Genomic DNA, 57,671 nt, shown 5'->3' with positions numbered 1-57,671 from the left:
TCGTGCGGTATCCGCCGTGGTGAGCCAGCGTGACCGCGTCGAGTGTCTCGGTCAACGTCCCGATCTGGTTCACCTTGACCAGCAACGCATTTGCCACGCCCCGTTCGATGCCCTCCTCGAGCCGCTCGGGATTGGTGACAAAGATGTCGTCGCCGACGATTTGCACCCGGTCACCGATCGAGGCCGTCAGCGCGGCCCAGCCGTCCCAATCGTCTTCGGACAGTGGGTCTTCGATCGACACCAGCGGGTAGGCGCCGAGCAGGCCCGCGTAGAACTCGGTCATCTGGTCTGCGGTACGGGTGGTGCCCTCGAAGACGTAGCCGGTGCCGTCGGTGAAGAACTCGGTGGCCGCCGCGTCCAGGGCCAGCGCCACGTCGGCGCCGGGTCGCAAGCCCGCCGACTCGATGGCCCGGCTGATCAGGTCCAACGCCGCGGTGGTGCCGGCCACATCCGGGGCGAAGCCGCCTTCGTCGCCCAGGCCGGTGGACAGCCCCTCCTTTTTCAGGACCGACTTGAGCGCGTGGTACACCTCAGCGCCCCAGCGCAACGCCTCGACGAAGCTGGGCGCGCCAATTGGCGCCACCATGAACTCTTGAATGTCGACAGCGGTATCGGCGTGTGCGCCGCCGTTGAGGATGTTCATCATCGGTACCGGCAGAATGTGCGCGTTTGGCCCCCCGACATAACGGAACAACGGCAGCTCCGCCGAATCCGCCGCCGCCTTGGCAACAGCGAGCGAGACACCCAAGATCGCGTTGCCGCCCAGCCGGGACTTGTCGGGGGTGCCGTCTAGGTCCACCAGCGCCTGGTCGACCAATCGCTGGTCGTCGGCGTTGAGTCCGATGACGGCCGGGCCGATCTCATCAAGAACAGCCTGCACGGCTTTTTGCACGCCTTTGCCGCCGTAGCGATCGCCGCCGTCGCGCAACTCGACGGCCTCGTGCTCCCCGGTCGAGGCGCCCGACGGCACCGCGGCCCGGGCGAATGTCCCGTCGATAAGCGCCACCTCGACCTCCACCGTCGGGTTGCCGCGGGAATCGAGGATCTCTCGGGCCCCAACCTGCTCGATAATCGGCACTGGGTTCTCCTTGCGTCGTAGCTGCTGCACGGACGGTCTTGGGTTGGCTGGCCCCGACCGCTGTTAGCGTAAAGCCTGGGTTAGCGGTTCATCCTGCTACAGCGGATGACCCGCCGCATACGCGGTCGCCCAGTCCCGGACCGCCCGCGCATAGATAACGGAGTTGTTGTAGGCCCTCAGCGCGGTTATCCACCCTCGCGGTGTCGCGAGATCCTTTCCACGCCAGCATAAATAGCCCGCTGCCGAGAGGGCAGCATCATCGATGTTGTCGACGTTGGCGATGCCGTCGTTTCTGGCAGCGACCCCGTACAACCGCCAGGTTTCCGAAATGAACTGCATTGGCCCCATCGCACGCTCCACCGCGGCGTCACCGTCCAGGCCGCCCCCGTCCCTGTCCACGATGCGCAGGGTGCCGCCGGTGCCGTCGAGGCGGACGCCCCGAATCGGGGGGCTTACATCCCCATTGGGCGCAATCGTGGCGCCCCGGTAGGTTCCGTGGTGACTCTCCACCCGCCCGATGCCCGCCAGCGTGGTCCACGCAAGATGACACTTGGGATTCTCGACCTCGGCGACGCGAGCGGCGTAGGCGTAGGCCTCCAGCGCGATGACCGGAATTCCCAATGCCGCAGCACGTTTCTCCGCCCATTCGCGCAACTGATCCGCGGGCCGGCCGCCGGCGTGCGTATCCACCGGCGGCACCGGATCGCCGGGCGGAGGCGGCACGCCGTCGGGGATGAAAAGGCTCAGCTGCCAAGTGCAGCTCGACGCCAACAGCATCGCGGTCGCCCCTATCACGGCGACCGCCCGCAACCAGCGTCTCGGCGACACAACTCTCCCTCGTAGGGCACCTATACCGGCTTCCGTCACGATCATCGTCCCATGGGTTTGTTGACTACCCCGTCGCACTCGGGGCGGTTATCGCATGCCTTTACGTTTCTTGGACCCGCCGCGGGAATCGTTGACAGCAGTTGGCCAATGCGCGAGCCACTCCTGCTCGGTGATCACACCCAGCGGCGTCACATCGAGCTGCTCGGCAACGTTGCTGCCCCGGCGTGCGACGGCAATTGCCCGCTCGGCACAGCGCAGCCTGTCAATAAAGTCCAAAACGGCAGTGCGCAGCGTGTTTTCCGCATCTACGTCAGCTGAAACCGAAACAGAAGTGATCTCATCGGGGATCAGGTGAGCGGGCAGCCCAGCCTTTTGGGCACGCTGAATAACCTTCTGCGCCAGCGCTAATGCCGGCTGGCCCGTATGGACATCGTCGGCTACCGACTTTCGCGCCTTTTCCGAGGCCTTGGCTGCCTCCCATTGCGCCAGTTGATCTTCGAGCGAAATCGATTCGCCCGCAAGTACTCCTGGCGCCCGATTGCCGAGCTTTCGCATCAGTGTGTCGGCGACGTCGTCGATGGTGAACGGCGATTGCGACGCATCCTCAGCGATCCGGGCGTGAAAGAGGACCTGCAGCAAGAGATCACCAAGCTCTTCGCGCAGCTGGTCAACACTGCCGCTGCGGACCGCGTCCAACAGCTCGTAGGTCTCCTCCAGCAGGTATCTGCGCAGCGAGTCGTGAGTCTGCTCACTTTCCCACGGTCCGGCGGTGCGCAGCTTGTCCATCATCGCGACGGCGTCGACGAGTCGTTCGCCACGCTGAGAATCCGGTGCCGAGATCAGCCGGGCACCGGCGGCCAGTCGAGTAATGACAGCAGGATGGTTGGGGTCAGACGACAGCAACACCGGCGCGTCGTTTCCGGCGTGCGCCGAACGAGCCGCTGGTAGCGACCAGGGCACCGCGACCGGCATTTCCTCGGTGTATTGCACCTCGCCGCGCAGGAACTCGATCGCTTCAACAGGCACCAGTGTCGGACGCCGGGGGTCGACCAGGACGACAATCATCACGGTTGTCGCTCCTTAATCGTCGTGTTGCGACCACGGCCGTCTTCGCCTGGCGGGCTAGGGTTCGTTATACCAATATGCTGGCGCGGTTTCCCAGCGAGCGCGGTTATCAAATCGGCCACCATCTGAACCAGCTCGACGTCGCGGATTCGCGGCGCGCCGAGGCCACCGGCTCGCGGAATGGGAACCTGCACGGTGGCCGTCGTGGCACGGTAGTGCGCTCCGGGATACATTCGCTTCAGCCGCACCTGGGCGGAGTCCGGCAGCGTCAACGGGGACAGCCGCACGGTCGCTGCCGACGCCGCCGTCACGTCGGTGATGCCGGAGCCACGGCACAGCAGCCGCAGCCGTGCCACCGCCGCCAGCCGCCGGGCCGGCTCCGGCAGGGCCCCATACCGATCGGTTAGCTCGTCCACAACGGCCGCCACTTCGCGATCAGAGGAGGCGGCCGCCAGCCGCCGGTAGCCCTCCAGCCGCAGCCGATCACTGGCGATGTAGTCCGGTGGCAGGTGCGCGTCAACGGGCAGGTCGATTCGCACATCCTTGGGTTCTTCGGCGGTCCTCACGGTTTGGCCGTCGGCGGCCGCCCGGTACGCGTCCCGGTACGTCTCCAGGGCCTCGCCGACCAACCGCACGTACAGGTCGAATCCGACGCCGGCGACGTGTCCGGACTGCTCGATGCCGAGCACGTTGCCGGCACCGCGGATCTCTAGGTCCTTCAACGCCACGGCCATGCCCGCGCCCAGCTCATTGTTCTGCGCGATCGTCGCCAACCGGTCGTAAGCGGTCTCGGTCAGCGGCACCTGCGGTGGATAGAGGAAATAGGCGTAGCCGCGCTCCCGGCTGCGGCCCACCCGGCCACGCAGCTGGTGCAGCTGGGACAGCCCGAAGGTATCGGCGCGCTCGACGATCAAAGTGTTGGCGTTGGAGATGTCCAGGCCGGTCTCCACGATGGTGGTGCAAACCAGGATGTCATGCTCGCGGTTCCAGAACCGTTGCACGGTGGTCTCCAACAGGTCCTCGGGCATCTGCCCGTGCGCGACCACCACCCGCGCCTCGGGCACCAGCTCACGCACCCGGGCGGCGGCCGCGTCGATCGAGCTGACCCGGTTGTGCACGTAGAACGCCTGCCCGTCGCGCAGCAGCTCCCGGCGCAGCGCCGCGGCGATCTGCTTGTCGTCGTGCGGTCCGACGTAGGTCAGCACCGGGTAGCGCTCCTCGGGCGGCGTCAGGATGGTCGACATCTCGCGAATCCCGGCCAGGCTCATCTCCAACGTGCGCGGGATCGGGGTGGCGCTCATGGTCAGCACGTCGACATGGGTGCGCAGTGACTTGATGTGCTCCTTGTGCTCGACGCCGAACCGCTGCTCCTCGTCGACCACCACCAGGCCCAGATCCTTCCAGCGCACCCCGGTCTGCAGCAGCCGATGGGTGCCGATCACGATGTCCACCGACCCGTCGGCCAGGCCGTCGATCACGGCGCGGGACTCGGCGGCGTCGGTGAACCGCGACAGACCCTTGATGGTCACCGGGAATCCGGACATTCGCTCGCCGAACGTCTGCAGATGCTGGTCGGCCAGCAGCGTGGTGGGCACCAGCACCGCGACCTGTTTACCGTCTTGGACCGCCTTGAACGCCGCCCGCACCGCGATCTCGGTCTTGCCGTAGCCGACATCGCCGCAGATCACCCGGTCCATCGGGATCGGCTTTTCCATGTCCGCCTTGACCTCTTCGATGGCGGTGAGCTGGTCCACGGTCTCGGTGAAGCCGAACGCGTCCTCCAGCTCGGCCTGCCACGGCGTGTCCGGCGAGAACGCATGCCCGGGGCTGGCCTGCCGTTTGGCGTACAGCGAGACCAGCTCGCCCGCGATCTCGCGCACCGCGCGGCGCGCCTTGGTCTTGGTGTTGGCCCAGTCGCTGCCGCCCAGCCGGCTCAGCGCCGGCGCCTGCCCGCCGACATACCGCGACAGCTGGTCCAGCGAATCCATCGGGACATAGAGCTTGTCAGTATTTTTCGCCCCGCCACCCCTCTTGGCCGAGGCATACTCCAGCACCAGATACTCCCGGCGGGCGCCCCCGACCGTGCGCTCGACCATCTCCACGAACCGGCCGATGCCGTGCTGATCGTGCACCACCAGGTCACCGGCCGTCAGCGCCAGCGGGTCGACGATGTTGCGCCGCTTGGCCGCCAGCCGCTTGCCCTCGGCGGCGCTGACCCGGCTGCCGGTCAAATCGGTCTCGGTGATGACGACCAGGTTGGCGCCGGGAATGATGACGCCGTCACGCAGCGGGCCCTGGAGCACCCCGACGACTCCCGGCTTGGGCGCCTGGCCGGGATCGAGCATCCCCGCGGGGGTGTCGGACTCGGACAGCCGTTCCACCACGCGGTGTGCGGTTCCGGTGCCCGGCGCGACCAGCGCGGCGTACCCGCCGGTCGCGATGTGGGCACGTAGCATCGCGAAGATTTCGTCGATGTCACGCTGGTGCCCGCGCGCCGACGGCGCGGCCCGAACGTCCAACTCGATCGCCGACTCGTCGGACAATTGGCTCAACGTCCACCACGGATGACCCGTTCGGGCCGCCGCGGCCCGCACCTGGTCCAGTTCGACGAACCCCGACCCACCCAGTTGTTCGACGTCGACGGGGGCTTGATTTTCTGCAGTTCCCAGCGCCGCGACCGACCACGAGGCTTCCAGGAATTCACGGCCAGTCCTGATCAGATCCGCGGCGCGGGTGCGCACCTTTTCCGGGTCGCACACCAACACCGGCGTGCCGTCGGGCAGCTGATCGGTCAGCAACGCGTGCCCGTCGGACCAGAGCACCGGCAACACCGCCTCCATGCCGTCGACCGCGATGCCCTCGGCGAGCTTCGCCAGCATGTCGGAAGCACTGCCGGTGACGGTGCTCTCGGCCGCGGGATGCCGTGCGGCCAGTTGGGCGGCCCGCGCCCGCACGTCCTCGCTCAGCAGCAGTTCACGGCAGGCGAAGGCAACCAGTGTGTGAATGTCGATCTCCGGAATCGAGCGCTGGTCGGCTACCGAGAACATCCGCATCTCGGTGATCTCGTCGCCCCAGAACTCGACCCGCACCGGATGTTCGGCCGTCGGGGCAAAGATGTCCAGAATCCCGCCGCGCACAGCGAACTCGCCGCGCCGGCCGACCATATCCACCCGGGTATATGCCAGCTCGACCAGCCGCGCCACCACGCCGTCGAAGGGGGATTCGTCGCCAACGGTCAGCGTGAGGGGCTCCATCATGCCCAGCTGCGGCGTCATGGGCTGCAGCAGCGAGCGCACCGAGGTCACCACTACCCCCAGCGGTGGGCCCAGCTGGGCATCGTCGGGGTGGGCCAGCCGGCGCAGCGCCATCAGGCGAGTGCCGACGGTGTCAACACCGGGTGAGAGCCGTTCGTGCGGCAGTGTCTCCCAGGACGGCAACAACGCCACCGTATCCCCGAACACACCACGCAGTTCGGCGGCCAGGTCGTCGGCTTCCCGCCCGGTGGCGGTGACCACCAGCAATGGCCCCTGCCGAGCCAGCGCACTGGCGACCAACAGCCGCGCGCTGGCCGGCGCGATGAGCGTCAATTCGTCGGGTCGACCCCCGGCGCGCTGCATGAGCTGTTGGAATGTCGGCGCGCTCAGCGCCAATTCGACGAGCCCCGCGATCGGGGTATCTGAGCAGGCAGGCCCCGGTGCGGTCATGATGCGGCCATTCTAGGGCGCCGAGGTTAGTCAACATTGGGCCCGGCTTCCCCGCCCGCTACTCGTCCTGTAGCCGCGGATCGGCCTCCAGGTGGGTCAGGCCATTCCAGACCAGGTTGACCAGGTGCGCGGCCACCACTTCCTTCTTCGGTTCGCGCGCATCGAGCCACCATTGCGCCGTCATCGACACCGAACCCACCAATGCTTGCGCATACAGCGGTGCCAGGTCCGGGTCCAGGCCGCGCCGGGCGAAGTCTCCAGCCAGAATCGAGCTGACCTGGCTGACGGCGTCGTTGAGCAGGCTGGAATAGGTGCCCGAGCTGATCGAGGCCGGCGAGTCGCGAATCATGATGCGGAAGCCGTCGGTGCGTTCCTCGACGTAGGTCAGCAACGCCAGCGCGACCCGCTCCACCCGCACCCGGGATCGGTTGTTGGTCAGCGACGAGGTGATTCCGTCCAGCAGCGCCGACATCTCCCGATCGACCACCACCGCGTACAGGCCCTCCTTGCCACCGAAATGTTCGTAGACGACCGGCTTGGATACGTTGGCGCGCTGCGCGATCTCTTCGATCGACGTCCCGTCGTAACCGCGTTCGGCAAACAGCGATCGCGCGATGCCGATGAGCTGGTGACGGCGCTCGGTCCCCGTCATCCTGGCGCGCGTCACCCGCGTCGGGTTTTCCGGCGCCTTATCCGGCCCTTTATCCGGTCCGGCCACATCAACAAGGGTATCGGTTTGCGTGGGGCCGGTGGGTAGACGGCGACAGCGTTGACTGTGCTGACGGCGTTGACACCGTCTAAAGTCACATCGATGTGCAATCCGTCGTGGTGTAATCGGCAGCACCTCTGATTTTGGTTCAGATAGTTCAGGTTCGAGTCCTGGCGACGGAGCTTCAAGGAGGGTTGATGACGTTTCCTGGTGACACCGCGGTCCTGGTCCTAGCGGCCGGGCCCGGGACCCGGATGCGTTCGGACACCCCCAAGGTGCTGCACACACTCGCCGGTCGCAGCATGCTGTCGCATGTACTGCATGCGATCGCCAAGCTGGCGCCGCAGCGTCTAATCGTGGTGCTGGGACACGATCACCAGCGCATCGCGCCGCTAGTCGGTGAACTCGCCGACACCCTAGGCCGAACGATCGACGTCGCCCTGCAGGATCGACCGCTAGGGACCGGGCATGCGGTACTCTGCGGGCTGTCCGCGCTGCCCGATGACTACGCCGGCAACGTCGTGGTCACCTCGGGAGATACCCCGCTGCTGGACGCCGACACGCTGGCCGACTTGATCGCCACCCACCGCGCGGTGTCGGCTGCGGTGACGGTGCTGACCACGACGCTGGATGATCCCTTCGGCTACGGCCGCATCCTGCGCACCCAGGATCACGAAGTCATGGCGATCGTGGAGCAAACCGACGCGACACCATCGCAGCGGGAAATCCGCGAAGTCAACGCCGGCGTCTACGCCTTCGACATCGCCGCGCTGCGGTCCGCACTGAGCCGGCTGAGCTCCAACAACGCCCAACAGGAGCTCTACCTCACCGACGTCATCGCCATCTTGCGCTCCGACGGCCAGACCGTACATGCCAGCCACGTCGACGACAGCGCGTTGGTGGCCGGCGTCAACAATCGCGTCCAGCTGGCCGAGCTGGCCTCCGAACTCAACCGGCGGGTGGTGGCCGCTCACCAGCTGGCCGGCGTCACCGTCGTCGACCCGGCTACCACCTGGATCGACGTCGACGTCACCATCGGCCGCGACACCGTCATTCACCCGGGTACCCAGTTGCTGGGCCGCACCCAGATCGGCGGTCGCTGTGTCGTCGGTCCCGACACCACCCTGACCGACGTCGCCGTCGGCGACGGTGCCTCGGTGGTGCGCACCCACGGTTCGTCGTCGTCGATTGGGGATGGCGCCGCGGTCGGGCCCTTCACCTACCTGCGGCCCGGAACCGCGTTGGGCGCCGACGGCAAGCTGGGCGCGTTCGTCGAGGTCAAGAACTCCACCATCGGCACCGGCACCAAGGTGCCGCACCTGACCTACGTCGGCGACGCCGACATCGGCGAGTACAGCAACATCGGCGCCTCCAGCGTGTTCGTCAACTACGACGGTACGTCCAAACGGCGCACCACCGTCGGTTCGCACGTACGGACCGGGTCCGACACCATGTTCGTGGCCCCAGTAACCATCGGCGACGGCGCGTATACCGGGGCCGGCACAGTGGTGCGGGAGGATGTCCCGCCGGGGGCGCTGGCAGTGTCGGCGGGTCCGCAACGCAACATCGAGAACTGGGTGCAGCGCAAACGCCCCGGCAGCCCAGCGGCTCAGGCCTCAAAAAGAGCCTCAGAAATGGCCTGCCAACAGCCCACACAACCACCCGACGCTGATCAGACACCGTGAAGTCGCATCCCGGCTACCCGGCGACAAATCCGGGCGGTGCGCTACGTACCATGGGTAATCCAATTCGATCCCAAACGGCGAGGGCAGCGCGTTGAGCCACGACTGGACCGATAATCGCAAAAACCTGATGCTCTTTGCCGGCCGCGCCCATCCGGAGCTGGCCGAGCAGGTAGCCAAAGAGCTCGACGTCCACGTCACCTCTCAGGACGCGCGGGAGTTCGCCAACGGCGAGATCTTCGTGCGCTTCCACGAATCGGTACGCGGTTGCGACGCCTTCGTCCTGCAATCCTGCCCGGCACCGGTGAACAGGTGGCTGATGGAACAGCTGATCATGATCGACGCGCTCAAACGGGGCAGCGCCAAACGGATCACCGCCGTCATGCCGTTCTATCCGTATGCCCGGCAAGACAAGAAACACCGTGGCCGCGAACCGATCTCCGCGCGACTGATCGCCGACCTGCTCAAGACCGCGGGCGCCGACCGGATCGTGACGGTCGACCTGCACACCGACCAGATCCAGGGTTTCTTCGACGGGCCGGTCGATCATATGCGCGGTCAGAACCTGCTGACCGGTTACATCAGAGACAACTACCCGGACGGCAACATGGTGGTCGTCTCCCCTGACTCCGGCCGGGTACGCATCGCCGAGAAGTGGGCCGACGCATTAGGTGGTGTTCCCCTCGCCTTCATCCACAAGACCCGTGATCCGCGGGTACCCAACCAAGTGGTGTCCAACCGCGTCGTCGGCGACGTGGCCGGGCGCACCTGTGTCCTGATTGACGACATGATCGACACCGGCGGCACCATCGCCGGCGCGGTGGCATTGCTGCACAACGACGGCGCCGGTGACGTGATCATCGCGGCAACCCACGGCGTGCTCTCCGACCCCGCTGCGCAGCGGCTGGCCTCCTGCGGCGCCCGCGAAGTGATCGTCACGAACACGCTCCCGATCGGCGAAGACAAGCGCTTCCCCCAGCTCACCGTTTTGTCCATCGCGCCGCTGCTGGCCAGCACAATCCGGGCGGTCTTCGAAAACGGCTCAGTAACAGGACTTTTCGACGGGGACGCATAGATGGCAGCCGTCATCCTTGAGGGCATCCGGCGGGCTTGGCCGGTCGACGCTGTCCGCAAGATTCTGTGAGACCCTTGGCGGTCGCGGTCGCGGTAGCCACGCTGGCAATGTCAGCGGTCGCTTGCGGACCGAAATCGCCTGACTTCCAGTCGATTTTGTCCACGAGCCCAACCACCAGCGCCGTCTCGACCACGACGGAAGTGCCGGTCCCGCTGTGGAAGTATCTGGAAAGCGTCGGCGTCACCGGAGAGCCGGTGGCACCGAGCAGCCTGACCGACCTGACCGTGTCGATTCCGACACCACCGGGCTGGGCACCGATGAAAAATCCGAACATCACCCCGAACACGGAGATGATCGCCAAGGGCGAAAGCTATCCAACGGCCATGCTCATGGTGTTCAAGCTGCACCGGGACTTCGATATCGCCGAAGCGCTCAAGCATGGCACTGCCGATGCCCGGCTGTCGACGAACTTCACCGAATTGGACTCCTCGACGGCAGACTTCAACGGGTTTCCGTCCTCGATGATTCAGGGCAGTTATGACCTGCACGGCAGGCGACTGCACACCTGGAACCGGATCGTCTTCCCAACCGGCGCACCGCCGGCCAAGCAGCGCTACCTGGTGCAGCTCACCATCACGAGTCTGGCCAACGAGGCCGTCAAGCACGCTTCCGACATCGAGGCGATCATCGCCGGATTCGTCGTCGCGGCAAAGTAATTGTCCGCACGGTTGGGGCACAGCTATCCGAGCAGCTCACAAGGATCGAATTTCCCCAATGCAGTAGCCATGGGTTAGCCTAGCCGGGCGTCACGGCGAGGGTGGTCGGCGGTCTACAGCAGGCCGGCAGAACACCGTTATCGACGGAGGCCGACAAGCTGTCGCGACCCTGGCCGTGCCCCCAAACGAGGTAACCGAGCCACCCAGGAGCGACATATGGCCAAATCCGCAAGCAACCAGCTGCGCGTCACGGTGCGTACCGAGACCGGCAAGGGCGCGTCCCGGCGGGCCCGGCGCGCCGGCAAGATACCCGCTGTGCTGTATGGCCACGGCGCCGAGCCACAGCACCTGGAGCTGCCCGGACACGACTATGCGGCCGTACTGCGGCATTCCGGCACCAACGCGGTGTTGACCCTCGACATCGCCGGTAAGGAACAGCTGGCACTGACCAAGGCACTTCATATCCATCCGATCCGCCGCACCATCCAGCATGCCGACCTACTGGTCGTGCGCCGTGGCGAGAAGGTCGTCGTCGAAGTCAGCGTGGTCGTCGAGGGCCAGGCCGGACCCGACACCCTGGTCACCCAAGAGACCAACAGCATCGAGATCGAGGCCGAGGCGCTGTCGATTCCCGAGCAGTTGACCGTGTCCATCGAAGGTGCCGAACCAGGCACCCAGCTCACCGCCGGGCAGATCGCGCTGCCGGCCGGTGTCAGCCTGATTTCTGACCCTGATCTGTTGGTGGTCAACGTGGTGAAGGCGCCAACCGCCGAGGAGCTGGAGGGCGAAGTCGCAGGAGCCGAGGAAGCCGAGGAAGCCGCGGTAGAAGCCGGCGAAGCCGAGGCCGCTGGCGAGTCCGAGTAGACGGCTTGCGACATGGCCGAGCCGTTGCTCGTGGTCGGCCTCGGCAACCCTGGAGCCAATTACGCCCGTACCCGGCACAACCTCGGGTTCGTGGTCGCCGATCTGCTCGCCGCGCGACTAGGCGCGAAGTTCAAGGCACACAAGCGTTCCGGCGCCGAAGTCGCCACTGGTAGATCAGCCGGGCGCTCCCTGGTTTTGGCCAAGCCGCGCTGCTACATGAACGAGTCCGGCCGCCAGATAGGGCCGCTGGCGAAGTTCTACTCGGTGGCGCCGGCCAACATCATCGTCATCCACGACGACCTTGACCTCGAGTTCGGCCGCATCCGGCTCAAGATCGGCGGCGGCGAAGGCGGCCACAACGGGTTGCGCTCGGTGGTGGCCGCGCTGGGTACCAAAGACTTTCAGCGGGTGCGTATCGGGATCGGCCGCCCGCCCGGCCGCAAGGACCCGGCGGCGTTTGTGTTGGAGAACTTTACCCCGGCCGAGCGCGCCGAGGTCCCCACGATCTGCGAGCAGGCCGCCGATGCCACCGAGCTGCTTATCGAACAGGGCATGGAGCCCGCACAAAACCGCGTCCACGCCTGGTAACGACCCGCGTGAGCAGACGCAAAATCCCCTCGCAACCGGCGTGTCGAGGGGATTTTGCGTCTGCTCGGCGGCCTTAGGTGACCAGGGTGACGGAGTTGGCCCGACGCAGCTTGCCCGACGGCGTCTTCGGAATGGTCCCGGGTCCAAGAACCACGACGTTGCGAGGCCGCACGTCGACCTCGGCAACCACCTCGTGGGCCACTTGATGCTCGATGCGACGAACCTCGGCGGGATCCTCGAAGGCGTTCGACTCGACCGCGACGGCAAAGGATTCGCGCGAATGTCCGGCATCGAGACGCACGGCCACCGCGCAACCCGGACGAACGCCGTCGACGCGGCCGGCCGCCCGCTCGATGTCGGTCGGGTAAATATTGCGCCCGGCCATGATGATGACATCCTTGACGCGGCCACATACCACCACGTGGCCCTCCTCGGTGAGGTAGCCGAGGTCGCCCGTGTCGTACCAGCCATGCTCGTCTTGGGCCGGGATGAAGCCACCCATAGTCAGGTAGCCGGGAGTTAGCGACTCGCCGCGCAGCTCGATGACACCCACGCCGCGGGCGGGCATGACATCGCCCTGTTCGTCGATGATGCGGGCCTCTAGGTCCTGCAGCAGCGGACCTAGCGTGGCCAGCCTGCGGGTATTGCCTTTGGTGGCGGGAACGGCCCGGCGCAGAGCCGCCAGCAGGTCGGCGTCAACCTCGTCCACGACGAGGCCGGCGTTGCACTCCGAGAAGGACACCGCCAGCGTGGTCTCGGCCATGCCGTAGGCCGGCAGGATCGCTGAGGGCCTCAGGCCGAACGGCTTGCCCGCGTCGAGCAGGTCCTCGACGTCGGCGGGTTCGACGGGCTCGGCGCCGGACAGCGCGAAGCGTAGGGTCGACAGATCGAAGTCGCCGGGCTTGGCCTGGCGCCGCAACCGCTTGGCGAGCAGCGCGTAGGCGAAGTTGGGCGCCGCGGTCATGGTGCCCTGGTACTTGTCGATGAGCTTCGCCCACAGCAGCGTGTCGCGCAGGAAGTCCATTGGCGTGACCTTGACCAGCTCCGCACCGAAGAACATCGGGATAGTCAAGAAGCCCACCATGCCCATGTCATGGAAGCAGGGCAACCAGCTGACCATGACGTCCTTGTCGACGTCATACTGGGCGCCGACGAACATTGCCTCGGCGTTGGAGTAGATGTTGCGGTGGGTGATCTGGACGGCTTTAGGGGAGCCGGTAGATCCGGACGTCAGCTGCATCAACGCCAGGTCGTCCTCGCCGACCTCGATGGGGCCGATCGGATCCGACGCCAAAAGGTCAGCGACGGTAAGGACCTGCATGCCTTTCTGCTCAAGGATGGGAATGGCCACGAGGAAGGGCTCGGAGACGATCACGGCCTTGGCCTCGATCATGCCGATGACGGTCATGGTGTCCTCGGCCCACACGGCCAAGTCGGTGCGCGGTGTGGGCTGGTGCAGCATGGTCAGGCTGGCCCCGCGCATCCACAGGGCCTGCGCCGTGGGGGCGATCTCCACCGGGAAGCCGGCCAGCACCCCAACAACGTCACCAAGACCGACACCCGCGGCGGCCAGGCCGCCCGCGATGCAACGAGCACGCTCATGGACCTCGCCCCAGGTGTGGCGGACGGGCATGTGCGGTTCACCTGTGACCATGCCCGTCGTCGCGGTGCGGGCATTGTGGAACATCTTCTCGGTGAACCTGCTCAAGGCAACCTCCTCGGTTCCGGTGCTGTCCCCAAGGTCCGGGTTTTCATGGTCCGCCTACCGGATGCCACATCGCGACAGGCGCGCGCACACAGTTGGGGAGCGGTTGGGTCTCGGTTCGGTGATGAGCCCACGACCCAACACCGCGGATTATCTTAAGCAACTCTTAAGTAGCTGCCAAACTCTGCCGAGGTTTGAGGGCGATGTCACAGCTTGGTCACAGCCTTTGCCGTACTCCCCGCGGTGAACTGCGAGGATTCCCGTGCCGACGGGTTGTCTCGATGGCCGTTGATGCAGCTATCGCCGTGAGCTGGCCGGTAGCGGAGGTTCTCGCCGAGCGGCTCTGTCGCATCATGGTATGGCTTTTGCGCCTGGCTTTGATGCGCGCCACCGACCTCCGCGAGGGCGGATGCCTGCGGCCCTACCGCTGGCATGCTGGTGCGCCAGCCGATCGACCCACCGGCCTCGGCACGCGCGGATACCCCTGGCCGCCCGAGGCATGCTCCCAAGAATTCGGTCACACTTCGGTCGGCGCAGACACCACGCGGGCGCCGGGTACCGGCCCGGTGGCGACTCGAACGGTGCGACAAACTCCCGCCCCCGACAGCTGCGCGCCGACATCGATCGCCGAGCTCGCCGAGGTGCACAGGAAGGCACACGTGGGACCCGAACCGGACACGATGCCTGCGAGCGCGCCGGCCTCCACACCGGCGCGTAACGCACGAGCCAGCGCCGGGTCCAGGCTCACCGCGGCCGCTTGCATTTCATTACCCAGCAACGGCGCCAGCTGATCCGGATCACCCGCAGCTAAGGCAGCCAGAACCGGCCCGGGCTCACCAAGCCGGGGCGGATCCCCCACCTCCCTGAGCCGGTCGAGCTCGTTGTACACCGCGGAGGTGAGCAACCCGCTGTCGGCGAACGCCAGGACCCAGTGGAAGGTGTTGCGGGATAACACGGTGGCCAACTCCTCGCCGCGACCCGTCCCCAGCGCGGTACCACCATGCAGGGCAAACGGCACATCGCTGCCTAGCCGCGCGGCGAGCATGCGCAGGTCGCGGCGGGGCACATTGAGTTCCCACAACGAGTTCATCGCAACCAGGACCGCCGCAGCGTCCGCGCTGCCACCGGCCATGCCGCCGGCGACCGGAATGGATTTGTCGATCATGATCGAGACGTCCGGCGCCCGGCCCACGTGTTCGGCCATCAGCTCGGCCGCCTGCCAGGCGAGATTGCGTTCGTCGGTCGGCAGCTGGTCGGCCCCCTCGCCGACCAACTCGAGCGAGAGCACATCAGCGTTACGAACGGTTACCTCGTCGACCAGCGAGACGGCATGAAATACCGTGGTCAGCTCGTGATAGCCGTCCTCGCGGCGATCGCCGACCGCCAGATAGAGGTTGACCTTTCCGGGCACCCGAACGGTGACCGACCCGGTGGGCACCCACAATTCAGCGGTGTTGCCGTCAGATGCGGACACCGCAGCAGACTATCGCTGTGACGCGCCGACCACACGCGGCGGCGCCCCGTCAGCTCGCCGACGCGTGCCCCGAAATGTCCGGCGCCCTGGCGTCCCGGCCGGTGCTGGTGGCCTCGTCGGAGCCGCCGGACCGTCGCAGCAGCCGCACGAAGTCGTCGATGGACAGCGTCTCACCGCGACGGGCGGGGTCGATGCTGGCCGCCAACAATCGATTCGCCGACTCGCTTCCCGAGCCCGCCCACTGCACAAACGCGTTGCGAGAAGTCTTGCGCCGCTGCGCGAATGCGATGTCCACGAGTTCGAATACCCGCCGTCGAAAAGCGTCGTCGGTGGGCCAGGGCGAGGTCTCATATCGATCGATGCGTACCAGCCCGGAATAGACACGCGGAATGGGCCAGAAAACGGTCGGCGACACCATGCCGCAGCGGCGAACCCGCCCGAAGAAGCGCAGCTTAACGCTGGGCACGCCGTACTCTTTGCTGCCCGGCTCGGCGGCGAGCCGTTCGGCGACCTCGGCCTGCACCATCACCGTCACGACACGGATCGACGGGAACTCGACAAGCAGATGCAACAACGCCGGTACCGCTACGTTGTACGGCAGATTGGCAACCACCGCGGTCGGCGCCGCGGCTAGATCCTCCCGGCGCAGGGCCAGGACGTCGCGATTGACCACCGTTAGTCGGTGAACCTCGCTGTGCGAGTGCTCCGCCACGGTCTGTTGCAGCCGAGAAGCCAGTAGTGGATCGATCTCGACCGCGGTGACGGTCGCGCCGCGGTCGAGCAGTGCCAGGGTCAGCGATCCCAGGCCCGGCCCGACCTCCAAAACCAGGTCGGAACGGCTGACCCCGGAGGCGGCAACCACCCGTCGCACCGTGTTGGCGTCGTGCACGAAGTTCTGTCCGAGAGATTTGCGCGGCCGAAAGTCGAGCTCTTTGGCCAGCCGCCTGATCTCAGTGCGCCCGAGCAGCCGGATGGTCAGCGCGCACCCGCTCGTGCAGCACATACCGGCCAGGCGCCCCAACCTTGACGCAGTCGGGTCACCTCGGCAACGGCGATCTGCTCTTCGCGGGTGGCGAGGTCAGCGCGGGGTGCATACCGCAGCCCGCCGTTGGCCTCCCAGGTGCCCTGGTCAAACTGCACACCACCGTAATACCCGTTGCCGGTGTTGATCGCCCAGTTGCCACCGGCCTCACAGCCGGCGATCGCGTCCCAGATGCTTCCGTCGATCACCGGGGGCACCTCGGTACCGGGCTTGGTGCCCACCCGCACCACGGCTTCGTGGGCCGGGGTCACCACGACGTTGGCGACGGGCAAACGGCCGGTCTCGACGCCGTTGACCTCAGCTACCGCGAACGTCACATCCTGGGTCCCCGGAACCCCCGGGTCTTCGACGACCTCCCGGCTCATGTTCATCTCCGGGTCCTCGACACGACGCGCGTTCGGCGGCAGCGGCAGCCGCTCGGTGACCTTCTTGATCCGATTGCGGGTCACCTGGATCTGCATGCCTTCGACGATCGGGGCCGTCGCGGCGGGCACCACGTGGTCGCTTTGCAACAGCGGCACGCCGGCCGCACTCAGCAGCCCCGCGACATTGGGGGCCGGCAAGTGCACCGTGCGCACCAACCCGCCGTCGTTGAGCTGCACCGTCTTGGCGCTGACGACCGGTAGCGCCATCCCGGACAGCGGGACGCGGCTGGCGCGAGAAGCCGCGGCCGGCGCCGTGTCGGTCATCGCGAGTTGGGCCAGCGCCTCGTCCACCGTCGACGCGGTCGTCCACACCTGCTTAGCGTCGTGACCATCCAGCGAGATCTGCAGCGGACGGCTACGCCGCAGCACGATGGTGTCGGCGTCATGGACCTGCACGCCGGCCGCGGGATACAGGTCGTCGCGGTCGTCGACTGAGAACCCGTTCTCTTCGACGATGTCGATCACCCGCGATTTCATCGTGGTCACCCGCATCGCGGTTCCGTCGACGGTCAACGTCACCGTTTTGCATGCGGCGACCGCATAGCCACCGGCGAACGCCAACACCAGCAGCAGCGCACCGACTACCAGGCGCAACATCGGTGATTGGGTCTGATGAAGTTTGGTAAGTAGAGTCAACGCGCTATATCCCCGACCTCGGCAACACTCAACCACCTACACAGCGAACAAAAAGCAAAATGGGCCCTCCGAAACCTAGAGGCCCCACCCGTTCGATCACAAGACGGTAACGAACCGGCCAATGTTGAGCAACTCCGGCGCGCGGGTGTTATGGGCCGCTCGGCGCGCTCATTGGCGCATCCACCCTAGCCCATAAGCTCGGCGAGCGTTGCTTGTGGTGATGAGCGCCACCTCTTCGGGGCGCCGATTGACCAGTTCAGCCAGCGCCCGCACGGTATAGGGCAGGCAGTACGGTTCGTTCGCCAAGCCCCGGTGGGGATGCGGGGTCAAATACGGTGCATCGGTTTCCACCAAAAGCTGCTCCACCGGCATCAGCGGGACGGCTTCCCGTAGTTCACGGGCGTTACGGAAGCTCACCGTCCCGGACAGGCTGAGCAGCCACCCGGCGTCCACACACGTGCGGGCCATCGCCGCGTCCGACGAGAAGCAGTGCAAGATCACGGTGTCCGGCGCGCCCTCGGCCCGCAGCACGTCCAGCACGTCGCGGTCGGCCTGACGATTGTGGATCATCAGCGGTTTACCGGTCCGCTTGGCCAGATCGATATGCCAGGCAAAGGCCTCCCGCTGGACGTGCGGCTCCGCACACCCGTCCAGGCGACCCGGCCAGTACATGTCGATTCCGGTCTCACCGACGGCCACCACCCTGGGGTGGGCAACCAATCGCTCGAGCTCGGCACGGGCAGCGTCGGTGAGCGCATCGGCGCGGGTCGGGTGCAACGCCACCGCGGCATAGACTCGCCGATCCCATTCGGCCGCGCGGGTGACCCAGCGCGCGGACTCCAGGTCGTCGGCGACGGTGACCACCGCGGTCACGCCGGCCGCGGCGGCTCGCTCGACGAGCGACCGCACCGTATCGGCGTCTCGTGCACCGCACGCGTCGAGATGGGTGTGGGCGTCGACCAACGGCGCCAGGGGTTCCGGAGCGGGCGGTGGATCTCGTCTGGCTGGGCGGTCGGAGCTCACCCGCACACAATAGGGTGGTGTCGAAATGAAGCCCTATTACGTCACCACCGCGATCGCATATCCCAACGCTGCACCCCACGTAGGTCACGCCTACGAATACATCGCCACCGACGCGATCGCCCGGTTCAAACGGCTGGATGGCTATGACGTGCGCTTCCTGACCGGGACCGACGAGCATGGCCTGAAGGTCGCACAAGCCGCCGCGGCAGCGGGCGTGCCCACCGCGGCGCTTGCCCGGCGCAATTCCGACGTGTTTCAGCGCATGCAGGAGGCGCTGAACATCTCCTTCGACCGATTCATCCGCACTACCGATGCCGACCACCACGAGGCGTCCAAGGAACTCTGGCGACGGATGTCGGCGGCCGGCGACATCTATCTGGACAACTATTCCGGGTGGTACTCGGTGCGCGACGAGCGGTTCTTCGTCGAATCGGAGACCCAACTTGTCGACGGCACGCGCCTGACGGTAGAGACCGGCACGCCGGTGACCTGGACCGAGGAGCAGACCTACTTCTTCCGGCTGTCGGCCTATACCGACAAGCTGCTGGCCCACTATCACGCCAACCCCGACTTCATCGCGCCGGAGACGCGGCGCAACGAAGTGATCAGCTTCGTCTCCGGCGGCCTGGACGACCTGTCGATCTCGCGCACCTCGTTTGACTGGGGTGTGCAGGTGCCCGAGCACCCCGACCACGTCATGTACGTCTGGGTCGACGCGCTGACCAATTACCTGACCGGGGCGGGCTTCCCGGATACCGACTCGGAGTTGTTCCGCCGCTACTGGCCCGCCGATTTGCACATGATCGGCAAGGACATCATCAGGTTTCATGCCGTCTATTGGCCGGCGTTTTTGATGTCAGCCGGAATCGAGTTGCCGCGAAGGATCTTCGCGCACGGGTTCTTGCACAACCGCGGCGAGAAGATGAGTAAATCGGTGGGCAACATCGTCGACCCGGTTGCCCTGGCGGAAGCGCTCGGGGTGGACCAGGTCCGCTACTTCCTGTTGCGGGAGGTCCCGTTCGGCCAGGACGGCAGTTACAGCGACGAGGCCATCGTCACTCGGATCAACACCGATCTGGCCAACGAGCTCGGCAACTTGGCCCAACGCTCGTTGTCGATGGTGGCCAAAAACCTTGACGGCAGGGTGCCCAACCCGGGTGAGTTCGCCGACGCCGACGCCGCGCTGCTTGCGACCGCCGATGGCTTGTTGGAGCGAGTGCGCGGTCACTTCGACGCACAGGCGATGCACCTGGCGCTGGAGGCGATCTGGCTGATGCTCGGCGACGCGAACAAGTACTTTTCGGTGCAGCAGCCGTGGGTACTGCGCAAGAGCGAGTCCGAAGCCGATCAGGCCCGGTTCCGCACCACGCTCTACGTCACCTGCGAGGTAGTCCGCATCGCGGCACTGCTGATCCAGCCGGTGATGCCGGAGTCGGCCGGCAAAATTTTGGACCTGCTCGGCCAGGCCCCAAACCAGCGGTCGTTCGCCGCCGTAGGTGTTCGGCTGACCCCCGGCACAGCGCTGCCGCCGCCCACCGGGGTATTTCCCCGCTACCAGCCGCCGCAACCACCCGAAGGCAAGTGAGCGGACCGCAGCGACGGGAAAGCCACCTACGAAGCGTTGACCGCGGTCTGCGCGTCGCGTGGGATGTCGAGCGTGGCGACGGGATAAAACCCGGAATCGTCGCGGCCGTCGCGGGACAACAGCATGGGCGGATAGTTCACCACATGGGAGCCGTTCGGTTTGTGCTGTTGCCAGTCGATCGCGGCCCGCAGCGTGTAGTGGCCCGCGGGCAAGCCGGACAGATCAACGCGAACCGTCTCGGCGACCGACGCCGGTGTCGGCTGGTCGCTGCTGCGATCGCCGCGCTGGTCGGAGACCAGCGTCTTCAGGTCCACCGCTGCCGGCAGCGTCCGAACCACCTGTCCGGTGGAATCCACCAGCCGGTAGCCGGGCACCCACTTTTCGGTGGCGGCAGCAGCGCCGTAGTTGGTCCAGGTGACCGAGATCGTCGCGACCTTGCCCGCTAGCGCTTGCGACCCCGGCTGCGCTTCGACCGAGTACCGATAGCCTGCGGCGGCGTTAGCTTGCGCCCACACCAGGTACAACGCGGGGTCCATCGGCGAGGTCGCCGTCTGGTCGGGGAAGTTAACGCTCGACGTCATCGACACGTGATACCTGATGACGTCGCGCAGGCCCTTCTCGTAGTAAGCCCGCGGCGAACTGCCGGTCGGCAACTCGCACCACTCGGTGATCACCGGCGCCGTTGCCAGCCGCTGCCGCAGCGCGGCGACCACCGGGTCTTTGGTCTGCACATAGTGCGAAGTGCTGGACTCGGCCCAGGCCGGCAACGGCGCGTCGACGCCCAGGCAATCCGAGCGGACACCCACCGGCGCGGCAAGCTTGTTGGTGACCTCGTCGGCGAACAGTTCTCGCACGATTTCCGGATTAGCGGGACTGGTCACCAGTTGGGTATGCGGGAAGGCGCTGACGTTCGCCGCGATTAGCTGTTTGATGGACGCGGTGGTGATGTTCTGATCACGGAACTGGCTGTAATAGCCCAGGGTCGCCACGCTTTCATCCGGGCCCGGACCCGGCGCACCGAGCGTGTCGCGCAGGTATGCGACGTGATTTTCGCTGAAGTCCCCGTACCCGGAGAACTCGAACACGCTGAGGCGCTCGTCACCGTCGTAGCGGCGACCAAGCGCGGCGAGCAACTGCGCAAAATCGTTAAGATAGGTCGAATCGTTGAAATTCGGCACCACCTGCACCACCCCGGTCGAGGGATCGGTCGCCGGCCCTGGATAACTGGTGTTGGTGCTGGCGATAGCGCGCTCCCAGTCGGGAATCGCGATGTTAGTGCCGTCCGGATAGGAAGCCTTGCAGCACGAGCTGTAGGCGTACACCCGCAGCGTCAGCCGCATGCCGCGGTCGGCGAGCCTGGTCAACGCGTTGTCGATCACGCTGAAGTCGTACTTGCGGTCGTCCGGAGCATCCGGGGGCAGAGTGCGCGGATCCGTAGGCTGCAGCTGCCGCCAGGAGACTCGCAAACTCGCGTCGTAGGACGCGGGCCAAGGCGGATAGCGTTGCTGCGCGGGGTTCCCCTGCGGAAACAGCGGTTCCATGAGGTCTTCGTACTGACCGCGCAACGGGTTGGGTATCTCCTGCGCCGTCGACGGTATGGCCGGACTTCCCATTGCGTTCAGTGGACCGCGGTGGCTCGCGCTGCTGCTGCAACCGTTGAGCGGCCCACCGAGCACCAGCGCTAAGCACACGACAACGCCGAGCGTGCTTTTCCTACTTCTTAAAACCATCGCTACTTCAAGATCACACCGAGCGTCAACGTCTCGCGGTCAGCGAGAAACGGCATTGGCATTGGCTGCTCGCACAGCAACACCCCCCGGGACGGAGACCGGAGCCGGTCACGGATCGAACTTAGCGTGGGAGCTTAGCACGCGGACGAAATCCCCACGCAGCCACTTGCGCTGCGAAAATCCACAGTTCTGTCAAGCTAGAACGGTGCGAATCGACCGACTCGGCGATCTTGGCGGAGCGCCTGCGGTGCTGCGGGCGGTCGGCCGCGCCACCAGTCGACTCGACTTGCCACCACCGGCGGCGCTGACCGGCGAATGGTTCGGTGCGCTGGCGGTGATCGCACCGAGTGTGTCTATACAACCGGTCAGCGGCGACGACGTGTTCTCGGGCCCGCCGGGCACCGGCGGGCCCGATGCCACCGGGGCGGTGGGCGGCGGCTGGGTCGGCTACCTGTCCTACCCGGACGCCGGCGCCGACGGGCGACCCCACCGGATCCCCGAGGCCGCCGGCGGCTGGACCGATTGCGTGCTGCGCCGCGACCGCGACGGCCAGTGGTGGTATGAGAGCCTGTCCGGTGCGCCGATAGCGGACTGGCTGGCCAGCGCGTTGGCGACCACTCGGGCATCGGTCGCCAGACCGGCACCGGCATGCCGGATCGACTGGGAACCGGCCGACCGGGCAGCGCACCGCGACGGGGTACTGGCGTGTCTGGAAGCTATCGGCGCGGGCGAGGTCTATCAAGCGTGCGTGTGCACCCAATTCGCCGGGACGGTCACCGGATCCCCGCTGGACTTCTTCATCGACGGGTTCGGTCGTACCGCTCCGTCCCGGTCCGCCTTTGTCGCCGGACCGTGGGGAGCCGTCGCATCGCTATCCCCGGAGCTATTCCTGCGCCGCCGCGGGTCCGTGGTGACATCGAGCCCGATCAAGGGCACGCTGCCGCTGGACGCCCCGCCGTCGGCGCTGCGGGCATCGGCCAAAGAGGTGGCCGAGAACATCATGATCGTGGATCTGGTCCGCAACGACCTCGGCCGGGTAGCGGTTACCGGTACCGTGACGGTGCCCGAGCTGTTGGTGGTGCGACCAGCGCCGGGAGTGTGGCACCTGGTGTCCACGGTGTCGGCGCGGGTTCCGCTCGAGGAACCGATGTCAGCGCTGCTCGACGCCGCCTTCCCGCCGGCCTCGGTCACCGGCACACCTAAACTGCGGGCTCGCCAATTGATTTCACAATGGGAGCGATATCGCCGCGGGATATATTGCGGCACAGTCGGTTTGGCGTCACCGGTCGCCGGATGCGAGCTCAACGTCGCAATCCGCACCGTCGAATTCGATACCGCAGGCAACGCCGTGCTGGGCGTTGGCGGCGGGATCACCGCCGACTCCGATCCGGACGCCGAATGGGCGGAGTGCCTGCACAAAGCCGCTCCCATCGTCGGGCTGCCGGCCGCCACGCGCACCACCCCGGCTCGGTTAGCCAGCAAAGTGCGGTAGCCCAGCGGGCGGCGGAAATTGGCATAACGCCCACATGGTGTGCCGGGTGCGCCTAAGCTCGGGCCATCGACGCGTGTCTATCTCGTGTCGAGTTCGAGAGGGGTTTGTAATGAGACTCGCGATCGTGGGCACCGCGGCTGCTGCCGCGATAGGGGGAACGCTGGCGGTGGCACCGTTGACGTTGTCCACCCCGGAGCGGGTCGCGGGCGGCACCTGCAGCGCCGGCCAGCAGTGCGATCGGCTGGCTGCGGTCCTGATGCCCGACACCGCGACACCATCGGGGCCGGCCGCAGCGGAGCACGCGGTGCCGGCGCCGTTCGAGCCGGTCGCCGACACGATCGCGCCGGGATTGGTTCCGCGGCCGGGTGTACCGGCGGCTGCCGCCGTGCCCAGGGTGGGCCCGCCAGCCGTTCCCGGCCTACCCAACATTCCCGGTGCGGCCGGCCCGGCCCTGCCTCCCCCACCGGCCCTGCCGAACCTGGCCGCGCCGAGCGTACCTGGCGTCGGCATCCCGGGCATCGGCATCCCGGGCATCGGCATCCCGGGCATCGGCATCCCCGGCGTACCCGACCCAATCACCGGGGTGAACACCGCTGCCGCGGTCGTGAACGGTGTCCTGGGTGTGGGAGGCACGGCGGCGGGGGTGGTGACCGCGAGCGCGGTGGCCGTCACCTATCTCGTGCTTGCGGTTAACGCGCTGGAGTCTTCCGGCATCCTGCCGACGGCCCGCGGAACAGCCAGCACGGTGGCCTCCCTGCTGCTGCCCGGGGCGCAATCGGCGGCGGCCGCTCTGCCGGCTGTGGGGCTGCCCGCCCTGCCGGGCGTGACGCCGGCGAGTCTGCTCGCGATGGCGGCGGCCGCCGGCCTGCCAGGCGTGGGTTTTCCGAGTCTGCCAGGTGTGTCGCCGACCGACCTGATGGCGATGGCGGCCGCGGCCGGTCTGCCGACGAGTTTGCCGGGTCTGGCGGGGATGTCGCCGGCGGAGCTGACGGCGCTGGTGGCAGGTGGTCTGCCGATGCTGGCGGCCGCTGGTCTGCCGGCTGGTCTGGCGGGGGTGGATCCGGCGACGCTGGCTGCGGCGCTGCCGGCGCTGGCGGCAGGTGGTCTACCGCCGGGCCTCCCGGCGCTGCCAGGCGTGGATCCTGCGGCGTTGGCTGCGGCGCTGCCGGCGCTGGCGGCCGGCCTGCCGGCACTGCCAGCGGGTCTGCCGCCGTTACCGGCCGTGCCCGCATTGCCGGCACCTCCCCCACTGCCGGGACCGCCTCCGCTGCCGGCGCTCCCGTCGCGTCTGTGCACACCCGGATTCGGTCCCATCGGGGTGTGTATCCCCTAACCTGACCGACTACGGCTGCGCTGGCCCGCCGGTTTCCCGCCGTGATTGCAGCACCGCGTCGTAAAGCTGGCGGGTGCGCACCCCCGGATGTGCCGCCGCTACCTCGCTGCAGGCGTCCTTGACACGAATACCCGCCGCGACGAACTCCTCCACTTGGGCTATCAGCGACGACAGTTCGGCGTGGGGGGCGGCGCCCGCCACCACCACGGTGATCTCGCCGAGCACACCACCGGCCGCCCAGATCGCCAACTCGTCAAGCGATCCGCGCACCACTTCCTCATGCACCTTGGTCAGCTCCCGGCAGATCGCCGCCGGACGGGCACCACCGAGCTGCTCGACGGCATCGTTAAGGCACGCAGCCAACCGGCGCGGGGATTCGAAGAAAACACAGGTGCGCCGCTCCTCGGCCAGTTCGGCCAGCCAGGCCCGGCGCGCCGCACCCTTGCGCGGGGCGAAACCCTCGAAGCAGAACTTCTCCGCCGGCAGACCGGACATCACCAGCGCGGTGGTCACCGCGGACGGCCCGGGTAAACACGTCACCGAAACCCCCGCGTCGATGCACGCCGCGACCAGCCGATAGCCGGGATCGCTGATCACCGGGGTCCCGGCGTCACTGACCACCAGCACCGTCGCACCGTTATTGATCGCGTCGAGAAGGGCCGTCACGCGCAACGCCTCCACCCGGTCGAACAGGCTGACCACCCGTCCACCAATCCGGATGTCAAGAGCCTTGGCCAATTTCCGCACCCGCCGGGTGTCCTCGGCCGCCACCACATCGGCGGTGGCCAACGCGGCCGCCAGGCGTGGTGACGCATCCGACGGCTGGCCCAGCGGGGTGGCGCCGAGCAACAGGCGACCAGAGGACATGACGGACAGCCTACGATCGACACCGATGACCGCCCGGCCCCCAGAATCCTGTGTCCTGGCCAAGGACCGCCCCGAGGAGCCTGTGGTACCCGTCGTCAGCCCCGGCCCGCTGGTGCCGGTCGCGGATTTCGGGCCCCTGGACCGGTTACGCGGCTGGATCGTGACCGGCCTGATCACGCTGCTGGCCACGGTGACCCGGTTCCTGAACCTGGGCTCGCTGACCGATGCCGGCACCCCCATCTTCGACGAGAAGCATTACGCACCCCAGGCCTGGCAGGTGCTAAACAACCATGGGGTGGAAGACAACCCCGGGTACGGCCTGGTGGTTCACCCGCCGGTCGGTAAGCAGCTGATCGCGATCGGGGAGGCCATCTTCGGTTACAACGGATTCGGCTGGCGGTTCACCGGCGCCCTGCTGGGTGTGGTCCTGGTGGCGCTGGTGGTGCGGATCGTGCGGCGGATCAGCCGGTCGACATTGGTCGGCGCCATCGCCGGGGTGCTGCTGATCTGCGACGGGGTCAGCTTCGTCACCGCGCGGACCGCGCTGCTGGACGGCTTCCTGACGTTCTTCGTCGTCGCGGCGTTCGGCGCGCTCATCGTCGACCGCGATCAGGTTCGCGAACGGATGCACATCGCTCTGCTGGCCGGCCGCAGCGCCGCCACCGTGTGGGGACCGCGGGTGGGTGTGCGCTGGTGGCGGTTCGGCGCCGGGGTGCTGCTGGGATTGGCTTGCGCCACCAAGTGGTCCGGCGTGTACTTCGTGCTGTTCTTCGGCGCGATGGCGCTGGCGTTCGACGTGGCGGCGCGACGTCAGTACCAAGTGCAAAGACCGTGGCTGGGGACAGTGCGGCGTGACGTGCTTCCCAGCGGGTATGCGCTGGGGTTGATCCCGTTCGCGGTCTATCTGGCCACCTACGCTCCGTGGTTCGCGTCCGAGACCGCGATCGATCGGCATGCGGTCGGTCAAGCGGTCGGTCGCAACTCGGTTGTTCCGCTGCCCGACGCCGTGCGCTCGCTCTGGCACTACACCGCCAAAGCGTTCCACTTCCACGCGGGCCTGACGAATTCCGCAGGCAACTACCACCCTTGGGAATCCAAACCGTGGACCTGGCCCATGTCGTTGCGGCCGGTGCTGTACGCCATCGACCAGCAAGACGTTGCAGGCTGCGGCGCACAGTCGTGCGTCAAGGCCGAGATGCTGGTCGGCACGCCCGCGATGTGGTGGCTGGCGGTGCCAGTCCTGGCATACGCGGGGTGGCGTATGTTTGTGCGCCGGGACTGGCGTTATGCGGTGGTCCTGGTCGGCTACTGCGCCGGTTGGCTGCCGTGGTTCGCCGACATCGACCGGCAGATGTACTTCTTCTACGCAGCGACCATGGCGCCATTTCTGGTGATGGGCATTTCGCTGGTTCTCGGCGATATCCTCTATCACCCCGGTCAGGGCTCCGAACGACGCACACTGGGGCTGATCGTCGTCTGCTGCTACGTGGCCCTCGTGGTGACGAACTTTGCGTGGCTGTATCCGGTGCTCACCGGTCTGCCAATCTCACAACAGACCTGGAACCTGGAGATCTGGCTGCCCAGCTGGCGGTGATCTGCGGCGCCGCCAGGCGCCGAAATCGCCACTCCTAAAGCGGATCGCGGGCGGCCGGACAGGACATGCAGCGGGGCCCGCCACGGCCGGTACCCAATTCGGAGCCGGCGATGGTAAGCACTTCGATGCCCGCGTCCTGCAGGCGGGCGTTGGTCTGTACGTTGCGCTCGTAGGCGACAACGACACCGGGCGCCAACGCCAACGTGTTGTTGCCGTCGTCCCACTGTTCGCGTTCAGCGACGACGGGGTCCATTCCGGTATGAATTACCCGCAGCTTGTCGATTCCCATCGCCTTGGCAGCCGCCTCCGCGAACGGGGCCGCATCGCCGATGGTCACGCCGTCGGGTGTGCGCTGGATCGTGAACGCCTCGAGCGTGTCGACAACGTTGGCGTACATCACCATCGTATCGGTGTCGACCATCGTGCACACCGTGTCCAGATGCATTTGCGCGCGCTGCTGAGCGATCGGCACGGCGAGCACGGTATGCGCAAGATCATCGTCAAAAAGGCTGCGCGCCAATGCTTCCGCGCCTGCTGGTGTAGTCCGCTCGCCCACTCCGACAGCGACCACACCCGGGGCGAGCAACAACACGTCGCCACCCTCGACCGGAGCGGTGCGCGATTCATAGGCACGCCGCACACCGGTGAACCGCGGGTGATGAGCATAGATGAGGTCGGTCAGCGACGCTTCGCGCACCCGTGCCCGTAATGCCAGCGACGGGATCACCACCCGCGGCCCGATCCATATCGACGAGTCGCGGGTGAACACCAGGTTCGGCAACGGCTCAATGACGAAGTCTCCGCCATGGTGCATACGCAACACCAACGACACGTCGGTCCGCGTGTCCGACGGGAGCTCGTTGAAGGTCATGCCGGCCGTCAGCACATGCGCCAACCTGCCTGGGTCGAGACTACGCAGGTAGGCCGAAAGCTCTTGCGCCAGCGGCAGTCCCAGCCGCGGTGCGTCGACGGCAGCGGCGATCCCCTGCATGCGGGCGGCCCCGCTGTGATGTAGTGCCTCAATCAACAGGTCCGACAGCAACAGCACTTCCGCACCGCGGGAAGCCAGCAGCTCGGCGAATTCGTCGTGCTCGTCCTGCGCGCGGGATACCCAGGGCAGGCCGTCGAACAGCAGCTGGTCGGTGTTGCGCGGTGTGAGCCGGCGCAGTTCGGCCCCCGGGCGGTGCAGGATGACCACTCTTAGCGCGCCGACCTCGGAATTTGACCCCAATTCGACACCCACAGGTCAAACCGTAGCCGGGGCGGCGCCATCGAACGAATGTGCGATAAGCTTGGCGGCGTGGCGATCGCGGTTCAAGGCGCGCTCTTCGAGCACAACGAGCGAAGACAGCTCGGCGACGGAGCCTTTATCGACATCCGTTCGGGCTGGCTGACCGGCGGCGAAGAACTGCTGGACGCGTTGTTGTCGACGGTGCCGTGGCGAGCCGAGCGCCGTCAGATGTACGACCGGGTGGTCGATGTGCCGCGGCTGGTGAGTTTTCACGACCTGACCATCGAAGATCCGCCGCATCCGCAGCTGGCGCGGATGCGCCGGCGGCTCAACGACATCTACGGCGGCGAACTGGGTGAGCCCTTCACCACCGCCGGGCTGTGCTACTACCGCGACGGCTCTGACAGCGTCGCCTGGCATGGCGACACCATTGGTCGCGGCAGCACTGAGGACACTATGGTGGCGATCGTCAGCCTCGGCGCCACCCGCGTCTTCGCGCTGCGGCCGCGTGGCCGCGGTCCATCGTTGCGACTGCCGTTGGCGCATGGCGATCTATTGGTGATGGGCGGATCGTGTCAACGCACCTTCGAGCATGCGGTGCCCAAGACATCGGCGCCGACGGGTCCGCGCGTGAGCATCCAGTTCCGGCCGCGCGACGTCCGCTAACTCGGTCAACCCCGGACCGCGGCCACCGCCTGTACGAGCAGATCGCGGGCGCGTTGCGTATCGACCCGCGCAACCGGCCGTCCAGGGATTACCAGTGGATTGGCGATGACAATCACCTGGTAGTCCCCGAACCGAGCGGAATAGTCATAGAGCTCGCCGGTGCGCGCTGACCCGCCGACGACCGCCTGCAACACGCGATGCACGCCCAGCGTCTGTGTCCCGTCGATGTGCGGTACATCGACCACCTCGATGCCGCCCCGCAGCTGCGTCCCGGAAAAAGTCACCTTGCTGCAGTCTTTCCCGGGGCTGGGGGCCGGCAGCGGCTGGGACGTCTCCACCGCGATGACGACGAACCGGTTGCCGTTGCCCTCGGCGGAGACGGCGGCCATGTTGCCCTGCAACCCGGTCGGCAGCTGGGGCCCGGCCGCCACTTGCGCACAGTTCGCCGGATCGAAACTCAGCCCGTCGGGCAGTTTGCGGGCGGAAAAGAACCCGGGATCGATGGCCCTGGGAGTGACATCGGTGACGGTGTATTCAGGTCCAAAGCCCGACTTCACTTCGGCCACCTTGGCGATGTCGCCGGTCGAGGCGGTGGTGGAGCTGGCCCCTGATGAGCAGCCGACAAGCCAGCACACCGATCCGACTGCCAGTACCGCCTTGCGCATCGTGGTCAATCTACCCAACGCAGCCCCTGAGCTGCGCAACGTCGACACCGTTTTGACTAGCAGATCAGCGGCGAACTGCGGTGCCAGCGGCGGACGCACCGACCCGGGGTCGGTGATCAGCCGACGGCCTCGATCACTTGCCGGGCTACCCGGTTGATCTGGTCGACCATCTCGCGCCCCAAGCTCAGCTCACCCGGACCCGGCACATCGATCATGGTGGTGATGACTCCGACGTCCTCGCGCTGCCACACCGCCCCGTAGCGGTCCATGATCGTTCGCATCGGCACATTGTCGGAAAGCATGCGCGCGGCAAACCTTTCGACGCCGTCGACCCGGGCGGCCACGGACAACGCACCGATGAGAAAGCTTCCAATCCCCCTGCCCTGATACGCGTCGGCAACCGTGAACGCGATCTCGGCGACCGTCGGATCGGTTTCATCCCGCACAAAACGCGCGTCGGCTACGGGGTCGCTTCCGTCGGTCACCACCCAGACGAAGTGGTCGACGTAGTCGACTTCCGACAGGTAGTGCATCAACGCCGGACTGGGAACACGAGCCGACATGAACCGTCGATACAGCGTCTCGCCGGAGAACTGGATGTGTCCGTGCACGGTCCGCTCGCGGTCACCGGGCAGCACGGGGCGTAGCATCAGTTGAGTCCCGTCGGCAAGCCGTACCGGAATCGGGGAGACGAAGGCGGCGAGACGCTGCCTGGCGGTGCGCAGCAATCGCTCACCGACCCCGGGGATGTGCACCATTGTGGCGAAAGCGCCGCGGCCACCCGTCCAGCCGGTCAGCGGCTCGATGGTGGTGACCGTCGCGCTGCGCGGGCTATCGCGCAGCAGCGCGATTTCGCCGACGATCATGCCCGGCAGCGCCCGAGCGATGATCGCAACACCATCGTCGCCAACATGGCTGACTTCTGCGCTACCCGACGAGATAAGCAGAAACGAAACCGCCGGCTCGCCCTGCCGCAGCAGCACCTGGCCGGCAGCGGCCCGCAACGGCTGAACGCTCGCCGCCAATGACACCAGACCCTCGGCCGGACATCCCTGAAAGACGTCCATCCCCGCAAGATCTTCGACTCGTGCGCCGGTCAATTCGGCTATCCCGTCCAATCCGGCCCGGCGCCAAGCCCAGCTTACGGTTGTACGAACGGTTGTGGCGTCCGGCCTCCTTCCACCTTGCCAGCCGCATCACCACCCGAACCGAGCGGCACCGCGCCGCGGTGTCTCTGCACCTCGGCCGCGCCCACAGAGTGCTCGATATCGGTTGTGGGCCAGGTAATTTCACTGAGCCGCTGTCCGGACATCCACCGGACGGGGGTCTTGCGGTCGGGTTCGACATCTCTGCGCCGACGCTGACCAGCACCGCCCTGGACAACCGTGGGCCACGGACGTGTCATATCCGCGGCCACGCCCGCATGGTGCCATTCGGCGACGAAACATTCGATGCTGTTTGTTGTTTCGGCGCGCTGTAGCTGATGCCGGAACCGTTCCGGATCGCCCGCGAGAAGGTGCGAGTGCTGCGGCCAGCCGGGCGGATCACGATCCACACCAGCTATGCCGGCCAATGCCCGCCGATGCGCTACGCGCCGAACGCCGCCGCCGGCAACATCGGACTCACGATGTTTGACCGGAATGCCTTCGTCAACCTGTCTCGGTCGGCCGGGCTAGTGGACGTCGAGCAGTAGACACAACGCGCGTTGCCGTTTGTAGCCGCCGCCAAGCCCGGTTAGCGAGCACACGCCACCCTACGAAGCGGCCTGGCAAACACCGAGAAGCCGGATTACCGCCGTGCCCGCTTCATATTCCAAGACCCACGGCTGGCCACCATCGACGGACTCCGACATGAGTCTGATCATCACCGGCTGGCCACTTCGCTGGCACATTTGCGTGCAGTCGACCTGGAAAAGGCGATAGTCGCCATCGTGTGGAATGGCCAGCGAAAAGCCCGGCTGGACGGCTTCGACAGGGACCTTCTGCAGGTAGTATTTCGTGCTCATGCACCGACCCTAGGGGCAGGTTGTGACAGGATCGGACGCCGCCACACATGTCTTAGCGAATATTCAGCCGAATATTCGATCTTCATCAGGCTTCGCGCCAGATCGCGGTCGCCACAGCACTTTACCGGTACCACAAGGCCGGCGCCTCGACGTGGACACCGTGGCGGCACCACCGCATTGCGACCTGCCAGGATTGCCCCGAGGGCTGTGCTCGCCGTCTCAACCACGTCCGCGGCGGCACAGCCAACGAGGCTGCCGATGGCTACTGATTAGATGGTGGAGCTAAGGGGATTCGAACCCCTGACCTACTCGATGCGAACGAGTCGCGCTACCAACTGCGCCATAGCCCCTGATCGGTAGCAGGCTACCAGCAGCGGCGCCGATGGCCGAACTGCGCGCCCTACTGACCCACCGCCCGGGGCAGGTCCCTGGGCCAGCCGTAGTTCCGTATCGGGGCCGCGCTCTCCAGGTGCGTGAAGATCGGGTCCTCGTCGTCGATCTCCAGGACCACCGCGCCCGGACGGCGCAGCCGCGACGGCACCACATCGTACTCGCGGTCACGGGTGTTCTGTACACCGAGCCGCGCCCGCGCGATCCGCTGCATCCGCCGCCGACGCACCTTCTCCTCGATGCGGGTTTGCCGACGCAAATATGCCAGGTAGAGCACCGTCACACCGGTGGCGCTACCACAGATCCACCACGCGACCGGGGTCAGCTCGAAGGCCGCGGCGGCAGAGCCAACCAGGATCACCGCCATCACGATCAACGCACGTTTGCGGAAGGTGTACTTGCGGGCGCTGACCGCGGCGGCGGTCTTGGTGTCGAATCGGCGCCGCCGTGACGTGCCGGATGCGACGGTCGGTGGCGCTTCCTGGTCGTCCTCCTCGAGCTCCAAACCGCAGGTGTCCTCGACGTATTCGTATTCGTATTCGTATTCGACCGGGTCGGCCTCCGGGTCGGCGTGGCCCGCAACTCCGTCAGCAGCTTCGGCATCGGCCTCGTCGGCGGACTCGCCGACCGCAGCGCCAGCCCCCACCGGAAGCGCCTCCGAGTCTTCTTCGACCACATCGACGTCTAAGTAGTCCGGCTCGTCGGCACCTGCGGTCTGCGGAGCGGCAACCTTCATGACAACCGCACCCCGACGGCGCGCATCGTCGGCCTCCTGGTCCTCGTCGATGTCATGCTCGACGTCGGCGAACCCGTCCTCGACCGGGTCGTCGCGCCAGTCTTCCTCCGGCTTCCAGTCCGGGTCGTCCCCCTGCCCTTCGGGCGGGAGGTACCCCCAGCGATGTCCCGCGGCGGGACCACCTCGCTTGAGCAGGCGCGCACCAGCGCCACCGTTGAGTACCCGAGTCGCCAAAGCCACATCGCTGGTGCGCCGAACGGCATCACGTTTGCTGATCAGCATGGGAACCAGCACGAACAGCCAGAGCACCACGAGCGATATCCACAACAACGACTGCGGGATGCTTGGCATGATGACCTGCTCTCTTCGGTTCCGATCCCCGCGAGGCCCCATCGTTGGCCAGCGCGGCCGGGTCAAAGCGCCCAGGGCAATTACACACCTGTAATTCATCTCTCACAAGCACCACACGCCACACGTGTCGCGCCAGTCACAGTTTGGTTGCGATTCCGCGTTAGGGCCAGCTGGCATGCCCGGCACGGACCAGCGTCGAGGCCACCGACCCGTAAACCTCTTCGACGGTGATCGCCATCAACAGATGGTCTCGCCATGCCCGGTCAACCTCAAGGTAACGGCGCAACAGCCCCTCCTCGCGGAAGCCAACCTTTGCCAGCACGGCGCGACTGGCCGCATTCTCCGGGCGCACGGTGGCCTCGACTCGATGCAGCATGACCGGACCGAAGCAGTGGTCGAGACCCAACGCCAACGCTCCGGTGGCCACCCCTCCGCCAGTGGCCGCGCTTGGTACCCAATAGCCGATCCAGGCCGACCGCAAGGCCCCGTGGGTGACATTGCCGATGGTCAACTGGCCGCAGAACTGCCCATCCAGCTCGATCACGTACGGCAGCATGCGGCCGTTGCGAGCCTCCGAACGCAGACCCGAACACACCGCCGGCCAGGCAGCAACCGTGTGCCGGACGGTCCACTCGCCGTCCGCGCTGGGCTCCCACGGCTCAAGATGTGCACGGTCGGCCAACCGGATCCGGCTCCAATGCACGCCGTCACGCATCCGCACCGGCCGCAGCCGAATCACGCCTGCCGAGACCCGCAGCGGCCCGACGGCCATCGGCCATCCCGGATGCCGGGGATTCGAGCGCCATAAGTTCACCAGAGTCGCCGTGGTTCGGCTCAGCCGTGCTGAGCCAGGAAGGCGACATCCGCGATCTCACCCGTGCGAATCTGCTCGGCCCCGGTGGGAACCACAACCAGACAGTTCGCTTCGGCAAGCGTCGCGAGCAGGTGCGATGACGCCCCCGGAGCGCCGCCCAGCGCCTGCACCAGGTACTCGCCGCTGTCCTGATCACGCATCAACTGGCCACGCAGGTAGCCCTTGCGCCCGGCCACCGACGTGATCGGCGACAGCGTGCGCGCCGACACGATCCGTCGCATCGGATGCCGTTTACCCAGCGACAGCCGGATCAGCGGCCGAACCATCACCTCGAAGACCACTAGGGCGCTGACCGGGTTGGCCGGCAGCAGAAAGGTCGGTACACCATCACGGCCGAGCTGTCCGAAGCCCTGCACGGATCCCGGATGCATGGCGACCCGCACGACCTCCATCTCACCGAGCTCGGAAAGCACCGACCTGACCGCTTCTGCCGCCGCACCGCCCACCCCGCCGGCGATCACCACGACCTCAGCCCGATTGAGCTGGCCCTCGACGATTTCGCCAAGTTCCGTAGGGTCGTTGCTGACGATGCCAACCCGGTTCACCTCCGCACCGGCATCCCGGCCCGCCGCAGCCAAGGCATAGGAGTTGACGTCATAAACCTGCCCGTTGCCCGGGGTCCGCGAGATGTCGACCAACTCGCCCCCGACGGCCATCACCGACAGCCGCGGACGAGGGTGCACCAGCACCCGTTCACGGCCGACCGCCGCCAGCAACCCCACCTGGGCTGCGCCGATGATCGTCCCCGCGCGCACCGCCACATCACCGGGCTGCACGTCGTCGCCCGCACGCCGCACGTAGGCGCCCGACGGCGCCCCGCGCAGCACCCGCACCCGAGACATTCCGCCATCGGTCCACCGCAACGGCAGGACCGCATCGGCCAGGGTGGGAAGCGGCGCGCCGGTCTGCACCCGGACCGCTTGGCGAGGCTGCAACCTGCTCAGGGTGCGCGCTCCGGCTTCGATGGTTCCCATCACCGGTAGGGTCAGCACGTCGCGACCGTCAAGATCGCCGTGGTCGGCAAAGACTTGGACACCACCGGTATCACCGACACCGGCCACATCGACACTGCGCACCGCGTAGCCGTCGATGGCGGCCTGATCAAAACCGGGCATTGGACGTTCGGTGACCACTTCTTCGGCGCACATCAATCCCTGCGCCTCGGCGATCGCAACGCGTATCGGCCTCGGGGCTACCGCAGCGGCCGATATCCGAGCCTGCTGCTCCTCCACAGAACGCACAGCGCCCGCCTTTCCGTCGAGCCATGGGGCCGGGCATCCCCCACCCCGGAACCGTCCGTGCCGTATCGTCGCCAGGCTACTGCTCTGTCAGACCCAGTCGCGCCACCAACCATCGCCGCAAGTCCGGGCCGTAGTCGTCACGATCCAATGCAAAGTCAACCGCAGCCTTGAGGTACCCGCCCGGATTTCCCAGGTCGTGTCGGGACCCTTGGTGGACGACGACATGGACGGGATGGCCCTCGGCAATCAGCAGCGCGATCGCATCGGTGAGCTGCACTTCACCGCCTGCACCCCGGTCGATGCGGCGTAACGCATCGAAGATGGCACGGTCTAGAACGTAGCGGCCGGCCGCCGCATACCTCGACGGCGCCGTTTCGGCCTTGGGCTTTTCGACCATGCCCCTGACCTTCAGCACGTTGGGATCGTCGGTGTAGTCACCATCGGGGACCGGCTCGACATCGAAAACCCCGTAGGCACTGATCTCCTCGCGCGCCACCTCGATAGCACACAGCACGGTGCCGCCCCTGCTGGCTCGCACCTTCGACATCGTCTCCAGGACGCCGGTCGGCAGCACCAGGTCGTCAGGCAGCAGCACCGCGACAGCGTCTTCGTCGGGCGACAGCGTCGGCTCCACACAGCCGATGGCGTGTCCCAGTCCCAGCGGCTCGGCCTGCACCACGGATTCGACCTTGATCAGTGCCGGGGCGCGACGCACCTTGGCCAGCATGGCGATCTTGCCTCGGGCCTCGAGCGTGCCCTCCAGCACCAGGTCTTCCACGAAATGCGCGACCACCCCGTCCTTACCCTCGGAGGTGACGATCACCAGCCGTTCGGCACCGGCCGCGGCCGCCTCGGCGGCCACCAGCTCGATACCGGGAGTGTCGACGACGGGCAGCAGCTCCTTGGGCACCGTCTTGGTGGCCGGCAGAAAGCGCGTACCCAGGCCGGCTGCCGGGACGATTGCCGTGAACGGCGTTAGTACTTCTGGGCGTGACATCGTTCACACGATAACCCGCAGCGTGCTGATTGCCCGCCTCTTCGTTGGCGCTGTCCCGGCGCTCGCGCGGGACGGCCGGGGCTGTGTCATCGTTGAGGACATGGCGATCGCGAGCAAGTCGGCGTTGCGCGACCAGCTCCTGGCGGCCCGACGCCGCGTTGCCGACGACGTGCGCGCCGCCGAGGCCCGGATGTTGCGTGGACACCTGGAGCGCATGGTCACCAGCGACAGCACCGTCTGCGCGTATGTGCCGGTAGGCGGCGAGCCGGGGTCAATCGAGATGTTGGATGTGTTGCTGCGCCGCGCGGGGCGAGTGCTGTTGCCGGTGGCGCGCACCGCCGGCGGTGACCTCCCGTTGCCGTTGCGGTGGGGCGAGTACCGTGCCGGCGGACTCGCGCGCGCACGCTGGGGACTGCTCGAACCACCCGAACCTTGGCTGCCGGAAGCCGCGCTGGCGCAGGCCAGCTTGGTGCTGGTGCCGGCGCTGGCTGTCGACCGCCAGGGCGTGCGACTGGGCCGAGGTCGCGGCTTCTACGATCGCTCGCTGCGGTGCCGCGACCCGCACGCTCGTCTAGTCGCGGTGGTGCGCACTGTCGAACTGGTCGACGTGTTGCCGTCGGAGCCGCACGACGTACCCATGACTCATGCGCTCACACCGGAGCGCGGGCTGATCGCGCTGCCGTGCGGGGAATGACGGAACTCACCTAGCGGTTCTAGCACTTGAGACGGTAGAGTGCTAACGCCGAGTGACATTTCCGGAGGTTCTTGTGCCAACCTACAGCTACGAGTGCACCCAGTGCGCCAACCGCTTCGATGTTGTGCAGGCCTTCACCGACGATGCGCTGACCACGTGCGAGCGGTGTTCTGGCCGGCTGCGCAAGCTGTTCAATGCGGTCGGCGTGGTGTTCAAAGGCACCGGCTTCTACCGCACCGACAGCCGCGAGTCGGGCAAGAAGTCCAAGAGCCAGACCAACGGATCCTCGACCAGCGAGTCGACGAAGAGTTCGGGGAGTTCGGGGAGTTCTGGCTCGAGTGAAAGCAAGGCTTCGGGGTCAACCGAGAAGTCAACCAGCTCCACAACCGCCGCCGCGGCCGTCTGAGTTGAGAGGTTATCCACAAGGGGATTTCTGACCGGCGCTGCCTAGCACGGCGCTGCGCCTACCGTTTGCGGTGTGGCGGAATCCTCCCTGAATCCGAGCCTGGTCAGCCGGATATCGGCGTTTTTGCGCCCGGACTGGACCCGGACCGTGCGGGCCCGGCGCTTCGCCGCGGCCGGGCTGGTCATGCTGGCCGGCGTTGCGGCGCTGCGGTCCAATCCAGAGGATGATCGCGCCGAGGTGGTGGTGGCCGCGCACGATCTGCGCCCCGGTACCGCATTGACTCCCGGTGATGTCAGGCTGGAAAAACGTTCGGCCACCACGCTTCCCGACGGGTCGCAAGCTGACCTGGACGCAGTGGTGGGTTCGACGCTGGCCAGCCCGACACGCCGTGGCGAGGTGCTCACCGACGTGCGTTTACTGGGCAGCCGGTTGGCCGAGTCGACTGCCGGCCCGGACGCCCGCATCGTGCCGCTGCATCTGGCTGACAGCGCTTTGGTCGACCTTGTTCGGGTCGGGGATGTGGTCGACGTGCTGGCCGCGCCGGTAACCGATTCGCCGGCAGCTCTACGGCTCTTGGCCACCGACGCCATCGTGGTCCTGGTCTCGGCCCAGCAGAAGGCCCAGGCGGCTGATAGTGACCGGGTCGTTTTGGTGGCGCTGCCAGCCCGGCTGGCCAATACGGTAGCCGGTGCGGCGCTGGGTCAGACGGTGACGCTGACCCTGCACTGAACACGCCATACCTTATCTTGTACACGTGTCAATGTTGTGCGCATGCCTACGGCCACGAGCATGATCCCGGCAGTCAGCCTGGGTGACCCGCAATTCACCGCCAACGTCCACGACGGGATTGCCCGGATTACAGAGCTGATCAATAGCGAACTCTCCCAGGCCGACGAGGTTATGCGCGACACGGTGGCGCACCTTGTCGACGCCGGCGGCACCCCGTTTAGACCGCTTTTCACGGTGCTTGCGGCGCAACTGGGCTCCGACCCCGACGGATGGGAGGTCACGGTCGCGGGGGCAGCCATCGAGTTGATGCACCTGGGGACGCTTTGTCACGACAGAGTCGTGGATGAGTCCGACATGAGCCGCAAGACACCTAGCGACAACACACGCTGGACCAACAACTTCGCAATCCTCGCCGGTGACTACCGATTCGCGACGGCCTCACAGCTAGCCTCGCGGCTGGACCCCGAGGCCTTCGCGGTCGTCGCCGAGGCGTTCGCCGAGCTGATCACCGGGCAGATGCGCGCGACCCGGGGCCCCGCCTCGCATATCGACACGATCGAGCATTACCTCCGAGTCGTGCACGAGAAGACCGGCTCTCTCATCGCAGCATCCGGACAGCTCGGAGCGGCACTCTCCGGCGCCGCCGAAGAGCAGATCCGCCGCGTAGCGCGCTTGGGGCGCATGATCGGTGCTGCGTTTGAGATCTCGCGCGACATCATCGCCATCTCCGGTGACTCCGCTACGCTATCGGGCGCCGACCTTGGCCAAGCTGTCCACACGCTGCCGATGCTCTACGCGCTGCGTGAGCAGACACCCGACACAAGCCGGCTGCGTGAGTTGCTGGCCGGACCGATCCACGACGACCACGTCGCCGAAGCCCTCACACTGCTGCGTTGCTCACCGGGCATAGGAAAGGCCAAGAATGTGGTAGCCGCCTATGCCGCACAGGCGCGAGAGGAGCTCCCCTATTTGCCTGACCGCCAACCTCGCCGAGCCCTTGCGACATTGATCGACCACGCGGTATCTGCGTGCGACTAGCGACACACCCCAGCAACTACCTGTTGACACAACGACGAATAAGTACTCTAGGGTTTGCAGCGATATCACAACTGCCCGACGACCATTCGAGAGCCTCTAAACCAAGAATCACCGGCAATTACCCGACTTCAAGACAGCCGTTGTACATAGCCGGTCATTTCAACGTATCCCCGACCACTGATCGGCATTCCTTGATAACGACCCTCAAGGGCAACCGCCCCTTCCCAGTAAGTCCTCGATAACCGCAGTTCTTGATTAGCCATTAATGCGGCCCCGCGCAGCGTCAAACCTATCCGTTCAATTTCGATTTCCCATGCAATCGGATAGGTGGCGCCACTCTGGTCACTGGTCCAACGATCAGTCGTCTTGATGCGGAAATCGGACGACTCGAGAGGGATCACGCCACCATCCCCGGCAACAAAGGTACCGCTGGAAAATCGGGTCACACTCCCATCCGCCTGTCGAATCTGAAAAAGCATCAAAGCGGTGCCATTGTAAAATTGGAGCCCGAACCAATCCCAACCCACATCTTCAGGGGCCAGCGCACTGGTCATGTACTCATGATCTTTCCAGCTCAAACCACTAACCATGAATGTGTCGCCATTAACACTGACAGTGCCCCGCGATTCTTGACGAACTAACGAGTAGTAGTTGGACGCGTTTCCCGGTTGCGCGCCTTTCACACTTAACCCAGCATTTCCTTGCAAGATAGGCGGCAGCGTTTGCGTCAATGTCAAATCCAACACCGTGTTCTGAGTTCGAGCAAACAATTGCACCGAATTGTTGTTGGATTCACGCGCATACCAATCGTCTAGCCACACCGCATACGGCTCCGAGCTAGCACCAGCCAAACCCAACGCCTGCCGACTGAATTTCTCAGCCGGATAAAAGCCCCTGTTCGAAATATCACTTATCGCGAAGTGGGCCATATAGACCTGGGTCGTGCGCCATGAAGAAGCATCCGCTATGGCGACCCCCTCGCCGGGTGGTGCGAGAGCCCTGCGGAAAAAAGTAAGCTGGTAGCCGAAAAGCCGACCGTCAGCAGTTTCCAGATTACCGGTGTAATACCACCATTCCGTCTGGTAATCGTAATGAGGACCCAAATCCCGGGGAAACCGAATGGCTCCCGGCACTGTGGCCAAGGAATATCCGGCGTTATTCTCATCGACCAAAACGCCAACTAAAGAGTCAGCAGCCACAGCATTCGTTCGCGGACGTTGCCACCACCAGAAAGCCACCAGCGTCAGCGTCAGAACCAGTACAACACCGGTCAATCCTGCTTTTCTCATGTACCGTCATTCCTCACGAATCGCCGTGCGAATCGTCATCCGTCCCAAACGCCAAGCGGGGTACATACCCGCCGCCAGGGCGGCCACCACCGCTACCAACAGGGCTCGAAGAAAATGCGCCGACTCAAAGTGCATCTGCAAGGTCCAGCCGAATGAGCGGACATTGATAATGCGGACAAGAATCCACACTAGAATACAACCAGTTGGCAAGGCCATCAAGCCGGCCATCCCGCCCATTAGGCCGGTCTCAATGAACATCAGCTTCCATAATTGGCGGGTAGTCATGCCAATGGCGCGAAAAACACCCAACTCATGAGCCCGGTCCAATTCCAAACTCATCAGCGCGCTCAGTACGCCAATAAAAGCCACCACCGTGGCCACCAGTTGCAACGCGATGGTAATGGTAAAACTACGATCAAATATGACCATTGATGCTTCGCGGACACTATGAGTCGATTGAATAACAATGTCTTCCCGACCCGCGAACGCGGCTTGTAGTTGATCTATCAAGGCACCGCTATTCGCACCCGATGCCAAAAAAAGAAACATGGTCGTCACGTCATCATCCTGCCAATGGGCCCGATAACTGGCGCGATCCATCAAAATCACACCTTGATCTGAGGTGTAGTCAGAGAAAACCGCCAGAACGGGGAACGTTTGTGGCCCCGAATCCGTCATTAGCGTGATCGGCCTTGGCGGCATCTGCAAGTGTTGTCGCGATACCATTGGCTCCGATAGCATCACCCCTTTCCCCGCCAAGAAACGTGGCCAGAGCGTGTCTTTATTGCCGTCGATCCACCTATATGGTCGCTTGCCGTCGGAAATATCACCCGACACCGCCATTAGTTCCACCTCACGCCCCCAGTCCGGGGCAAAAACGGAACTATACCGAGCCATAACTGCGTCACGCACTCCTGGCCATTTGCTTATATTCCGGACGGCATCCACAGGCAGATTACCGCTGGGGCGACCGGATGTTAAGGTCGGCGGAGACACATAGACATCCGACTTCAAAGTCACCTCTAGCCAATTGGCCAGCGTCTGTCGAAACGACCCCACCGATATGGAGACGCCTACCATCAAGGACACGGCCATCATCAGGGCGGCGATGGCGATAGAGGTGCGACTCAACGAGCGCACAATATTGCGTGGCGCCATTCGACCTATTGGACCGAGCAGCCGTCCTAAGCCAGGAGCTAAGCGCAACATTACAAACCGGGTCAGCGGCGGGGCAATAAGCGCCAGGGCAATCAGCACACTAAAGAGACCGACAAAGGCCACAACCAGGTTGTTGCCCGGCAACCACAGCATCAATACACCAAAGCTACCCAAACCAAACCACGCCACCCACAACCACGGCATGAGCTTGGTTATCTTGCTTTCCAGGGAGGAGCGCCGCAATGTGCTGGCAGGGACGGTGCGCATCGCTTCTATAGCCGGTGGCAGTGTGGCTAACATGGCGGCAAAGATGCCGATGATCAGCCCCTTCAACAAGCTTTCGGCGGAGACGGACACATTGCGAACATTGATGACAAAATAGAAATCATTGATGGTTTGAGTCACCAGGCCGATCAAGCCTTCGCCGAGCCAAATTCCAATCAAGAGGCCCAAGCCCGTACCAATCAGCCCGGCAACGAGGGATTCCGTCATTATCAGCCAAAATAACTGCTCTCGGGTTACACCCAAACAGCGCAATATGGCGAAAAACGGTCGCCGTTGCACGACATTAAATGTCACGGTATTGTAGATTAAAAAGATACCCACCAACAAGGCAATCAAACTGAGAGCGGTTAAATTGACCGTAAAAGCGTCCGTCATCTGTTTGACGGTGTCCCGTTGGGTATCCGACGTTTCCATACGCACACCGGCCGGCAGTCTTTGTTGGATGCGTGTTGCAGTGGCCTCATCTTTGATGATCAAATCGATGTGGCTCAGTCTTCCGGGCATATGGAACAACTCTTGGGCCGTGGAAATATCAGCAATGATAAGGTCGGACAATTTTTGATTGCTAACTTCATCTGCAGGTGTCAGCAATCCCACCAGGGTTACTGTGGTAGGCGCACCTTTCAGTTGCAGAGCAATGCGATCGCCCACAGCCAAGCCATACTTCTGTGCCACTTGTCGGCTTAACACGACACCGTTGGGTCGAGTCAAAAAGCCACCCAACTCGGCGATATTTTGGTTGGACCATAAAGGCGAGCGAAAAGCTGACTCCGCAAATGGGTCGGTGCCCATGAACTGCATAGCTCGGTTTCCCAGTCCGCGGGCCAACACATAGCCTTCGATTACCGGAGCGGAAAAATCGTACCCGTGTCGGCGCAGATCGACATAAAGCTGTTGGTCCACCCCGGCGGGGCCACTGACCAGCCGGTGAGTAGATTTTCCGGTGATGGCCGCGGCAGAGAGATCGAAGGCACGTTGCGCCGAATTACTGGATACATCGATAGCCACGATCATGGCAACGCCTAGCGCAATTCCCAGGACCAGCAGAATATATTGAAACGGCCGCTGACGCAGCCGACGCCACGCCGTGCGCCATAGTGGTGCATAAGCAACGGGAGCTTGGTCATTCATATGACGTGGGCAATAGGATCGTGCTGGCCGGCTGGTCGGTTTGATTTTCTCGGTTCACGGCAGGTATCAACCTGCCGCCCTGTAAGTTGACTACCCGGTCGGCATGCTGCGTCATCGACGGGCTATGCGTAGCCATGATTAAGGTTTTACCTGCTTGGCGGGTGAGATCAAGCAGAACATCCAAGACTTTATCCCCGGTATCGGAGTCCAGGTTGCCGGTCGGCTCATCGGCTAACACCAGCATGGGATTATGCGCCAACGCTCTGGAAATAGCGACCCGTTGTTGTTCTCCGCCGGAGAGTTTATCGGGAAAGGTGCGTTCACGGTCGGCCATGCCCACTTTTTCGAGAAGGTCACGAGCGACCACGGCCGCTTTCCTCTGAGAAACTCCGGCCAGTTCCTGAGGCAGCGTAATATTTTCCAACACGGTAAGAGTGGGAATCAGGTTGAAAAATTGAAAGACGATGCCAATCTGATCGCGCCGGAACAACGTCCGGTCTCGCTCGGTTTTCTGAGTGATAGCGAACCCATTAATTGTGACGTCACCTGTGGTGGGCTTTTCTATGCCACTGATGAGGTTCAGCAAAGTGCTTTTACCACTTCCACTTTGCCCCAGCAGCGCGACAAACTCACCGGGCTCGAAATCGAAGGTGATGTGGTCTAGGACTTGTCGTCGGGTTTCGCCTTCTCGGAATGTCCAGCTCAAGTTACTCAGCTGAACGATAGGTTGCCGGTTCATGTAGGTCCTTTGTTGGATATTTCGGCGGTAGTCTAGCCCGGATCGCTCACAGCTGAAGGCGTTGTTGGCGTGATGTCATCTCGATCACTGTCCTGGCCACCGCGCCATCCGTCGCCGCGTTCCCGACCGGCCGGTTACGCGCACACCACGGTCAGCGAAGTCAAGGGCATCCCGTCAACAAACAACAGCACCGGATCCCGGCAGCGTCAGCTCCCCATGGCAACGGCGATCCCAGCGTCGTGGCCATTGACACCACCTGGTCTAGTTTTTCTAGGTGTTCCACTCGCGGACTGCCGGCCGCCGACTGCAGAAAGGACATCGCATGCTCAAAGGATTCAAGGAGTTTCTCGCGCGGGGTAATATCGTCGACCTGGCTGTCGCGGTGGTAATCGGCACAGCGTTCACGGCGTTGGTCACCAAGTTCACCGACAGCATCATTACGCCGCTGATCAACCGGATCGGCGTCAACGCACAGTCCGACGTCGGCATCTTGCGGATCGGTATCGGCGGTGGTCAGACCATTGACTTGAACGTCTTGTTGTCGGCAGCGATCAACTTTTTCCTGATCGCGTTCGCGGTGTACTTCCTAGTCGTGCTGCCCTACAACACACTACGCAAGAAGGGGGAGGTCGAGCAGCCGGGCGACACCCAAGTCGTGCTGCTCACCGAAATCCGCGATCTGCTCGCGCAAACGAACGGGGACTCGCCGGGGAGGCACGGCGGCCGTGGGACACCATCGCCAACCGACGGGCCTCGCGCGAGCACAGAATCGCAATAGCCCGACACTCGATCCGGATTCAGATCTCCAAGCTCGACAACTGCCCGATGATCTGTGCCGCTAGCGGATTCAGCGTCGCCATTCCATCGCGCACCGCATAACGCGAACCCGCGAGGTTGACCACCAGCGTGCTGCCGGAGACACCCGCCAGGCCGCGCGACAACCCGGCGTCGACGATTCCCGCGGACAGCCCGGACGCGCGGATGGCCTCGGCGATACCGAGGATCTCGCGGTCCAGAATGTCGCGGGTGGCTTCCGGGGTGACATCGCGAGGCGTCACCCCGGTCCCGCCGACCGACACCACCAGGTCCACCCCGCCGATCACCGCTGTGTTCAGCGCATTTCGGATCTCGACCTCGTCGGCCGACACCGCCACCACGCCGTCGACAACAAACCCGGCCTCGGTGAGCAGCTCGGTGACAAGCGGCCCGCTGTGGTCTTCATCGCCGTGCGCCGTGCGATCGTCAACGACGACGACAAGTGCCCGGCCAACCACCAACTCCGCACGCTGTTCCATGGGTGCCACCGTATATCCGAGCTTTGAACACTGCGCGGCGACCTTCATCACTGCTCCGCCTTGCCGAGGGTGACTTGCACTGTGCGGCTACCGCCCGAGGGATCCTGAAAGGTTAGCGCCACCGTGGCGCCCGGCGCTTTGGACCGCACGGCGGCAACCAACGCGTCCGCGCTGTTGATCGGGCGGTCGTCGACCTTGGTGACAACGACGCCCTTCGGCACTCCAGCGTTCGCGGCAGCACCACCGGCCACTACTTCGACGATCTTGGCGCCCGGGGTGTCTTTGTCATTGGTCACCTGCACACCCAGGGAGGCATGTGACGCCTTGCCGGTGCTGATCAACTCGTCGGCGATGCGCTTGGCCTGGTCGACTGGAATCGCAAAACCGAGACCGATCGAGCCGCTCTGCGCATCGGCTGAGTCCGCGCCCAGCGTGGCAATGGCCGAGTTGACTCCGACGAGTTGAGCGTTCATGTTCACCAGCGCGCCCCCGGAGTTACCGGGGTTGATCGCGGCGTCGGTCTGAATGGCGTCCAGCACGGTGTTCTGGTTGCCGGCCTCGCCGGTCGTCGACACTGGACGGTTGAGAGCGCTGACGATCCCCGTGGTCACGGTGCCCTCCAAACCGAGCGGCGACCCGATCGCCAGCACCGGCTGACCGACCCTCAGGTCCGAGGAGGAACCCAGGGAGATCGGGGTGAGCCCGGAGACGCCCTGAACACGGACGACGGCGATATCACTGGTGGGGTCAGCCCCCACCACCGTGAAGGGTGCGGTCCGCCCGTCAGAGAAGGTTACCGTCGTTTTCGGCGGCGGACTGCCCAGGGGAGGCTTGGCGGCCGCCGCGATCACGTGGTTGTTGGTCAAGATCAGCCCCTCGGCAGACAGAATGATGCCGGAGCCCTCCTCCGACTGGCGGCCCAGATCGGTTTCCAACATGACGACACTGGGCACCACCTTGGCCGCCACCTGTTCGACCGACCCCGGCGGCATGTTTGCTGCGGGGATGCTTGGCGCCGCGCTGGCAGCCACTGGGCCGCCGCTGGGGCCGGCGGGTGCCCGGTTGAACCCGACCAGGGATGCGGCCGCGCCGCCGATGCCGGCGGACACCACCGCTATCGTCACCGCGCCGATGGCCAACATGCCTGCACGAGGGCGTTGGCGAACCATCCCAGGAGGGGGCGTCATGGTCGGAATCACGCCAGGTATCAGACCCGGCCGGGTACCACCCAACGCCTCGTAGGGTTGACGGTACTGGGTTGGCTGCGGGGGCGGGGACGGTGGGTAACGCCAGTCGAACTGCTGGCTGTACGTTTGCTGCTGCCCCTGAGCATAACCTGGGGTTCCCGGCTGCTGCGGCGGTGGCGAATACCGTGGGTGATTCGTCATGTCGCTAGGTTGCTCTTCCTGTACTAGGCCCACTACTCGGGCCAACTTGGCCATGCGTGGACTGGCATGGGTGTGGCTTTCAACAGTAACTGCACAACTAGGTTGCGCGCGTGGACTGAGATTCCACTGAGATAACGTTCGCCGAACCCCGAGAGTTCTCGATGTCCGTGCTCCGAGCGCCAGCCGTCGCACCGGGAAGCTGCGGAATCGGCATCCGACGGCCGGGGAGCAGCACGTAAATCGACGTTCCAGGGGGCTGGCCGCCTGGGTCGGTGTCTTCGATGCGCAGCAATCCGCCGTGGTTGAGCACCACCTGTTTGACGATCGCCAACCCGAGGCCCGAACCCGGCAACGCCCGTGCCGATGCCGACCGGTAAAACCGTTCAAACACCAGACGGCGCTCCTGCACGGGAATGCCCGGGCCGCGGTCGGAAACCACCAGCTCAGCGTGCGACGCGTCGAGCTGGCTCAGCCTGACACCCACGTGGCCGCCCGGCGGGCTCCACTTCGCGGCGTTGTCCATCAGGTTAAGCGCCATCCGCGACAATCCAGCGGTATCGCCATAAACCTGCCACCCAATCACCTCGACGTCGAAATGGATATCGTTGCGCCGCCGCCTGACCCGCTCCAGGCTGCGGTCGACGACGTCAGCCATGTCGACCGGCTCGTGCACCACTTCTCCGGCGTCGCCTCGGGACAGGTCCACCAAATCGCCTACCAGTGTGGACAATTCCTCGATTTGAGCCAGCACATCGGCACGCAGGTCGACCATCTCCTGCTTGGGTAGCCGCGGAGCCCCCGGGGCCATCGAGGCCATCAAGAGTTCGACATTGGTGCGCAGCGACGTTAGCGGGGTACGCAATTCATGTCCGGCGTCGGTAACCAGCCTTGCCTGCCGTTCCCGTGACTCGGCCAGCGCCCGCAGCATTAAATTGAATGCCTCTGTCAGCCTGGCCAATTCGTCGCTGCCGAAGACGGGGATGGGCCGCAGGTCGTCGGTTCGCGCCACCCGCTCGGCCGCTTCGGTGAGGCGGCCCACCGGCCTCAGCCCGGCCCGGGTGACCATCCCCCCGGCCACCGCGGCGACCGCCACCCCGATCCCACCCACGATCAATAGCACCCAACGCAGCTTGTTCATGACTGCTTCGGTGGGCTTGAGACTTTTGGAGATCAGCAGCGAACTACCGTTGGTCAGACGGATGGCAAGCACCCGTTGGTCGGCGGTGGTGCGCCGCGACATGAACAACTCGCCACGGATCACCGCCTTCTCGGCAGCACCGACCGGCAGCGTCTGGCCCGGCTGTTGAGCGGTGTAGATGGACTGGCCGGGGTTGACCAGCATCGCGTTGACATCCGAATAGGCGGTACCCTCGATTGCCTTACCCGGATCAGCTGCCAGCGAGCCACTGGCGATGAGCAGTTGCGCCCGGCTCTGCAGTTGGTTGTCGATGTCGCTGTAGAGCGCGGCCGAGATCACCGCATAGACGGCGAACGACATCAGCACAACCACCATCGCGACCATGGACATCGCCAGCAGCATGACCCGCCACCGCAGGGATAATGAGCTGGTGGCGCGCAGCGGCGCCCGGTCTCGGCGGCGGAACCACCACATCAGGGTGGTGTTTCACGTAGCACGTAACCCACTCCGCGCACAGTGTGGATCAGCCGCGGCTCGCCGTCGGCCTCGGTCTTGCGGCGTAGATACCCGACGTAGACTTCCAGCGCGTTGCCCGAGGTGGGAAAGTCGAATCCCCATACCTCTTCCAGGATACGGCTGCGCGTCAGCACTCGCCGCGGATTGGCGATCAGCATCTCCAGCAATGCAAATTCGGTGCGGGTCAGGCTGATCCGGCGCTGTCCACGGTTGACTTCGCGGGTTACCGGGTCCAGCGTCAGGTCGGAGAACCTCATGGCCATCGACTCGGCGGCATCCTCGGGCTTGGTGCGGCGCAGCAGCGCCCGCATCCGTGCCAGCAGCTCTTCGAGGGCGAACGGCTTTGGTAGGTAGTCGTCGGCACCGGCGTCCAGCCCGGCCACCCGCTCGGACACCGAGTCGCGCGCGGTCAGCACCAGAATCGGCAGGTCGTCGCCGGTGCTGCGGAGCTGACGGCACACCTCGAGGCCGTCCAGCCGCGGCATCATGACATCCAGGACCAACGCGTCGGGGCGATCGCTGGCAATCATGTCGAGCGCCTCAACCCCGTCGTGGGCCAGTTCGACCGAATAGCCATTGAAGGAAAGCGACCGGCGCAGCGACTCGCGCACCGCACGATCGTCGTCAACGACAAGAATTCGCACGGACACCAGTGTCGTCGCAGCGCCTGAGACTGGCCTGAGAGGCGCGCCGTGGTATGCGGGTTTGTTCGACGAGGTTTAGCCACATCAGCCACATTGGCCCCATGGACGGGTTTTGTTTGGTGGTCAAGAGTAGGGCGATTTGTGCTGCTTGGCGGAAGAGTTCTCGTCCGCGCGGGTTTCGCCTGCTGCCACACGATGAGGGCAGAACCCCAGGTGCAGTGTGCACCACGTTCCACCAATGTTGGTGCGGTTTGTGCCTGCGCCCAGGCGTGGAACGGCAGGGATCGTCCGAATAAACGGTTACCCACCGCGGCGGTAACAGGCGGTGGGCCGCCCGCATCTCAACATCGTCGCGGTCAGGAGGATTTCGATGTCGTTTGTCAACGTGGCCCCACAGTTAGTGTCCACAGCCGCGGCCGATGCAGCGCGGATCGGCTCGGCGATCAACACCGCCAACACCGCGGCGGCGGCGACCACCCAGGTGTTGGCCGCCGCCCAAGACGAGGTGTCAACGGCGATCGCCGCGCTGTTCGGCAGCCACGGCCAGCACTATCAAGCGATCAGCGCGCAGGTCGCGGCCTACCAGGAACGGTTCGTGCTGGCCTTAAGCCAAGCTAGCAGCACCTACGCGGTCGCCGAAGCGGCCAGCGCAACACCGCTGCAGAACGTGCTCGATGCGATCAACGCACCCGTTCAGTCGCTGACCGGGCGCCCATTGATCGGCGACGGCGCGAACGGGATCGACGGGACCGGGCAAGCCGGCGGTAACGGCGGGTGGCTGTGGGGCAACGGCGGCAACGGCGGGTCGGGGGCACCCGGGCAGGCCGGCGGCGCCGGCGGGGCGGCCGGGTTGATCGGCAACGGTGGGGCCGGCGGAGCTGGCGGCCAGGGCCTACCCTTTGAGGCCGGCGCGAACGGCGGAGCCGGCGGCGCCGGTGGATGGCTGTTCGGCAACGGCGGGGCCGGTGGTGTCGGCGGGGCCGGCGGAGCCGGCACAACCTTCGGTGTGGCCGGCGGTGACGGTGGCACCGGCGGGGTTGGTGGTCACGGCGGGTTAATCGGTGTGGGTGGACACGGCGGGGACGGCGGGACCGGCGGCACCGGCGGCGCGGTCAGCCTCGCCCGCGCCGGCACCGCCGGCGGCGCCGGCGGCGGCCCGGCCGGCGGTATCGGCGGTACGGGTGGGGTCGGCGGTGCCGGTGGGGCCGCCGGCGCCGTCACCACCATCACCCACGCCAGCTTCAACGATCCGCACGGGGTGGCGGTCAACCCGGGCGGCAACATCTACGTCACCAACCAGGGCAGCAACACGGTGTCGGTGATCGACCCGGTCACCAACACCGTCACCGGCTCCATCACCGACGGCAACGGTCCAAGCGGGGTGGCGGTCAGCCCCGTCACCGGCCTGGTCTTCGTGACCAACTTCGACAGCAACACGGTGTCGGTGATCGACCCGAACACCAACACCGTCACCGGCTCCATCCCCGTCGGTACCGGTGCGTATGGGGTGGCGGTCAACCCAGGCGGCAACATCTACGTCACCAACCAGTTCAGCAACACGGTGTCGGTGATCGACCCGGCCACCAACACCGTCACCGGCTCCCCCATCCCCGTCGGACTCGACCCGACAGGGGTGGCGGTCAACCCCGTCACCGGCGTGGTCTACGTCACTAACTCTCTCGACGACACGGTGTCGGTGATCACCGGAGAGCCGGCGCGCTCGGTGTGTTCGGCGGCCATATGATCGTCGGCCGCCGGCGCGTCAGCGCTTATCGAAATCGATGAGGCCGAGCCGGGCGGCCTTGAGCAAGCGCCGAGGCACCTTGTGGGCGTGACCGGCGACGGTCACACCGACCAGCTCGGTCTTGGCGGCCTTCCACTGCGAGCGCCGGCTTCGGGTATTCGAGCGCGACTTTCTGCGCTTGGGCACAGCCATGGTGGGCCTTCCTCTTTTGGTATGGGCTTCCGCACGCAGGTGGGCGCGGCGACAATCGCGTCGACAATGACGTGGAGGATACCGGTTGAAGACGGCCCGGCCCAATTCCGGGCCGGGGTTGGGCCCGGGCGTGACCGTCAGTTCACGGTTGTCGCCCCGATGGTGGTGGGGCTGTGGGACAGGAATCGGCGACCAGGGTGGCAATGGCCGAGTTGACGCCGACGAGTTGAGCGGTCGCCTCACCGGTCGTCGACATGGGGCCGGTTCAGTGCGCTGACCGGTGAGCGTGAGCAGCGATTTGTGCTGCTTAACGCAGGAGTTCTCGTCCGCGCGGGTTTCGCCTGCTGACACACGATGAGGGCAGAACCCCAGGTGCAGTGTGCACCACGTTCCACCAATGTTGGTGCGGTTTGCGCCTGCGCCCAGGCGTGGAACGGCAGGGATCGTCCGAATAAACGGTTACCCACCGCAGGGGTAACAGGCGGTGGGCCGCCCGCATCTCAACATCGTGGCGGTCAGGAGGATTTCGATGTCGTTTGTCAACGTGGCCCCACAGTTAGTGTCCACAGCCGCGGCCGATGCGGCGCGGATCGGCTCGGCGATCAACACCGCCAACACCGCGGCGGCGGCGACCACCCAGGTGTTGGTCGCCGCCCAAGACGAGGTGTCAACGGCGATCGCGGCGCTGTTCGGCAGCCACGGCCAGCACTATCAAGCGATCAGCGCGCAGGTCGCGGCCTATCAGGAACGGTTCGTGCTGGCCTTAAGCCAAGCTGGCAGCACCTACGCGGTCGCCGAAGCGGCCAGCGCAACACCGCTGCAGCAGATCGAGCAGGCCCTGTTGGGGGTGATCAACACGCCGACTGAGGCGCTGGTGGGGCGCAAGCTGATCGGTGACGGCGCCCACGGGGCGCCCGGCACCGGGCAGGCCGGCGGGGCCGGCGGCATCTTGTGGGGCAACGGCGGCAATGGCGGGTCGGGGGCACCCGGACAGGCCGGCGGCGCCGGCGGGGCGGCCGGGTTGATCGGCAACGGTGGGGCCGGCGGCACCGGCGGCGCGGTCAGCCTCGCCCGCGCCGGCACGGCCGGCGGTGCCGGCCGCGGCCCGGTCGGCGGTATCGGCGGTGCGGGTGGGGTCGGCGGTGCCGGTGGGGCCGCCGGCGCCGTCACCACCATCACCCACGCCAGCTTCAACGATCCGCACGGGGTGGCGGTCAACCCGGGCGGCAACGTCTACGTCACCAATTTCGGCAGCGGCACGGTGTCGGTGATCAACCCCGCCACCAACACCGTCACCGGCTCCCCCATCACCATCGGCAACGGTCCAAGCGGGGTGGCGGTCAGCCCCGTCACCGGCCTGGTCTTCGTGACCAACTTCGACAGCAACACGGTGTCGGTGATCGACCCGACCACCAACACCGTCACCGGCTCCCCCATCACCGTCGGCACCGCTCCGACCGGGGTGGCGGTCAACCCCGTCACCGGCGAGGTCTATGTCACCAACTTCGCCGGCGACACGGTGTCGGTAATCAGCTGACACCAGCCCGCCCGGTGTGTTCGGCCCGCACCCGTCCGGCCGGGCCCTCCACTGCGAGCGCCGGCTTCGGGTGTTCGCGCGCGACTTTCTGCGCGTGGGCACAGCCATGGTGGGCCTTCCTCTTTGGTATGAGCTTCCGCGCGCAGATGAGCGCGGCGACAATCGAGAACGCCCGCTGCAGACGCCCCTTCCCTATCACGAGCCAGGGAGGGGCCGTCAGTTAAAGGTGGTCGTCCCGATGGCGGTGGGGCTGTAGGAGACGTATATCGGTTGCTGCGCGAAGGGGACGTGCCCGGTGTTCATCACGCCGCCGGAGGTGACAAATGGGGTGTTTGTCGCGGTGGTGGTGTAGGAGTACAACAGCGTCTGGCCGTCGCTGGTGTAGACCGAAATGGTCGTTCCCGCCGGCACGAATCCCCCGGACGGCAGGCTGGCGAGGGCTGACGGGATGGTTCCGTTGATGCCGCCGGAGTCGAACATCACCGGAGCTTGTTGCAGCGGCCCGTTGTCGATCTGAACAGCCACGGTGGAAATCGGTGCTCCAGAAATCGTGATACCGCCGGTTAATGTGTTGGGACCGAACTGCAGGATGCCCGCCGATTCGTCGATGAGCACACCGTTGTTGAGCAGGCCGGGCATCGCGGTAACGATGGAGCTGGTGCCCGGGAACCCGTTGTTGGGCCCGATTCCCAAGACGCCCACCGCACCGGATCTCGACAAGAAGTTGCCCAGGGTTCCCGGTGATGACGAGGTGACGACGTTAACGCTGGTCGGCAGGGTGAGAAGGCCATTGCCGAAATCCACCGTCGTTGAGTAGGTGTTGTAGTTGTAGGTCAGCCCGCCGGCGTAACCGGCGGTGCCCGTCCCGATGACGGGGCCGAAGTTCTGCGTCAGGAATTGGCTGTCCATGACCAGACCGGTGGATCCGGTGTCGAGCAGCACGGGCACCATTTGGCCGCCGTTTAAGGAGATGAATACCACCGGCTCGGTGGTATTCACCAGCTGCAGCGGTACGGTCGCGTTGGTCAACGTGGTGCTGCCGATGCCGCCGGTGGCCCCGTTGAGGCCGATGTTGCCGTTGTGGCCGCCGAGCAGGGTGCCGAGCCCGCCGGTGCCGCCGGCACCGTTGGTGCCGAACGTGCCGTTAATTCCGCCGAAGCCGCCGTTGCCACCGTTGCCGCCATTGCCGCCATCGGCACCGTTGCCGCCGAAACCTCCGGCACCGCCGGAGCCCGCGGTGCCACCGGTGCCGGCGCCACCGGCGTTGCCGCCGGCGCCGCCGCTGCCACCTTCACCGCCGTAGGCGCCGCGACCGGAGAATTGGGCGGCGCCGCCGTGGCCGGCGTTGCCGCCGTCGCCGCCGCGGCCCGAGTCCCCCCCGCGACCCCCGTCGGCCCCGACCCCACCCGTGCCGCCGGTGCCGCCGGCTCCCCCAACACCGCCGGCACCACCGTCGCCGCCGTTGTTGGCTTGGGCATTGAAGGTGCCGCTGCCGTCACCGCCGGCGCCGCCGCCACCGCCCGGGCCGCCGTCGCCACCCCGGCCGCCATCGAAGCCGATGTCGCCCTGCCCGCCGTCTCCACCGGCGCCGCCGGCACCGCCTTCGCCGCCGGTCCCGCCGGTTCCGATGGGCAGCCCTTGGGGCGCGGGCTGTTGGAAGTAGCCGTGGCCCGGCGCGCCGCCCGCCCCGGCCGCCCCGCCGTCACCGCCGGTGCCGCCGGCCCCTCCGGCGCTGCCAACACCGACGCCGCCGTTGCCGCCGCCGCCGCCATTGCCGCCATCACTTCCCGCGGTGGCCATGCCACCGGCGCCGCCGCGGCCGCCGTTACCGCCATTGCCGGCGGCCCCGCCGATGCTGCCGTTACCGCCAGTGCCGCCGATGCCGCCCGCGCCGCCGTCGCCGCCGGCGCCTGCGCCGCCGCCGCCAACGCCGCCACTACCGCCGGCGCCGCCCTGGCCGCCGTCGCCGCCGTGCCCACCCGCACCCTGGCTGCCGCCGATCCCACCCGCCGAACCACCGATCCCGCCGGCGCCGCCGGCTCCCCCGTCGCCGCCCTGGCCGCCTTGCTCACCAATGCCGACCGTGATGCCCTCAGCGGCCCAGCCGTTGCCGCCAGCACCGCCCTGGCCACCCATGCCGCCGGTACCGCCATCGCCGTTGATTCCCCCGTGGCCGAACAACGCCGAGCCGTGGCCGCCGACCCCGCCCGCGCCGCCGATGCCGCCGATGCCCCCGATGCCGCCGGTGCCGCCGGCGGGACCGGCAGCCATGCCCGCGCCGCCCGTCCCGCCGGAGCCCCCAAGTCCGCCGGAGCCACCCTGGCCGCCGGCACCACCGTTGCCGAATAGCAGCCCGCCGTTGCCGCCGGCGCCGCCGGCGCCGCCGATGCCGCCGCTTCCGCCGTTGGCGCCGTTGCCCCCGGGCAGGCCCGCGGTGCCAGCGGCACCGGCGATGCCCGGCCCCCCGACACCGCCATGACCGCCGTGGCCGAACAGGCCGGCATCACCGCCCCGGCCGCCCGGCTGTCCGGGAGCCCCGGACCCGCCGTTACCGCCGTTGCCCCACAAGATTCCGCCCGCCCCACCGTTCTGCCCGGTCCCCGGCGCCCCGTGGGTGCCATCGCCGATCAGCGGACGACCCACCAACGTCTGGGTGGGCGCATTGATCACACCCAGCACCTGCTGCTCGGTCTTCAACAGCACGCCATTGCCGACGTCGACGACCGCATACAGCTGCCCCGCATTGGTCAATGTCTGCGCGAACTGCACGTGGAAGGCCGTCACCTGGACGCTCAGCGTTTGATAGTCCCGCGCGTAGCTGGAAAACAGCGCCGCGATCGCCGCCGAAACCTCGTCGGCGGCGGCGGGCGCCAACGCCGTCGTTCGGACCGCTGCCATCGCGTTGGCCTCGCTGATCATGGACGCGATACCGCCCAGATCCGACGCCGCCGACGCGAGCACCGGCGGTGCTGTGACCACGAAGGACATGGCGCTGACCTCCTGGGGCCGGCAAAGCACCCGGCGTCCCGTAGCGAAACGGACTCTACTCCAATGGACGGCGCAGACCGGGCCGCTTCGACTCAGGAAGCGATCTCCGTCGCGAAACAGGGCAGTGCTAACCTACCGGTTGGTTGGTAGCGTCGCCGATCCCAAGGGAGGAATCGCATGGCCCCTGACTGTGGTGCCGTGCGTATCGGAAACTGCTCGGGCTTCTACGGCGACCGCCTCTCCGCCATGCGCGAGATGCTGACCGGCGGCGAGCTGGACTATCTCACCGGCGACTACCTGGCCGAGCTGACCATGTTGATTCTCGGTCGCGACCGCATGAAAAACCCCGATCGCGGCTACGCGAAGACCTTCCTGGCCCAGCTCGAGGACTGCCTGGGCCTGGCCCATGACCGCGGGGTGCGCATCGTCACCAACGCCGGTGGCCTGAACCCCGCCGGGCTGGCCAACGCGGTGCGGGCGCTGGCCGCGCGCCTGGGCATTCCGGCGCAGGTCGCCCACGTGGAAGGCGACGACCTGCAACCACGGGCGGCCGAACTGGGGCTGGGGACGCCACTGACGGCCAACGCCTACCTGGGCGCATGGGGCATCGTCGACTGCTTCGAGCGCGGCGCCGACGTCGTGGTCACCGGCCGGGTCACCGACGCCTCGGTGGTCGTCGGGGCGGCGGCCGCGCACTTCGGCTGGGGCCGCACCGACTACCACCGACTGGCCGGCGCCGTGGTGGCCGGGCACGTGATCGAATGCGGAGTCCAGGCCACCGGCGGCAACTACGCGTTCTTCACCGAGATAGGCGACCTCACTCACGCCGGCTTCCCGCTGGCCGAGATCGCTGCCGACGGCTCGTCGGTGATCACCAAGCACCACGGCACCGGCGGCCTGGTCAGCGTCGACACCATCACCGCGCAGCTGCTCTACGAGATCACGGGCGCTCGGTATGCCAACCCGGATGTGACGGCCCGGATGGACAGCGTCGAACTGTCGCCCGACGGGCCGGATCGAGTGCGCATTAGCGGCGTGATCGGCGAACCGCCGCCGCCGACCTACAAGGTGTCGCTGAACAGCATCGGCGGCTTCCGCAACGCCATGACATTCGTGCTGACCGGCCTGGACATCGATGCCAAGGCCGACTTGGTGCGACGCCAGCTCGAGGCCGCGCTGACCGTCAAACCCGCTGAGCTGCAATGGACGCTGGCCCGCACCGACCACCCCGACGCCGACACCGAAGAAACCGCCAGCGCGCTGCTCACCTGCGTCGCCCGCGATCCCGACCCTGCCAATGTGGGTCGGCAATTCTCCTCGGCCGCGGTCGAATTGGCGCTGGCCAGCTACCCGGGGTTCACCGCCACCGCCCCGCCCGGTGACGGCCAGGTGTATGGCGTGTTCACCCCCGGCTACGTCGACGCCGGCAAGGTGGCGCACATCGCCGTGCACGCCGACGGCACCCGCACCGAGATTCCCTGCGCCACTGAGACGTTGGAGCTGGCGCCGGCACATCCCCCGGCGCTGCCCGACCCGCTGCCGGCTGGCCCGACCCGGCGCGTACCGCTGGGCCTGATCGCTGGCGCCCGCAGCGGCGACAAGGGCGGATCGGCCAACGTCGGCGTGTGGGTACGCACCGACGAGCAGTGGCGCTGGCTGGCGCACACGCTGACCGTCGAGCTACTCAAGGAGCTGCTGCCAGAAACGGCAGGCCTGGTCGTCACCCGTCACGTGCTGCCGAATCTGCGGGCACTGAACTTCGTCATCGAGGCAATCCTCGGCCAGGGCGTCGCCTACCAGGCCCGCTTCGACCCGCAGGCCAAGGGACTGGGTGAGTGGCTGCGCAGCCGCCACGTCGAGATCCCGGAGACCCTGTTGTGAACATCTGGACCACACCGGAGCGCCAACAGCTGCGAAAAACGGTGCGCGCCTTTGCCGAGCGCGAGATCCTGCCGCACGTCGACGAGTGGGAAAGGATCGGCGAGTTGCCCCGCGGCCTGCACCGGCTCGCCGGGGCCGCCGGGCTGCTGGGCGCCGGCTTTCCCGAGGCGGTCGGTGGTGGCGGCGGTGACGGCGCCGACCCCGTCATCATCTGCGAGGAGATGCACCAGGCCGGCGCCCCGGGCGGGGTGTATGCGTCCCTGTTCACCTGCGGTATCGCCGTACCGCACATGGTCGCATCCGGCGACGAACGGCTGATCGCCACGTACGTGCGGCCCACCTTGGCCGGGGAGAAGATCGGCGCGCTGGCCATCACCGAACCCGGCGGCGGCTCCGACGTCGGGCATCTACGGACCAGCGCGGTACGGGACGGCGACCATTACGTGATCAACGGCGCCAAGACCTACATCACCTCCGGCGTGCGGGCCGACTACGTGGTCACCGCGGT

51 protein-coding genes, 2 tRNA genes and 2 pseudogenes (2 of these 55 cut by a window edge) are annotated in these 57,671 nt (G+C 66.1%); 23 read left to right on the top strand and 32 right to left on the bottom strand.

The features are described 5' to 3' along the window. The 5 genes from eno to FF952_RS05440 all read right to left on the bottom strand — a co-directional run. On the bottom strand, nucleotides 1-1,078 hold the 5' portion of the coding sequence (eno, locus tag FF952_RS05460; RefSeq protein WP_003405290.1) for a phosphopyruvate hydratase. The gene continues 212 nt to the left of window position 1, outside the view; the window shows 1,078 of its 1,290 coding nt (coding positions 1-1,078); it begins with the start codon at nucleotides 1,076-1,078; its stop codon lies off the left edge, out of view. Between the two features lie 96 nt (nucleotides 1,079-1,174). Beyond that, the gene (locus FF952_RS05455) at nucleotides 1,175-1,906 is read right to left on the bottom strand and encodes a lytic transglycosylase domain-containing protein (RefSeq protein WP_003405288.1); all 732 of its coding nucleotides are present in this window, start codon (nucleotides 1,904-1,906) and stop codon (nucleotides 1,175-1,177) included. Nucleotides 1,907-1,993: 87 nt separating this feature from the next. Next, nucleotides 1,994-2,971, bottom strand: coding sequence for a nucleoside triphosphate pyrophosphohydrolase (locus tag FF952_RS05450; protein ID WP_003405276.1), 978 nt, complete (start codon nucleotides 2,969-2,971; stop codon nucleotides 1,994-1,996). Further along, nucleotides 2,971-6,675 (bottom strand): transcription-repair coupling factor, encoded by a 3,705-nt coding sequence (gene mfd / locus FF952_RS05445; protein WP_003904532.1) that lies wholly within the window; start codon nucleotides 6,673-6,675, stop codon nucleotides 2,971-2,973. Before mfd ends, FF952_RS05450 begins: the two co-directional genes overlap by 1 nt. 58 nt (nucleotides 6,676-6,733) lie before the next feature. Continuing rightward, a complete protein-coding gene (locus FF952_RS05440; RefSeq protein WP_003405271.1) occupies nucleotides 6,734-7,327 on the bottom strand; it encodes a TetR/AcrR family transcriptional regulator in 594 nt (197 codons plus the stop codon). Between the two features lie 167 nt (nucleotides 7,328-7,494). Here FF952_RS05440 and FF952_RS05435 point away from each other — a divergent pair. The 6 genes from FF952_RS05435 (at nucleotide 7,495) to pth (ending at nucleotide 12,309) form a co-directional block, all read left to right on the top strand. Continuing rightward, nucleotides 7,495-7,566, top strand: a tRNA-Gln gene (locus FF952_RS05435). A gap of 15 nt (nucleotides 7,567-7,581) precedes the next feature. Then, on the top strand, nucleotides 7,582-9,069 hold the full coding sequence (glmU, locus tag FF952_RS05430) for a bifunctional UDP-N-acetylglucosamine diphosphorylase/glucosamine-1-phosphate N-acetyltransferase GlmU (RefSeq protein WP_003405267.1): 1,488 nt from the start codon (nucleotides 7,582-7,584) through the stop codon (nucleotides 9,067-9,069). Nucleotides 9,070-9,160: 91 nt separating this feature from the next. Further along, nucleotides 9,161-10,141 carry a ribose-phosphate diphosphokinase gene (locus tag FF952_RS05425; RefSeq protein WP_003405263.1) on the top strand — a complete coding sequence of 327 codons (981 nt, stop codon included), beginning with the start codon at nucleotides 9,161-9,163 and terminating at the stop codon, nucleotides 10,139-10,141. Between the two features lie 107 nt (nucleotides 10,142-10,248). Then, nucleotides 10,249-10,857, top strand: coding sequence for an LpqN/LpqT family lipoprotein (locus FF952_RS05420; protein WP_042507738.1), 609 nt, complete (start codon nucleotides 10,249-10,251; stop codon nucleotides 10,855-10,857). Between the two features lie 216 nt (nucleotides 10,858-11,073). Next, nucleotides 11,074-11,721: a 50S ribosomal protein L25/general stress protein Ctc gene (locus FF952_RS05415; protein ID WP_003405254.1), complete on the top strand. Its 648-nt coding sequence runs from the start codon at nucleotides 11,074-11,076 to the stop codon at nucleotides 11,719-11,721. Between the two features lie 12 nt (nucleotides 11,722-11,733). Continuing rightward, a complete protein-coding gene (pth, locus tag FF952_RS05410) occupies nucleotides 11,734-12,309 on the top strand; it encodes an aminoacyl-tRNA hydrolase (RefSeq protein ID WP_003405251.1) in 576 nt (191 codons plus the stop codon). Nucleotides 12,310-12,382: 73 nt separating this feature from the next. Here pth and FF952_RS05405 read toward each other — a convergent pair whose 3' ends face one another. The 6 genes and pseudogenes from FF952_RS05405 to FF952_RS05380 form a co-directional block, all read right to left on the bottom strand. Beyond that, complete coding sequence (locus FF952_RS05405) at nucleotides 12,383-14,017, bottom strand: fatty acyl-AMP ligase (RefSeq protein WP_003405202.1); 1,635 nt, start codon at nucleotides 14,015-14,017, stop codon at nucleotides 12,383-12,385. Nucleotides 14,018-14,220: 203 nt separating this feature from the next. Then, a pseudogene (locus FF952_RS05400) lies at nucleotides 14,221-14,515 on the bottom strand (hypothetical protein). 16 nt (nucleotides 14,516-14,531) lie between these two features. Continuing rightward, nucleotides 14,532-15,488 (bottom strand): 4-(cytidine 5'-diphospho)-2-C-methyl-D-erythritol kinase, encoded by a 957-nt coding sequence (locus FF952_RS05395; protein ID WP_003898690.1) that lies wholly within the window; start codon nucleotides 15,486-15,488, stop codon nucleotides 14,532-14,534. 49 nt (nucleotides 15,489-15,537) lie between these two features. Further along, nucleotides 15,538-16,491, bottom strand: a complete 954-nt coding sequence (rsmA, locus tag FF952_RS05390) for a 16S rRNA (adenine(1518)-N(6)/adenine(1519)-N(6))-dimethyltransferase RsmA (protein WP_003405191.1) — start codon at nucleotides 16,489-16,491, stop codon at nucleotides 15,538-15,540. After that, nucleotides 16,464-17,591 carry a resuscitation-promoting factor protein RpfB gene (gene rpfB, locus FF952_RS05385; protein WP_023637366.1) on the bottom strand — a complete coding sequence of 376 codons (1,128 nt, stop codon included), beginning with the start codon at nucleotides 17,589-17,591 and terminating at the stop codon, nucleotides 16,464-16,466. The genes rsmA and rpfB overlap by 28 nt, the downstream gene beginning before the upstream one ends. A 168-nt stretch (nucleotides 17,592-17,759) precedes the next feature. Beyond that, nucleotides 17,760-18,620 (bottom strand): TatD family hydrolase, encoded by an 861-nt coding sequence (locus FF952_RS05380; protein WP_003898688.1) that lies wholly within the window; start codon nucleotides 18,618-18,620, stop codon nucleotides 17,760-17,762. Nucleotides 18,621-18,639: 19 nt separating this feature from the next. On the opposite strand from FF952_RS05380, the gene metG reads away from it, so the two are divergent. Continuing rightward, complete coding sequence (metG, locus tag FF952_RS05375; RefSeq protein ID WP_003405183.1) at nucleotides 18,640-20,199, top strand: methionine--tRNA ligase; 1,560 nt, start codon at nucleotides 18,640-18,642, stop codon at nucleotides 20,197-20,199. Nucleotides 20,200-20,225: 26 nt separating this feature from the next. Here metG and FF952_RS05370 read toward each other — a convergent pair whose 3' ends face one another. Then, complete coding sequence (locus FF952_RS05370) at nucleotides 20,226-21,929, bottom strand: hypothetical protein (protein ID WP_003405180.1); 1,704 nt, start codon at nucleotides 21,927-21,929, stop codon at nucleotides 20,226-20,228. Nucleotides 21,930-22,134: 205 nt separating this feature from the next. Between FF952_RS05370 and FF952_RS05365 the strand changes: the two genes are divergently transcribed. After that, entirely contained in the window at nucleotides 22,135-23,421 is a 1,287-nt protein-coding gene (locus FF952_RS05365) for an aminodeoxychorismate synthase component I (protein ID WP_003405178.1), read from the top strand. 73 nt (nucleotides 23,422-23,494) lie between these two features. After that, complete coding sequence (locus tag FF952_RS05360) at nucleotides 23,495-24,754, top strand: hypothetical protein (protein ID WP_003910253.1); 1,260 nt, start codon at nucleotides 23,495-23,497, stop codon at nucleotides 24,752-24,754. 9 nt (nucleotides 24,755-24,763) lie between these two features. Here FF952_RS05360 and rsmI read toward each other — a convergent pair whose 3' ends face one another. Next, nucleotides 24,764-25,621 carry a 16S rRNA (cytidine(1402)-2'-O)-methyltransferase gene (gene rsmI, locus FF952_RS05355; RefSeq protein WP_003405173.1) on the bottom strand — a complete coding sequence of 286 codons (858 nt, stop codon included), beginning with the start codon at nucleotides 25,619-25,621 and terminating at the stop codon, nucleotides 24,764-24,766. A gap of 82 nt (nucleotides 25,622-25,703) precedes the next feature. Between rsmI and FF952_RS05350 the strand changes: the two genes are divergently transcribed. Continuing rightward, entirely contained in the window at nucleotides 25,704-27,215 is a 1,512-nt protein-coding gene (locus FF952_RS05350) for a dolichyl-phosphate-mannose--protein mannosyltransferase (RefSeq protein WP_003901066.1), read from the top strand. Between the two features lie 34 nt (nucleotides 27,216-27,249). Here FF952_RS05350 and arcA read toward each other — a convergent pair whose 3' ends face one another. Further along, nucleotides 27,250-28,458 carry an arginine deiminase gene (gene arcA / locus FF952_RS05345; protein ID WP_003903273.1) on the bottom strand — a complete coding sequence of 403 codons (1,209 nt, stop codon included), beginning with the start codon at nucleotides 28,456-28,458 and terminating at the stop codon, nucleotides 27,250-27,252. 57 nt (nucleotides 28,459-28,515) lie between these two features. Between arcA and FF952_RS05340 the strand changes: the two genes are divergently transcribed. Beyond that, nucleotides 28,516-29,112: an alpha-ketoglutarate-dependent dioxygenase AlkB gene (locus tag FF952_RS05340; protein ID WP_003913180.1), complete on the top strand. Its 597-nt coding sequence runs from the start codon at nucleotides 28,516-28,518 to the stop codon at nucleotides 29,110-29,112. Between the two features lie 5 nt (nucleotides 29,113-29,117). Here the strand turns inward: FF952_RS05340 and FF952_RS05335 are convergent, their stop codons facing one another. The 3 genes and pseudogenes from FF952_RS05335 to pat all read right to left on the bottom strand — a co-directional run bounded on the left by FF952_RS05335 (nucleotide 29,118) and on the right by pat (nucleotide 30,895). After that, the gene (locus FF952_RS05335; RefSeq protein ID WP_003911352.1) at nucleotides 29,118-29,777 is read right to left on the bottom strand and encodes a DUF5642 family protein; all 660 of its coding nucleotides are present in this window, start codon (nucleotides 29,775-29,777) and stop codon (nucleotides 29,118-29,120) included. 30 nt (nucleotides 29,778-29,807) lie between these two features. Next, a pseudogene (locus FF952_RS05330) lies at nucleotides 29,808-29,897 on the bottom strand (DUF5642 family protein); the annotation flags it as partial. Continuing rightward, entirely contained in the window at nucleotides 29,894-30,895 is a 1,002-nt protein-coding gene (gene pat, locus FF952_RS05325; protein ID WP_003405164.1) for an acetyltransferase Pat, read from the bottom strand. The gene pat and the pseudogene FF952_RS05330, both read right to left, overlap by 4 nt. On the opposite strand from pat, the gene FF952_RS05320 reads away from it, so the two are divergent. Further along, on the top strand, nucleotides 30,865-31,257 hold the full coding sequence (locus tag FF952_RS05320) for a class I SAM-dependent methyltransferase (RefSeq protein ID WP_009935838.1): 393 nt from the start codon (nucleotides 30,865-30,867) through the stop codon (nucleotides 31,255-31,257). The genes pat and FF952_RS05320 overlap by 31 nt on opposite strands. 3 nt (nucleotides 31,258-31,260) lie before the next feature. Beyond that, on the top strand, nucleotides 31,261-31,470 hold the full coding sequence (locus FF952_RS05315) for a hypothetical protein (RefSeq protein WP_003405160.1): 210 nt from the start codon (nucleotides 31,261-31,263) through the stop codon (nucleotides 31,468-31,470). Nucleotides 31,471-31,530: 60 nt separating this feature from the next. On the opposite strand, the gene FF952_RS05310 is transcribed toward FF952_RS05315, so the two are convergent. The 6 genes from FF952_RS05310 to FF952_RS05285 form a co-directional block, all read right to left on the bottom strand. Further along, nucleotides 31,531-31,782 (bottom strand): hypothetical protein, encoded by a 252-nt coding sequence (locus FF952_RS05310; RefSeq protein WP_003405150.1) that lies wholly within the window; start codon nucleotides 31,780-31,782, stop codon nucleotides 31,531-31,533. Between the two features lie 274 nt (nucleotides 31,783-32,056). Next, nucleotides 32,057-32,132, bottom strand: a tRNA-Ala gene (locus tag FF952_RS05305). A 50-nt stretch (nucleotides 32,133-32,182) separates the two neighbouring features. Continuing rightward, nucleotides 32,183-33,259, bottom strand: coding sequence for a divisome protein SepX/GlpR (sepX, locus tag FF952_RS05300; RefSeq protein ID WP_003405149.1), 1,077 nt, complete (start codon nucleotides 33,257-33,259; stop codon nucleotides 32,183-32,185). 160 nt (nucleotides 33,260-33,419) lie between these two features. Beyond that, a complete protein-coding gene (locus tag FF952_RS05295; protein ID WP_003898681.1) occupies nucleotides 33,420-34,073 on the bottom strand; it encodes a GNAT family N-acetyltransferase in 654 nt (217 codons plus the stop codon). Nucleotides 34,074-34,093: 20 nt separating this feature from the next. Then, complete coding sequence (glp, locus tag FF952_RS05290) at nucleotides 34,094-35,374, bottom strand: molybdotransferase-like divisome protein Glp (protein ID WP_003903272.1); 1,281 nt, start codon at nucleotides 35,372-35,374, stop codon at nucleotides 34,094-34,096. Nucleotides 35,375-35,450: 76 nt separating this feature from the next. Further along, nucleotides 35,451-36,371, bottom strand: a complete 921-nt coding sequence (locus tag FF952_RS05285) for a UTP--glucose-1-phosphate uridylyltransferase (protein ID WP_003405145.1) — start codon at nucleotides 36,369-36,371, stop codon at nucleotides 35,451-35,453. A gap of 100 nt (nucleotides 36,372-36,471) precedes the next feature. Here FF952_RS05285 and FF952_RS05280 point away from each other — a divergent pair, with 100 nt between their 5' ends. From FF952_RS05280 to grcC, 4 genes are all read left to right on the top strand, one after another. Next, nucleotides 36,472-37,065 carry a 5-formyltetrahydrofolate cyclo-ligase gene (locus FF952_RS05280; protein WP_003405144.1) on the top strand — a complete coding sequence of 198 codons (594 nt, stop codon included), beginning with the start codon at nucleotides 36,472-36,474 and terminating at the stop codon, nucleotides 37,063-37,065. Between the two features lie 73 nt (nucleotides 37,066-37,138). Further along, nucleotides 37,139-37,471 (top strand): FmdB family zinc ribbon protein, encoded by a 333-nt coding sequence (locus FF952_RS05275; RefSeq protein WP_003405142.1) that lies wholly within the window; start codon nucleotides 37,139-37,141, stop codon nucleotides 37,469-37,471. Between the two features lie 72 nt (nucleotides 37,472-37,543). Then, complete coding sequence (locus FF952_RS05270) at nucleotides 37,544-38,200, top strand: SAF domain-containing protein (RefSeq protein WP_003405138.1); 657 nt, start codon at nucleotides 37,544-37,546, stop codon at nucleotides 38,198-38,200. A gap of 60 nt (nucleotides 38,201-38,260) precedes the next feature. Further along, nucleotides 38,261-39,238: a polyprenyl-diphosphate synthase GrcC gene (gene grcC, locus FF952_RS05265; protein ID WP_003405136.1), complete on the top strand. Its 978-nt coding sequence runs from the start codon at nucleotides 38,261-38,263 to the stop codon at nucleotides 39,236-39,238. A gap of 128 nt (nucleotides 39,239-39,366) precedes the next feature. Here the strand turns inward: grcC and FF952_RS05260 are convergent, their stop codons facing one another. Genes FF952_RS05260 through FF952_RS05250 form a run of 3 tightly spaced genes read right to left on the bottom strand, consistent with a single transcriptional unit; the run spans nucleotide 39,367 to nucleotide 43,840 of the window. Continuing rightward, nucleotides 39,367-40,527 carry a lipocalin-like domain-containing protein gene (locus FF952_RS05260; RefSeq protein WP_003405133.1) on the bottom strand — a complete coding sequence of 387 codons (1,161 nt, stop codon included), beginning with the start codon at nucleotides 40,525-40,527 and terminating at the stop codon, nucleotides 39,367-39,369. Nucleotides 40,528-40,533: 6 nt separating this feature from the next. Continuing rightward, nucleotides 40,534-43,101, bottom strand: coding sequence for an ABC transporter permease (locus tag FF952_RS05255; RefSeq protein ID WP_015631242.1), 2,568 nt, complete (start codon nucleotides 43,099-43,101; stop codon nucleotides 40,534-40,536). Continuing rightward, complete coding sequence (locus FF952_RS05250; protein WP_003900248.1) at nucleotides 43,094-43,840, bottom strand: ABC transporter ATP-binding protein; 747 nt, start codon at nucleotides 43,838-43,840, stop codon at nucleotides 43,094-43,096. Before FF952_RS05250 ends, FF952_RS05255 begins: the two co-directional genes overlap by 8 nt. Nucleotides 43,841-44,162: 322 nt before the next feature. Here FF952_RS05250 and mscL point away from each other — a divergent pair, with 322 nt between their 5' ends. Beyond that, nucleotides 44,163-44,618 (top strand): large-conductance mechanosensitive channel protein MscL, encoded by a 456-nt coding sequence (mscL, locus tag FF952_RS05245; protein ID WP_003405128.1) that lies wholly within the window; start codon nucleotides 44,163-44,165, stop codon nucleotides 44,616-44,618. A gap of 19 nt (nucleotides 44,619-44,637) precedes the next feature. Here mscL and FF952_RS05240 read toward each other — a convergent pair whose 3' ends face one another. The 4 genes from FF952_RS05240 to mprA are packed head-to-tail and all read right to left on the bottom strand — an operon-like array spanning nucleotide 44,638 to nucleotide 48,821. Next, nucleotides 44,638-45,183, bottom strand: a complete 546-nt coding sequence (locus FF952_RS05240) for a MogA/MoaB family molybdenum cofactor biosynthesis protein (RefSeq protein WP_003405127.1) — start codon at nucleotides 45,181-45,183, stop codon at nucleotides 44,638-44,640. After that, the gene (gene pepD, locus FF952_RS05235; RefSeq protein ID WP_003901059.1) at nucleotides 45,183-46,577 is read right to left on the bottom strand and encodes a serine protease PepD; all 1,395 of its coding nucleotides are present in this window, start codon (nucleotides 46,575-46,577) and stop codon (nucleotides 45,183-45,185) included. The genes FF952_RS05240 and pepD overlap by 1 nt, the downstream gene beginning before the upstream one ends. Before the next feature lie 43 nt (nucleotides 46,578-46,620). Then, the gene (gene mprB / locus FF952_RS05230; protein WP_003405123.1) at nucleotides 46,621-48,135 is read right to left on the bottom strand and encodes a two-component system sensor histidine kinase MprB; all 1,515 of its coding nucleotides are present in this window, start codon (nucleotides 48,133-48,135) and stop codon (nucleotides 46,621-46,623) included. Continuing rightward, nucleotides 48,135-48,821, bottom strand: coding sequence for a two-component system response regulator MprA (gene mprA / locus FF952_RS05225; protein WP_014588181.1), 687 nt, complete (start codon nucleotides 48,819-48,821; stop codon nucleotides 48,135-48,137). The genes mprB and mprA overlap by 1 nt, the downstream gene beginning before the upstream one ends. Nucleotides 48,822-49,191: 370 nt before the next feature. Between mprA and FF952_RS05220 the strand changes: the two genes are divergently transcribed. Next, on the top strand, nucleotides 49,192-50,565 hold the full coding sequence (locus tag FF952_RS05220) for a PE-PGRS family protein (RefSeq protein WP_010950477.1): 1,374 nt from the start codon (nucleotides 49,192-49,194) through the stop codon (nucleotides 50,563-50,565). A gap of 18 nt (nucleotides 50,566-50,583) precedes the next feature. Here FF952_RS05220 and rpmF read toward each other — a convergent pair whose 3' ends face one another. Continuing rightward, nucleotides 50,584-50,757, bottom strand: a complete 174-nt coding sequence (gene rpmF, locus FF952_RS05205) for a 50S ribosomal protein L32 (protein ID WP_003405053.1) — start codon at nucleotides 50,755-50,757, stop codon at nucleotides 50,584-50,586. A 21-nt stretch (nucleotides 50,758-50,778) separates the two neighbouring features. Between rpmF and FF952_RS05200 the strand changes: the two genes are divergently transcribed. Together FF952_RS05200 and FF952_RS20700 are read left to right on the top strand one after the other, a co-directional pair. Next, nucleotides 50,779-50,973: a hypothetical protein gene (locus FF952_RS05200; RefSeq protein WP_003907536.1), complete on the top strand. Its 195-nt coding sequence runs from the start codon at nucleotides 50,779-50,781 to the stop codon at nucleotides 50,971-50,973. A 313-nt stretch (nucleotides 50,974-51,286) separates the two neighbouring features. Then, entirely contained in the window at nucleotides 51,287-52,294 is a 1,008-nt protein-coding gene (locus tag FF952_RS20700; protein WP_010950476.1) for a PE-PGRS family protein, read from the top strand. Between the two features lie 216 nt (nucleotides 52,295-52,510). Here the strand turns inward: FF952_RS20700 and FF952_RS05180 are convergent, their stop codons facing one another. Continuing rightward, complete coding sequence (locus tag FF952_RS05180; protein WP_010886098.1) at nucleotides 52,511-55,282, bottom strand: PecA family PE domain-processing aspartic protease; 2,772 nt, start codon at nucleotides 55,280-55,282, stop codon at nucleotides 52,511-52,513. A 198-nt stretch (nucleotides 55,283-55,480) separates the two neighbouring features. On the opposite strand from FF952_RS05180, the gene FF952_RS05175 reads away from it, so the two are divergent. Further along, nucleotides 55,481-57,163 (top strand): acyclic terpene utilization AtuA family protein, encoded by a 1,683-nt coding sequence (locus FF952_RS05175; protein ID WP_003404960.1) that lies wholly within the window; start codon nucleotides 55,481-55,483, stop codon nucleotides 57,161-57,163. Next, a protein-coding gene (locus FF952_RS05170; RefSeq protein ID WP_003898670.1) for an acyl-CoA dehydrogenase family protein crosses the window boundary here: on the top strand, nucleotides 57,160-57,671 show its start. Its footprint extends 637 nt past the window's final position; 512 of the gene's 1,149 nt are visible here — the first part of the coding sequence; it begins with the start codon at nucleotides 57,160-57,162; its stop codon lies beyond the right edge, outside the window. Before FF952_RS05175 ends, FF952_RS05170 begins: the two co-directional genes overlap by 4 nt.

The sequence above is a fragment of the Mycobacterium tuberculosis complex sp. N0072 genome (assembly GCF_030323725.1).
Taxonomy (GTDB): Bacteria; Actinomycetota; Actinomycetes; order Mycobacteriales; family Mycobacteriaceae; genus Mycobacterium; species Mycobacterium tuberculosis.
This window is presented reverse-complemented; position numbering and strand designations above follow the sequence as displayed.

What these genes read in the sequence shown, in the direction of transcription:
- FF952_RS05310 (WP_003405150.1), bottom strand. Translation starts at nt 31,782, where the DNA reads ATGAGCACGAAATACTACCTGCAGAAGGTCCCTGTCGAAGCCGTCCAG.
- FF952_RS20700 (WP_010950476.1), top strand. Translation starts at nt 51,287, where the DNA reads ATGTCGTTTGTCAACGTGGCCCCACAGTTAGTGTCCACAGCCGCGGCC.
- FF952_RS05285 (WP_003405145.1), bottom strand. Translation starts at nt 36,371, where the DNA reads ATGTCACGCCCAGAAGTACTAACGCCGTTCACGGCAATCGTCCCGGCA.
- FF952_RS05440 (WP_003405271.1), bottom strand. Translation starts at nt 7,327, where the DNA reads ATGACGGGGACCGAGCGCCGTCACCAGCTCATCGGCATCGCGCGATCG.
- FF952_RS05315 (WP_003405160.1), top strand. Translation starts at nt 31,261, where the DNA reads ATGCCGGAACCGTTCCGGATCGCCCGCGAGAAGGTGCGAGTGCTGCGG.
- mscL (WP_003405128.1), top strand. Translation starts at nt 44,163, where the DNA reads ATGCTCAAAGGATTCAAGGAGTTTCTCGCGCGGGGTAATATCGTCGAC.
- FF952_RS05220 (WP_010950477.1), top strand. Translation starts at nt 49,192, where the DNA reads ATGTCGTTTGTCAACGTGGCCCCACAGTTAGTGTCCACAGCCGCGGCC.
- pepD (WP_003901059.1), bottom strand. Translation starts at nt 46,577, where the DNA reads ATGGCCAAGTTGGCCCGAGTAGTGGGCCTAGTACAGGAAGAGCAACCT.
- FF952_RS05335 (WP_003911352.1), bottom strand. Translation starts at nt 29,777, where the DNA reads ATGCGCAAGGCGGTACTGGCAGTCGGATCGGTGTGCTGGCTTGTCGGC.
- rpmF (WP_003405053.1), bottom strand. Translation starts at nt 50,757, where the DNA reads ATGGCTGTGCCCAAGCGCAGAAAGTCGCGCTCGAATACCCGAAGCCGG.
- grcC (WP_003405136.1), top strand. Translation starts at nt 38,261, where the DNA reads ATGATCCCGGCAGTCAGCCTGGGTGACCCGCAATTCACCGCCAACGTC.
- metG (WP_003405183.1), top strand. Translation starts at nt 18,640, where the DNA reads ATGAAGCCCTATTACGTCACCACCGCGATCGCATATCCCAACGCTGCA.
- sepX (WP_003405149.1), bottom strand. Translation starts at nt 33,259, where the DNA reads ATGCCAAGCATCCCGCAGTCGTTGTTGTGGATATCGCTCGTGGTGCTC.
- FF952_RS05260 (WP_003405133.1), bottom strand. Translation starts at nt 40,527, where the DNA reads ATGAGAAAAGCAGGATTGACCGGTGTTGTACTGGTTCTGACGCTGACG.
- FF952_RS05250 (WP_003900248.1), bottom strand. Translation starts at nt 43,840, where the DNA reads ATGAACCGGCAACCTATCGTTCAGCTGAGTAACTTGAGCTGGACATTC.
- FF952_RS05240 (WP_003405127.1), bottom strand. Translation starts at nt 45,183, where the DNA reads ATGAAGGTCGCCGCGCAGTGTTCAAAGCTCGGATATACGGTGGCACCC.
- FF952_RS05255 (WP_015631242.1), bottom strand. Translation starts at nt 43,101, where the DNA reads ATGAATGACCAAGCTCCCGTTGCTTATGCACCACTATGGCGCACGGCG.
- FF952_RS05420 (WP_042507738.1), top strand. Translation starts at nt 10,249, where the DNA reads ATGTCAGCGGTCGCTTGCGGACCGAAATCGCCTGACTTCCAGTCGATT.
- FF952_RS05180 (WP_010886098.1), bottom strand. Translation starts at nt 55,282, where the DNA reads ATGTCCTTCGTGGTCACAGCACCGCCGGTGCTCGCGTCGGCGGCGTCG.
- rsmI (WP_003405173.1), bottom strand. Translation starts at nt 25,621, where the DNA reads ATGTCCTCTGGTCGCCTGTTGCTCGGCGCCACCCCGCTGGGCCAGCCG.
- FF952_RS05280 (WP_003405144.1), top strand. Translation starts at nt 36,472, where the DNA reads ATGGCGATCGCGAGCAAGTCGGCGTTGCGCGACCAGCTCCTGGCGGCC.
- FF952_RS05415 (WP_003405254.1), top strand. Translation starts at nt 11,074, where the DNA reads ATGGCCAAATCCGCAAGCAACCAGCTGCGCGTCACGGTGCGTACCGAG.
- mprB (WP_003405123.1), bottom strand. Translation starts at nt 48,135, where the DNA reads ATGTGGTGGTTCCGCCGCCGAGACCGGGCGCCGCTGCGCGCCACCAGC.
- mfd (WP_003904532.1), bottom strand. Translation starts at nt 6,675, where the DNA reads ATGACCGCACCGGGGCCTGCCTGCTCAGATACCCCGATCGCGGGGCTC.
- FF952_RS05200 (WP_003907536.1), top strand. Translation starts at nt 50,779, where the DNA reads ATGGGCTTCCGCACGCAGGTGGGCGCGGCGACAATCGCGTCGACAATG.
- glmU (WP_003405267.1), top strand. Translation starts at nt 7,582, where the DNA reads ATGACGTTTCCTGGTGACACCGCGGTCCTGGTCCTAGCGGCCGGGCCC.
- pth (WP_003405251.1), top strand. Translation starts at nt 11,734, where the DNA reads ATGGCCGAGCCGTTGCTCGTGGTCGGCCTCGGCAACCCTGGAGCCAAT.
- FF952_RS05450 (WP_003405276.1), bottom strand. Translation starts at nt 2,971, where the DNA reads ATGATTGTCGTCCTGGTCGACCCCCGGCGTCCGACACTGGTGCCTGTT.
- rsmA (WP_003405191.1), bottom strand. Translation starts at nt 16,491, where the DNA reads ATGTGCTGCACGAGCGGGTGCGCGCTGACCATCCGGCTGCTCGGGCGC.
- FF952_RS05370 (WP_003405180.1), bottom strand. Translation starts at nt 21,929, where the DNA reads ATGGTTTTAAGAAGTAGGAAAAGCACGCTCGGCGTTGTCGTGTGCTTA.